General features: G+C 58.6%; 34 protein-coding genes and 6 pseudogenes. 11 read left to right on the forward strand and 29 right to left on the reverse strand.

Annotated elements, in window-relative coordinates:
* Window positions 1-378, forward strand: a 378-nt coding sequence (locus NKJ17_RS29240; protein WP_352691220.1) for a Rieske (2Fe-2S) protein, incomplete at its 5' end; no start/stop codon positions are given.
* A 277-nt stretch (window positions 379-655) separates the two neighbouring features.
* Here NKJ17_RS29240 and NKJ17_RS29245 read toward each other — a convergent pair.
* Window positions 656-886 (reverse strand): annotated as a pseudogene (locus tag NKJ17_RS29245) (hypothetical protein); the annotation flags it as partial.
* Between the two features lie 570 nt (window positions 887-1,456).
* Window positions 1,457-1,606, reverse strand: a complete 150-nt coding sequence (locus NKJ17_RS34145; RefSeq protein WP_502906580.1) for a hypothetical protein — start codon at window positions 1,604-1,606, stop codon at window positions 1,457-1,459.
* A 609-nt stretch (window positions 1,607-2,215) separates the two neighbouring features.
* On the opposite strand from NKJ17_RS34145, the pseudogene NKJ17_RS29255 reads away from it, so the two are divergent.
* Window positions 2,216-2,413, forward strand: a pseudogene (locus tag NKJ17_RS29255) (transposase); the annotation flags it as partial.
* A gap of 271 nt (window positions 2,414-2,684) precedes the next feature.
* Here NKJ17_RS29255 and NKJ17_RS29260 read toward each other — a convergent pair.
* The 5 genes from NKJ17_RS29260 to NKJ17_RS29280 form a co-directional block, all read right to left on the reverse strand.
* Window positions 2,685-3,143 (reverse strand): hypothetical protein, encoded by a 459-nt coding sequence (locus NKJ17_RS29260; RefSeq protein WP_352691222.1) that lies wholly within the window; start codon window positions 3,141-3,143, stop codon window positions 2,685-2,687.
* 304 nt (window positions 3,144-3,447) lie between these two features.
* Complete coding sequence (locus tag NKJ17_RS29265) at window positions 3,448-4,233, reverse strand: crotonase/enoyl-CoA hydratase family protein (RefSeq protein WP_352567642.1); 786 nt, start codon at window positions 4,231-4,233, stop codon at window positions 3,448-3,450.
* Window positions 4,230-5,090, reverse strand: coding sequence for a hydroxymethylglutaryl-CoA lyase (locus tag NKJ17_RS29270; protein ID WP_352691224.1), 861 nt, complete (start codon window positions 5,088-5,090; stop codon window positions 4,230-4,232). Before NKJ17_RS29270 ends, NKJ17_RS29265 begins: the two co-directional genes overlap by 4 nt.
* Before the next feature lie 73 nt (window positions 5,091-5,163).
* Window positions 5,164-7,284, reverse strand: coding sequence for an acetate--CoA ligase family protein (locus tag NKJ17_RS29275; protein ID WP_352691226.1), 2,121 nt, complete (start codon window positions 7,282-7,284; stop codon window positions 5,164-5,166).
* A gap of 2 nt (window positions 7,285-7,286) precedes the next feature.
* Window positions 7,287-8,060, reverse strand: a complete 774-nt coding sequence (locus tag NKJ17_RS29280) for an enoyl-CoA hydratase/isomerase family protein (RefSeq protein ID WP_352691227.1) — start codon at window positions 8,058-8,060, stop codon at window positions 7,287-7,289.
* A gap of 160 nt (window positions 8,061-8,220) precedes the next feature.
* Here NKJ17_RS29280 and NKJ17_RS29285 point away from each other — a divergent pair, with 160 nt between their 5' ends.
* Both NKJ17_RS29285 and NKJ17_RS29295 read left to right on the forward strand, forming a co-directional pair.
* Window positions 8,221-8,526, forward strand: a complete 306-nt coding sequence (locus NKJ17_RS29285; RefSeq protein ID WP_352691229.1) for a hypothetical protein — start codon at window positions 8,221-8,223, stop codon at window positions 8,524-8,526.
* 559 nt (window positions 8,527-9,085) lie between these two features.
* Entirely contained in the window at window positions 9,086-10,048 is a 963-nt protein-coding gene (locus tag NKJ17_RS29295; RefSeq protein ID WP_352691231.1) for a LysR family transcriptional regulator, read from the forward strand.
* Between the two features lie 155 nt (window positions 10,049-10,203).
* On the opposite strand, the pseudogene NKJ17_RS29300 reads toward NKJ17_RS29295, so the two are convergent.
* The 5 genes and pseudogenes from NKJ17_RS29300 to NKJ17_RS29320 form a co-directional block, all read right to left on the reverse strand.
* Window positions 10,204-10,674 (reverse strand): annotated as a pseudogene (locus tag NKJ17_RS29300) (CoA-transferase); the annotation flags it as partial.
* Window positions 10,611-10,913, reverse strand: a complete 303-nt coding sequence (locus NKJ17_RS29305; RefSeq protein ID WP_352691232.1) for a TOBE domain-containing protein — start codon at window positions 10,911-10,913, stop codon at window positions 10,611-10,613. The pseudogene NKJ17_RS29300 and the gene NKJ17_RS29305, both read right to left, overlap by 64 nt.
* Window positions 10,892-11,182 (reverse strand): ATP-binding cassette domain-containing protein, encoded by a 291-nt coding sequence (locus tag NKJ17_RS29310; protein WP_352691233.1) that lies wholly within the window; start codon window positions 11,180-11,182, stop codon window positions 10,892-10,894. Before NKJ17_RS29310 ends, NKJ17_RS29305 begins: the two co-directional genes overlap by 22 nt.
* 206 nt (window positions 11,183-11,388) lie before the next feature.
* Window positions 11,389-13,158: a CocE/NonD family hydrolase gene (locus NKJ17_RS29315; RefSeq protein WP_352691234.1), complete on the reverse strand. Its 1,770-nt coding sequence runs from the start codon at window positions 13,156-13,158 to the stop codon at window positions 11,389-11,391.
* A gap of 585 nt (window positions 13,159-13,743) precedes the next feature.
* A pseudogene (locus tag NKJ17_RS29320) lies at window positions 13,744-14,938 on the reverse strand (IS256 family transposase).
* Between the two features lie 182 nt (window positions 14,939-15,120).
* On the opposite strand from NKJ17_RS29320, the pseudogene NKJ17_RS29325 reads away from it, so the two are divergent.
* The 5 genes and pseudogenes from NKJ17_RS29325 to NKJ17_RS29345 all read left to right on the forward strand — a co-directional run.
* Window positions 15,121-15,377: pseudogene (locus tag NKJ17_RS29325) on the forward strand (transposase); the annotation flags it as partial.
* 356 nt (window positions 15,378-15,733) lie between these two features.
* Window positions 15,734-17,335 carry an ABC transporter substrate-binding protein gene (locus tag NKJ17_RS29330; protein WP_352691235.1) on the forward strand — a complete coding sequence of 534 codons (1,602 nt, stop codon included), beginning with the start codon at window positions 15,734-15,736 and terminating at the stop codon, window positions 17,333-17,335.
* 304 nt (window positions 17,336-17,639) lie between these two features.
* Window positions 17,640-18,632, forward strand: a complete 993-nt coding sequence (locus NKJ17_RS29335; protein WP_352691237.1) for an ABC transporter permease — start codon at window positions 17,640-17,642, stop codon at window positions 18,630-18,632.
* Between the two features lie 14 nt (window positions 18,633-18,646).
* Window positions 18,647-19,528 carry an ABC transporter permease gene (locus NKJ17_RS29340; RefSeq protein WP_352567631.1) on the forward strand — a complete coding sequence of 294 codons (882 nt, stop codon included), beginning with the start codon at window positions 18,647-18,649 and terminating at the stop codon, window positions 19,526-19,528.
* 9 nt (window positions 19,529-19,537) lie between these two features.
* A complete protein-coding gene (locus tag NKJ17_RS29345; RefSeq protein ID WP_352691239.1) occupies window positions 19,538-21,190 on the forward strand; it encodes an ABC transporter ATP-binding protein in 1,653 nt (550 codons plus the stop codon).
* Window positions 21,191-22,185: 995 nt separating this feature from the next.
* Here NKJ17_RS29345 and NKJ17_RS29350 read toward each other — a convergent pair.
* The 17 genes and pseudogenes from NKJ17_RS29350 to NKJ17_RS29430 form a co-directional block, all read right to left on the reverse strand.
* Entirely contained in the window at window positions 22,186-23,364 is a 1,179-nt protein-coding gene (locus NKJ17_RS29350; protein WP_502906581.1) for an acetyl-CoA C-acetyltransferase, read from the reverse strand.
* 56 nt (window positions 23,365-23,420) lie between these two features.
* Window positions 23,421-24,050: a 3-oxoacid CoA-transferase subunit B gene (locus NKJ17_RS29355; RefSeq protein WP_352691273.1), complete on the reverse strand. Its 630-nt coding sequence runs from the start codon at window positions 24,048-24,050 to the stop codon at window positions 23,421-23,423.
* A 16-nt stretch (window positions 24,051-24,066) separates the two neighbouring features.
* On the reverse strand, window positions 24,067-24,765 hold the full coding sequence (locus tag NKJ17_RS29360; RefSeq protein WP_352691241.1) for a CoA transferase subunit A: 699 nt from the start codon (window positions 24,763-24,765) through the stop codon (window positions 24,067-24,069).
* Window positions 24,766-25,141: 376 nt separating this feature from the next.
* On the reverse strand, window positions 25,142-26,314 hold the full coding sequence (locus NKJ17_RS29365) for a M20 aminoacylase family protein (RefSeq protein WP_352691243.1): 1,173 nt from the start codon (window positions 26,312-26,314) through the stop codon (window positions 25,142-25,144).
* A 707-nt stretch (window positions 26,315-27,021) separates the two neighbouring features.
* Window positions 27,022-28,077, reverse strand: a complete 1,056-nt coding sequence (locus NKJ17_RS29370) for a C45 family autoproteolytic acyltransferase/hydrolase (RefSeq protein WP_352691245.1) — start codon at window positions 28,075-28,077, stop codon at window positions 27,022-27,024.
* A 121-nt stretch (window positions 28,078-28,198) separates the two neighbouring features.
* Window positions 28,199-28,581 (reverse strand): annotated as a pseudogene (locus tag NKJ17_RS29375) (CapA family protein); the annotation flags it as partial.
* Window positions 28,582-28,688: 107 nt separating this feature from the next.
* Window positions 28,689-29,414 carry an aspartate/glutamate racemase family protein gene (locus NKJ17_RS29380; RefSeq protein WP_352691246.1) on the reverse strand — a complete coding sequence of 242 codons (726 nt, stop codon included), beginning with the start codon at window positions 29,412-29,414 and terminating at the stop codon, window positions 28,689-28,691.
* 233 nt (window positions 29,415-29,647) lie between these two features.
* The gene (locus tag NKJ17_RS29385; protein ID WP_352691248.1) at window positions 29,648-30,859 is read right to left on the reverse strand and encodes an NAD(P)/FAD-dependent oxidoreductase; all 1,212 of its coding nucleotides are present in this window, start codon (window positions 30,857-30,859) and stop codon (window positions 29,648-29,650) included.
* Window positions 30,860-30,999: 140 nt separating this feature from the next.
* On the reverse strand, window positions 31,000-32,391 hold the full coding sequence (locus NKJ17_RS29390; RefSeq protein WP_352691250.1) for a CapA family protein: 1,392 nt from the start codon (window positions 32,389-32,391) through the stop codon (window positions 31,000-31,002).
* A 60-nt stretch (window positions 32,392-32,451) separates the two neighbouring features.
* On the reverse strand, window positions 32,452-33,504 hold the full coding sequence (locus NKJ17_RS29395; protein ID WP_352691252.1) for an ABC transporter ATP-binding protein: 1,053 nt from the start codon (window positions 33,502-33,504) through the stop codon (window positions 32,452-32,454).
* A complete protein-coding gene (locus NKJ17_RS29400; protein WP_502906583.1) occupies window positions 33,501-34,502 on the reverse strand; it encodes an ABC transporter ATP-binding protein in 1,002 nt (333 codons plus the stop codon). The genes NKJ17_RS29395 and NKJ17_RS29400 overlap by 4 nt, the downstream gene beginning before the upstream one ends.
* Window positions 34,503-34,509: 7 nt before the next feature.
* Window positions 34,510-35,391 carry an ABC transporter permease gene (locus tag NKJ17_RS29405; protein WP_352691255.1) on the reverse strand — a complete coding sequence of 294 codons (882 nt, stop codon included), beginning with the start codon at window positions 35,389-35,391 and terminating at the stop codon, window positions 34,510-34,512.
* A gap of 1 nt (window position 35,392) precedes the next feature.
* Window positions 35,393-36,334, reverse strand: a complete 942-nt coding sequence (locus tag NKJ17_RS29410) for an ABC transporter permease (RefSeq protein ID WP_352691257.1) — start codon at window positions 36,332-36,334, stop codon at window positions 35,393-35,395.
* Window positions 36,334-37,941, reverse strand: coding sequence for an ABC transporter substrate-binding protein (locus tag NKJ17_RS29415; RefSeq protein ID WP_352691260.1), 1,608 nt, complete (start codon window positions 37,939-37,941; stop codon window positions 36,334-36,336). The genes NKJ17_RS29410 and NKJ17_RS29415 overlap by 1 nt, the downstream gene beginning before the upstream one ends.
* Window positions 37,942-39,354: 1,413 nt before the next feature.
* Window positions 39,355-40,539, reverse strand: a complete 1,185-nt coding sequence (locus tag NKJ17_RS29420; RefSeq protein ID WP_352691262.1) for a glycine C-acetyltransferase — start codon at window positions 40,537-40,539, stop codon at window positions 39,355-39,357.
* Window positions 40,540-40,971: 432 nt separating this feature from the next.
* Window positions 40,972-41,838, reverse strand: a complete 867-nt coding sequence (locus NKJ17_RS29425; protein ID WP_502906582.1) for an aminotransferase class IV — start codon at window positions 41,836-41,838, stop codon at window positions 40,972-40,974.
* A gap of 290 nt (window positions 41,839-42,128) precedes the next feature.
* Entirely contained in the window at window positions 42,129-42,581 is a 453-nt protein-coding gene (locus NKJ17_RS29430; protein ID WP_352691266.1) for an Lrp/AsnC family transcriptional regulator, read from the reverse strand.
* Between the two features lie 385 nt (window positions 42,582-42,966).
* Between NKJ17_RS29430 and NKJ17_RS29435 the strand changes: the two genes are divergently transcribed.
* Both NKJ17_RS29435 and NKJ17_RS29440 read left to right on the forward strand, forming a co-directional pair.
* Window positions 42,967-43,920 carry an IS481 family transposase gene (locus NKJ17_RS29435; protein ID WP_352691268.1) on the forward strand — a complete coding sequence of 318 codons (954 nt, stop codon included), beginning with the start codon at window positions 42,967-42,969 and terminating at the stop codon, window positions 43,918-43,920.
* 67 nt (window positions 43,921-43,987) lie between these two features.
* Window positions 43,988-44,751, forward strand: a protein-coding gene (locus tag NKJ17_RS29440) for an IS5 family transposase (RefSeq protein WP_352691270.1) whose coding sequence is annotated in 2 segments (ribosomal slippage) — window positions 43,988-44,321 and window positions 44,321-44,751 — 765 coding nt in all. Because the reading frame shifts where the segments join, the coding sequence is not laid out codon by codon here.
* Window positions 44,752-44,838 lie beyond the last annotated feature (87 nt).

Here is a 44,838-nt window from a genome sequence, read left to right on the forward strand (position 1 = left end):
ATCGTGCAATCGGAGTTACCTGTGATAACAGTAGCAAATAACATAGATACGGCGCCGCAGACTTATAAATGGGTCATTCTTTGCCCTTTTTCCGACCTTCAAGAGGAGACTGTGACACCGTTCCAAATCGACGACAACCAAATTGCCATCTATCTGATCGGCGGCAAAGTACACGCGACCGATAACGTTTGTTCACACGCATTCGCTCTCCTTTCCGACGGCTGGCTGGAAGGGACTCTTATCGAGTGCCCTTTGCATGGTGCTCAATTTGAGATCACCTCCGGGGAAGTGGTTCAAGGCCCGGCTGAATGCCCAATCACCGTGTTCAAGACGAAGGTGGAAGACGGCCAGGTCCTGGTGCGACTTCCCGTAGAGTGAACAAAGCAGTTTCTGCTTAAGCTTTCAGCAGCACGGAACACCAGCGATGGCGACCCAACAGGCCGCCAGCGATCTCGCGAGGAGTTCAATTTTTCAGTGTGAACAAAGGACCAGTCGCATGAAACTGGGGCTGGGCATTGAACCCTATCGTGCGATTTGCACGGCCAAGATACGTAGCGGTGAGCAGAGCGGGCGTCAGGGCCACTATGCGTGTGAGTTCCAGCAAGTCGGGGTGCCCTTGCGTACAAGCGCTCGGAGCGGCGGAACGAAGAATGCGCATGCTGCGTGCGATCTCGGCGGTCGTGAATGGACCGAGGTCGTTGCCCTTCTCATCGAGCTTTCGATAGTTGGCTTCCAGCCACGCATCGAATTCGACGCGCCGCAATCTCCCCGCGACCTCATCGATTGTCGCGTCCGTGATAGGGCCTACGCCGAAGAAGGGATTCGATGGCGCCTTTGGGGGGCCAGAGCGAGTAGCGGTCTTCTCGCGGTCAAGTTGTTCCTTCATCTCAGCAATAATCGCGAGTTGTCCTCTCTGTGAGACCTTATTTGTTTTCGTGAATGTTCCACTCGTACGGGGTATTGTTGTGCAAAGCCGCGCACCAAATTTTCGTAGGCGGCGTGGGCTCTGAATCCCCGTCCGGTGGCGGATCGTGAAATGACTAAATCGTAAATGTCCGTTTGGACGTGGCTAAGATGCTTGCGACAAACACACACCAATTTGAGACATCGGGTTCGGATTCATGCGCAGAGCGGGCTGCCTCACAATCAGAGGCGGACGGTTCATTCGGTTGTCTAAAACTCTTGGTCGCGAACGCGCCCAATCACCCTCATACTGCACTTTAAAAAAGTGCCCTGCCGGTGGGGAGGACACCGGCAGGGCGCGCCGCGCATAAGTCGCGGCCGCGTGGCGGCCTGAACAGCAGCAGCAGATCATCGCTTTGCTTTAGATCGCACAGTCCCGCCGGCGAAAAAGATCAATCCGATGCTGCGCGCGAAACGTAGAATCCAAAAAATGGCCCGAAGTGATGGCGTCAACGCAACTCGTCGAAACCTACGCCGTGTTCCACGGCTCGAACTAGAAGCGATCAACATCATGCTCCGTGACCAGGCCGCGATCGCCGCGCGCCTGAATTCGTCGACTAGCCTTAAGAAGATGAAATGAAATGGGAGTTGAGCGGATCTGCGACAGGAAGCGCGGGGCAGCACCCATTCCCTTGGTCGCCATGGTGGCTCAACCCTAACCGGCTTGATGGCGTTTTCGCGGCGGGCGCGGACAGTGCGGCAGTGGGCACGGCTATCATGTTGAATGAGGACCCGAGGCGCGCACGCGAGAATGGATCGAAAAGACAACGCGCCATGGCGCTGAGGTGAGAACCGCATGTGCTTGTCGGCAGGGGCCGGCCTCCAGCGGGAGCGCCGGAAAAGCACGCGATATCGACTGAGTTCTTCCCTTGGCGTGCGCTCCTGCCTTGCTGTCACCGCGCTGACGGTGCAGACGCACGAAACCGCCACGGAAATCCATCCTTTGCAGCCCGATCTGGTGATCAGAAGCGTGCAGCGTTACAGGCAATCAGGTCGCGGTCGTCAAAATCGGCATGCTCGCAACCCGCTGAAAAGTCGCTGCCGTTACACTGCCGTCCTGGGCTGAAATCCGAGGTGCCGGCAGTGCTTGACCCGGCGCTTTCCCGTTAGGCAGTCCGCTGCTGGAGACAAATGCCATCGGAGTCACGAAACGTGATCTAACAGGCTGCTGAAAAACCGCTGGCTTTTGAGGTTGTGCCGATGATGGTTCCGAGGGGTTTTGGATGCGCGGTGAGGATGAGCGGACGGGTCGCTGTTTTCATATGTCGACCTTGAGGCAGGAGTGGGCAAGGTATCCGCTTCGGGCGATGCGCGAGTGGGTGAACGCCTCACTTGCGCCGCCGGATAAATCGCTTGCAGCGCTGTGTGCAAGACTGGCCGGCCGTCGATTGCGCCGGAACGGTTGCGGGCGGTGATTTTGCCGATGCTGTATTCGCTCCGCTCCGAGCGTTTTCGCAGCCGGCGGTGAAGAAGGTCCTAAGCACGGAGCATTTTCCGGTCACGGCAGATGCTGAAGGCGTTCGCCTCGAAGAGCTTTTCGGGCTAAGGACGACTCGGACACGCTGCCGGACGGCAGCCGTAACGGCGAGCGCAGCTTCCGTTTGCAGCCGAGAGGTAATCCGAGATGATCGGCAGCATCCCGGGGATCGCCGATGCCATTCCACCGGAACAATCTGACTGGTGCCAGCCTGCGCAAAACCCGCCCAAACTGAATGCGATGCTTACCAGCGCCAACGCGCCAACGGTTGCTTTGCAACGGTTTGAATACCGGCACTGTGGCAGGAGAGCCTCCGACATTTTCGGAGGAATATACGTTCAAGGGCCGCCAGTTCGTTATGGAGTTCGCGGAGGGCGGGGATGACGAGGGATGTCTTTGTATGCCTCATGCTCGATGAAGCGCACGGTCTCGGGCCCTTGCCTGGGCTTGCCGAGGACGGGCCTCCCTTTTTGTCGACGCAGTAGATCAGGATCGGCAGCAGCAGGCCGTGGTTGGGGTTGTTGATGTCGAGTAGCCGTTCCAGCTTTTGATGTTGAGATTCATGGCGGCGTATAACCCCTCGCACATGGCCGGGATTGATGCCGCCGCTGGGCTGGGTGGCGAATCGGGGCGTATAATCCCCCTGTCTGTCGAAGAGCGTCGCGTTGATCCGGTTGTGGATCCTGGCGATGTTGGCAAACACGTCGTGATCGGTTGCAGACCTTTGGCCAAGTCGTAGCGCCGCAACCCCATGAGCGGGCACATTCCAGTCTTGCTGGTCCGCGAACAGCGGCCCGGTGACGCCGCCGTGCCGTCAAGGGGAGCGGCATCTCTTCGCGGCAGACCGAGTTCCAAGGCGTTAGCTCGTCCCAGCGCGAGGTTGGCCAGTCGCTGACATTGGCCATGTAGGCTTCGGCATCGAGACCGCCCGAGCGTGCAGGTCTCGATGCTGAGCACGACCGCTGAGCGCTCTTTTGCGCCTGCCGCAAAAGTGCGTGACCACAGCCTCACGCCTGCCAGCGCGGCCTGCGGCGATCGAAGAAAGCGGCGATTCCTTCGGCGGCGTCGGTCATTTCCCACGCATCCGCCAGTGAAACGATCGTCTCGCCGATGACCGCGTCATCGATTGTCGACCCAAGGCGGCGCGTAAGCGCCTTGGCGGCGGCGACGGCCTGCGGTGAGGCCGACCGATAGGGCCGGATCTCGGCCTCGACCGCCTCCTCCAAGTCGGCCGGGGTCACGGCTCGGGAAACCAGTCCGAGTTCGCAGGCTTCAATGGCATCGAATATCCTGGCTGACATGAAGACCCGCCGCGCCCGGCCCTCACCCATCCGAGCCAGCACATAGGGGGAGATCGTCGCAGGGATGAGGCCTAGTCTGACCTCGGTGAAGCCGAACTTCCCGGTGTCGACTGCGATCGCGACGTCGCAGACGCTCATCAAGCCAAGACCGCCGCCGAATGCTTGGCCGTTAATACGGCCGATCAATGGCTTAGGTAGTTCGTTGAGCGCGCGCAGAGCTAGGGCCAGCTTCCTGGCATCGGCGATTCGCTCGTCACGCGCGGCCGAAGCCTGCACCCGCATCCAAGTGAGATCAGCTCCGGCACAGAAGCTGTCACCCTCGCCCGTCAGCACCACCGCGCGCACCTTGTCGTCATTGGCGAGGAGCTCGGCGGCGGCCGCAATTTCGGCGATCATCTGTCCCGACATGGCATTGTGCTTGTCAGGGCGGGCAAGGGTCAGCGTAGCCACCCCGATCTCGTCAGTCGTGACACGGATGGTCTCGAAGTTCATGGCCGCTCCTCTCTCAGGCTGTCCGCGAAGCGGGCCGCCGCCCCTAGTCGCTCGATATGGAGACCCGTCTCATAACTCTTGTCGGCTAACATTGCGGCGACGGCCAGAGTGTCCACATTGCCTTTCGCACCGGGGGCGAAAGGGCAGCCGCCAAGGCCACCGACCGCTGCGTCGAAGGTGCGCAAGCCCTTCTCCAAGCTTGCAAGGATGTTATCGAGGGCCCGCCCCCCCGTGTCGTGGTAATGTCCGGCAAGCCTCCCGGCCGGCACCTCCTCCAACACGGCATCGAGCATGGCCGAGATGGTTGCGGGCGTCCCTTGGCCGATCGTGTCGCCCAGCGAAATCTCATAGCAGCCCATCTCTAGGAGCCTTGCCGCAAGCTGTGCGACAACTGCGGGAGGTACTCGGCCTTCATAGGGACAGTCGGTTACGCAGGAGACATAGCCCCGCACCGGAGTGCCGTCGGCGGAAGCGGCAGCGAGCACGGGGCGGAACCGCTCGAGGCTCTCGGCAACCGAGCAGTTGATGTTCTTATGGCTGAAGGTTTCGGAGGCCGACGCGAACACGGCGATCTCGTCAGCATTGGCCGCCCGAGCCGCCTCGTAGCCCTTCAAGTTGGGGACCAGCACCGCGTAGACGACGTCGGGCGCACGGCGAATACCGGCCATAACCCCCGCAGCGTCAGCCATCTGCGGCACCCACCTCGGCGACACGAAGGAGGTTGCCTCGATATTCTGAAAGCCGCAGTCCGACAGCATGTCAATAAGTCGAATCTTTTCAGCAGCCGGCACGAGGCGCCCCTCGTTTTGGAGCCCGTCGCGTGCCGCCATCTCGAAAATGCGAACGAATTCGCCCATCGGCTAGGCCTTTGGCTAAAAATATCGATTTAATCATCGGCAACCAAAGGATCGCCTGCATGCATGGCGGCTATTATTTTCCGACCAACCTCACATCGACCGGATAGATACCGCTTTCGTTAGCGATAATCGGGTTGATGTCGATTTCCGCAAGATTTTCCATTCTCAAGACCGCCATAGACAAGGACGAGATGAAGTTGGCGAGAGATAGCTTGTCGACTCTCGGAAAGTGCCTGAAACCGTCGAGGATCTTCGCAACTCGGGTTTCCTCAATCATGTTCAAGGCTTCCTCGGGAGAGACCGGTGCCCCGCGGAAAGTGACGTCTTCGGCCGCTTCGACCAACACGCCCCCTGAGCCGAACAAGATCACCGGACCGAAAACAGGATCGTTGGTAGCACCCACAAATAGTTCCGTGCCGCGATCCACCATCGGCGTGACGATGAAACCGAAGGTTGTTCCTGGACCGGCGTGTGATTTCACGGCCTTTGTGATATCGGCGGCTGCAGCCTGCGCGCCCTCTCTCGTCACTCCGAGACGCACCCCGCCCACGTCGGACTTATGGCTGACCGCCGCCGAATCAACCTTCACCGCACAAGAGGTTGCGAACTCGGAAACTGCCGCCTCTACGGATTCGGCATCGACAGCAGCCGACCATTGACCAGCGCTCACACCCAATTTCTGCAATATCTCGCGAGCCGTCGTCTCGGCCGACAAGCCGTTGGGCACGACCACCCGCAGCACCTCGGTTGCCAACGTTGCGTTGTGGTTGCCATGCTTTGAAAGCCAACTCGCCCTCTCAAAAAGCGCTCTTGAGCCTGCGACAGCCAAATCCAACGAGGCAAAAACTTGCATGCCACCATGTCGCAAGATCTGGTGGTTCTCAGGCATTCGGCTGGCGTAGCAACTATGGAAAACGAGAGGAAGGCCGGAGGCTTTTTGCAATGCAACGATACGCTCGGCGGCCGAATTCTCAGCAGTCACGAGAGAAGCTTCGAATCTTAAGTGATACGCTCCAAACATCCCGGATGTCAGGATGAGCCCAACCTCTGGATCTGCTGCCAAGATCTCAATGCATTCAGGAAAGACATCCGGATGGGCATCTATGGCACTGTAAACGTCGATCGGATTTTCGACACTGGCCTCTTCTCCGAGCACCTTTCTCAACTTGGCCTTGGTTTCCTTTGAAAGAGACGCAAGGGGCACGCCCGCGCGGGATAAAGCATCAACTGCCAGTGTGGCATGTCCACCTCCGTCAGCCAGAACCACAATCCCAGCCCCTGGTCTGGGAAGAGGAGTAGTTGCCAGAAGCGCAGATATCGGAAGCAATTCGTCCGAACGATCCACCAGCGTAACGCCCATCTGCGGCAACACCCTCAAAGCGATATCGTCGGCACCAGCAATCGAACCAGTATGAGAAAGCGCCGCCTTTCCACCTTCGTGGGATCGCACTCCTCGGAGCATTACAATCGGGCAACTCTGCGCGACGCGTGCGGCCGAATTCAGAAAACGCCGCCCATCAATGAAACCTTCATTGTAGATCGCAATTGAACGAGTGCTCTTGCGTAGACAAAGCTCTTCGATCAGTTCGTCATATCCAACATCAGCCTGGTTCCCTAGACCAGCAATGACATCGAAGCCGGGACCGTTTATCGCACGGCTGTCTTCGAGTACCGTCAAAATCATGTTACCGCTTTGCGTTAAGACGCTGACGGGTCCCTTTGGGGGCAGTTCCGGCAGGCCGATTAGGTCCGCCTGTATGGTACAGTTCACCATGCCGGACGTGTTCGGCCCGATAATGCGGACCCCGCTTTCTGCTAGGGCGTCTCGCAATCTCTTTTCTGTGCTTGCCGCTTGGTCTCCCCGCTCGCCAAAGCCGTGTGCGACAACAATGGCACCCGCGATGCCCTTTTTGCCGCACTGGAGAAGAAGATCTGGCACCTCCTCAGCGGGCCGAACTATCACTGCAATGTCAACGCCCTCCGGAAGGGCATCAATTTCGGTGACTACGGGCAAACCGAGGATCGTCCCTCCCTTCGGATTTACCGGAAGGATTGAATAGCTGTAGCCGGCCTTCTGCAGCGCGTTGATGATCTGATATCCGCGCTTAGAGGGACTTGCAGAGGCGCCAACCACCGCGACGGAACGCGGTTCAAGTATGCGGCTCACCGCTGTTGCCTTGTTAAGGGCGTCCATTCTTATTTTCCTTCAAACTTTGGGGAGCGGCGCTCGGCAAAGGCTGCGACTCCCTCAGCCCAATCTTTCGTTTCCATAATCGCCAGCACGTCTTCGGCCTCGGCACGGAATAGGCTTTCGGGGCTTTTCGGGAAATTGATCGCCGCCTTAAGGCGGCCCATCGGCAAGGGCGCGTTCTTTACAAGTCGCTCCACCAGTGCGTTGGTACGTTCCGCCAACTGATCCGCTGGCGGAGCCTCGGTTGCCAAGCCAATCTCCAAGCATTTCGCGCCGGTTATCCTGTTGCCCAGCAGCAAAAGACTTGCCGCATTTCTTAATCCAATAAGCCTGGGGAGCCGGACCGTTACGCCTCCCCCCACGTACGTGCCAATGGCGACTTCAGGAAACCCGAGCTGGGCATCTTCGGATATGATCAGAAAATCAGCAGAGGTCGCGATTTCCGCTCCGCCCCCGACGGCATAACCATGCACTTGGGCGATAACGGGCGTCTTCATCGTCTGGATCTGTTCGCAAACGCGCTGCCCAAGCATGATATAGGCCTCGCGCTCATCGCGCGTCCGGACGCCAGTTTTGTGGGCCTTTAGATCGGCACCCGCACAGAATGCCCGACCGTTTCCGGAAAGGATCACACATCGTATATTTGGGTTTTCATCTGCAAACTTCAGCGCATCCAAAGTTTGTTGATAAAGGTCTTCATTGACGGCATTCAGCCGCTCCGGCCGGTTGAAGATGATGTGAAACGCTTGATTTTCCTGCTTCGTAACAACTTCGTTCATGCGTATTCTCTTTGTGACTGATCCTCGTCAGTCTCCCCAAAAAATATTGCGCGTCCAACATTTTGTGGACATAGATTGATCGCATGAGCGCAATAATCGGTAGGCACTCTGACATCCGCTGCTGTAGGCGGATTGGGGCAAGGCCACCGCTCTGGTTTGCATGACCGTCGTGTCCAGCTTGGAATTGATGATCGACGCCGGGGCGCAGGCAAATCCATACGTGACGCCGACAAAAAACAATATTGAAATGTCGGTCACGAGCTTGGCGATCGGCGGCAAAGCAGTTGGGGCCTCGAGGCTTCCCCAAACGGGCATGAACGAAAATGCCGCGACAAAACCACCGTTGCAAATGTTCCCGTCGACGGCGACCCGCCCATACTCCAATTTCAGCGAGGCCCCGTCGGTTGTTACACCGGCCTGCCGATTATCGAGCCCTAACCTGGAGCCCCACATCGTTACAAATTAACGATTTAGCGAATGTGGCAAGGCCTTCCGCGATCCTGCCGCAACGCCCTTTCGATCTTCCGCTCACCACGCCGCATAGACCACCTTGTCGCGATCGCCTGAGATGACGACCGTAGGCGCCTTGATGTCGCGGTAATGCGGCCGTCCCGGCGCCTTCCGCGCCAACGCCATCGATGTCGCTGGTCTCTATCGCTACGCGCTCAACGCGGCGTCGTCGTCAAGGTTAGAGGGATCAAGCTAGCGCCTTCGACAGCCGATCCTCGTCCCGAGTACGTTCTATCCAAGGCACACATCAAACCCGACCCCTTGGCGCGCCTTGATGAGGCCAAACTAATTTGGCAGCAGGCGAATGGTCCTTCGAGCCCGGCCATGCGGCAACGTGTCGGGCCGATTGAAAGGTCCCAGGTGCCGGCGTCTTTATCACCCAGCGACGCACCGACCGGCCCGACAGCGGGGGTCTGCGCAACCCGCCGTCCGCACTTCATGACCCAATGCCTGGCCATCAATCTTGCCTCCAACTATTGCGCGTTGAACATGTTTTGCGTATAGATCATTCGCGAATGAGTAATAATATCACTCTCAGGCATTTGCGTGCGTTCGTCTCAATCGCGGAGCGGGGTGGGTATACCGCTGCAGCGCAGTTTCTGAACATCTCGCAGTCGGCTCTAAGCCGAACAATTGTGGAGATTGAGGAGGAACTCGACACTCGTCTATTCGAGCGCACCACAAGGCGGGTCGTTGTCACAGCACCTGGCGAACAGTTCCTGATGAACGCGCGCCGTGTTCTTGAGGAATTCGACAGCGCACTGTCGCGTTTCCAGCTTTACCATAGCGGACTGAATGGGGTCGTGAGCCTAGCGGCACTTTCGTCGGTCGCGTCCATTATACTGCCAACGATCATTTCCGAATTCCGGAAAGCCAGGCCCAACGTTAGAATCTCGGTAAAGGATGGTTTTGCGGGGGAGGTTGTTCATTGTGTGTCCAACGGAGAAGTCGATTTTGGCATCACTTCCTTTCCAAAGGGGAAAGGGCGGCTAGTATGCGAACGGATCGCGGCGGATAGACTGATTTGCATCTGCTCGAAAACTCACAGATTTGCGAACATGGAAACAGTGTCTTGGACCGACTTGGCTGGGGAAGACTTCGTCGCATTCGATCCTTTGAGTAGCATTCGCAGTTGTGTGGATCGTGCTTTGCAAATTGCCGAAATTCAACTCGGGACCGTCACACAGGTTCGTGACGTCGGCGCGGTTGCGGGCCTCGTATCCGCCGATCTAGGCGTATCCGCAGTTCCCAGCCTTGTCCTGCCCATGATGCAGTTTTGTGAATTTGCCCAAAAAGAGTTGGTGGGTCCGGTAGTCGAACGCGAGATCTATCTTATCCACGATCCAGAGACACCTATGCCTCCGGCTGCCGGAATTCTCATGGAAATGCTGCGGCAGGGGGCAAAGCAGGGATTCAGAATTCCGACCGGAGCCAGATGGTTAGACAAGTCGCAACCTAATTCCCCAAAAAAGAAATAGGAAAGGAGCGAAAAGCAACCCACTATTGCAGATTTCGGAAGAGTCCGGACAGGCCTTGATCCCTGTCATATGGATATGGATAGAGTGCTGAGGGTAGCACCTCCGAAGTCGATAGGGCTCGGCGACGTCTAGCCTTCACTAAAGGCCGTGGTAGATCAGTTAACGGTCGTTACTTCGGTTGCGCTGCGCAGTTCGCTGTCAGTGATGTCGTCGGCAAGTTCAACGAGCTTTAAACCGCCTTCGACGACGTCGAGCACGCCAAGGTTGGTGATGATCCGATCGACCACGCGCTGACCGGTCAGCGGCAGGGTGCAGGCCTTTAGGACCTTCGACTCCCCGGCCCTGCTGGTGTGATCCATGACCACGACCACACGCTTGACCCCAGCGACCAGGTCCATCGCCCCGCCCATGCCCTTGACGAGCTTGCCGGGGATCATCCAGTCGGCGAGGTCACCGCTCTCCGAAACTTCCATCGCGCCGAGGATAGCCATCGCTATCTTGCCGCCGCGGATCATTGCAAAGCTCTGCGCCGAGTCGAAAAAAGCTGAGTGCGGCAGTGAGGTCACCGTCTGCTTGTCAACATTGATGAGATCGGCATCGACCTGATCCTCCGTCGGAAACGGGCCGCGACGCCCTCAGGAATGAGCCACACGGCTTCGGCATCCCAATCGAGGCGAATGGATGCCCCAGTCGGATATGGCCGCCCCGTTTGCATGCAAGCGGCGATCAATGGTGTGCCGCGCACTGTCTCGACATGATAACGAACGGTCTGGCCGAGATAGACGGATTCGATGACGGTCGCGGGACACCCCGCTCCGAATTCGGCCCGAGCCGCGCACGTGTTCAGGCCGTATGCTGATGGCAACCAGCGAACCGGACGTTCCTGGCACCATGCCGGATCACTCCGCCGTCAAAGCAATTGGTAGTGCCGAGAAAGCGTGCAACAAACCGGTTGGCAGGTCTGGTATAGGCTTCCAATGGCTCGGCGATCTGCTGAACCGCGCCGTCGGCCAGGACTAGCACGCGATCCGAGAGGGAAAGCGCTTCCTCCTGATCGTGGGTGACCAGGATTGTGATAATTCCGAGTTTGCGTTGCAATTGTTTCAGCTCAACTTGCAACTGCGCGCGCAGCATTGAGCGCGAGGTTGCGCACCTCCATGTCTTCGCTCATACACTGGCGAAGTTGGGTCATGACAAACTCCTTTGTCGGATGGATGGGCCGCAAGCAGGCACACTCCATGCTGAAGCGCGGACGAACGACGCCATAACGATCGCGCCGTCGGCCTACACCTCCCTTGCGGCTCCGCGAACGCGGAGCGGGTCAGTCCAATGGCTTCTGCTCAAGGCTCGATAATCGGCAGGTCGATGTAACAACCGGTGGGGCCTCGATGAAATTGAAGGATCGGCGGCTCGCCATCGACAGGAACATTTGCAAAAGTGGTTTTGTCGCTACCGGCGAGACACACCCTCAGCCGGTAGCCGGCGGGAACACGGGCGGAAATTGGATGCAACGTAAAGGTCAGGATCGCCGCCTCGCCCGGGATAAGCGGTTCGGCGTCGCGTCTCAGGTAGCTGTGCTGCGGTCCTAGAGCGCTGAATGGTGAGTCGGCCCAAACCTTCCGGTGAAGTGCACGAAGCTGCCCTTCCGTCAGGTAAAGGGACGCTCCGTCCGACCGTACGGCTTCAAGAAACACCAAAAAGGCACCGTCGTCACGGGTGGAGGTAACGTTCAAATGGACGAAGGGATGTCCGGTAATCTCTAGGTCATGCGTCAAAGGCTCGCCCGTGTAAGCAAGGCCAGCGGCGTCAAACCGCCGCCTGTCTCCATAGTCCACCTGTCTGCAATCAATCTGGGTTGCCCATCGGCTCGTTTCAACGTCACCCGCTGTAGGGTCGACCTGAAGCGAGTCGAAGCCCGCCTCTCCGGGCGATGAGTTCAACCGGGACCCACTTGCCATGTGCCACCGTTGATGCATGGCCGGGGGCGGCCAGGACCGGGTCGATTTCCACGCACCTTCGCCGAGCGTATAGTAGTGAAGGATCTTCCCATGCTCGTGGGCAGCCTGGCCGTTGAAGCACAAGTCCGCGAAGCGGATGTCATTTGCGTGCTGCGTCGCGATGGTTGGAAGGATCGTCTCGCCGGGAGCACGGAGGGGATCATAGGCATAGTCGCCACCATGGTTCCACGGACCAATGATCACGTTCATCGGATTTGACTGGCCGAGGAAGCGACGAATAGCACCTTGCGCAGTTCCACCGTCAAACCAGCCCGCCAAGTTCTGGGTTGGGGTGCCTGAGCGAGAGATCCGGTCCGCTACCTCCTGGGTACTCCAGTCGAGCATTGAGTCTCCCCAGGTGCTCGGGCGATCATCCTTAAACTTCACCTGCTGGAATCCCTCCGATATGGGCGCCGCGCGCTCGTGATCGCGTAGGGCCGCAGCAAGGTCTGCCTCGCCGTCGAGTCCTGTGGGACGAACGCCCGGCGAGCGCTGGCCGTTGGCGAGAATCTTCACATTGCGGTCGAGCTCTTTGACGCGGTCGGACCAGGTTTGCACGACGAAGAGGTTGGGTAATCCGCCGGGAAAAAAGCAATCCTCATAAGAATCATAGTCCGCAAACCGCGGTATGATGCCCTTCAGGGCCGGATGATTTCGCTCCGCCATCCAATCCGCCGTGTTGGCAGTATAGGACAGGCCGTACCCCACCACACGACCTGTGGACCAGGGCTGGGCGACGATCCAGTCGAGCACTTCGCTGAAATCCAGCGTTTCGGCGCGTGAACGGTGATAAGGCCACACGCCGAAAGAGGCTCCGGTTCCGCGAACATCTCCAACGACCACGGCATAGCCATGCGGCACAAGCCCGGTTGCAAACTCGTGGGGCGGACCCTCTTTGACCCCACGCCAGTAGCGCGTCATCACCAGAATGGTGTCGCGCTTAACGTTACCACCGTCACCCATTGGACGGGCGACATCCAAGGCAATCCTTACGCCGTCGCGCGTCGTCACGTAAGTGGATTCCAGCGGGCCGACCCTATAAGGCTTGGCGGCAGCACCCTCGAAGTCATAGCCAAAGATCGAATGTGGCGTTTCCTGAGACGAGATGCTCATGCAGGTCCCCCTATCGCGACATCGTTCCCGAATGCATCGAAATTATCGCGTCCGATCCGCAGGTAGGCTCGTTCTAGCGATCAGGATGATTGGCGCCTAGCACAGCATTGCGTCCAACATTTTTTGGGCATGGATTAATCGCGAATCAGCAACAGTATGACCCTTAGGCATCTTCGGACGTTCATCGCGCGGGGCGCCGATATGGATTGGGTTCTTCCGCATGGTTGGTGCAGGTTGCGGGATTCGCGGAACGGTACAATAAGTTCATAGAGTCGGAATCGGAGTCGACGCCGTGATTTGCCCGTGCTCCACGACTTCCATCGCTGATTTCACCCCAGCTTCGATTGTCCAAATTCTGCCGCAGGCCGAGAGGGTGGTGTCGCTTGTGGCCCGGTGAAGTCGATAGACTTGTGCTGTCCATGTTGCGGCCGCCTAACCCGCCGGGTCCACAGTCACCACATGCGCCGGTTGAGCGATCTGCCGTGGCAGGGGTGGGTTGGGTTTCGATGCGCCGATTCACAGTGCTGCGCCGGATCTTCAGGTTGTGTGCGTCAAGTTCTGCAAAATGGGCGATCATGAAACTGGTCATGCGGCTTGGCGTAGAGCGAGCTTCTTGTGCTCGCGCAGATCATCCATGTTGATATAGCGGTTGGCCTCCATCCAGTTTTCGTTGGTTTCGACGGCCAGCGCCCTGACCAGGCGCAGGCAGCTTTCGGCGTTCGGGAAGATGCGCACGACATAGGTGCGCCGGCGGATTTCCTCGTTGAGCCGTTCAAGCATGTTGGTGGACTTGAGGTGCTTGTGATGCTGACGCGGCAGCCGGAAGAAAGTCAGCGTCTGTTCTATGGCTTCTTCCGCCCAGGTGGCCAGCCGCGGGTAGCGGGCGGACCATTTGGACAGCCACGCGGCGAGATCGGCCTTGGCCTCGGCGAGATCGCGCCGGTCGTAGAGCCAGCGCAGTTCCTGCAGACAATCGTCGCCGTGCTTCCTGGGCAGGTGATCGAGCGCGTTCCTGAGGAAGTGGACGTAGCAGCGCTGCCATGCTGCTTCCGGGATCACCTCGCCGATCGCCGCGACCAGGCCGGCATGGTCGTCGGACACGGCCAGTTCGACGCCCTTGAGACCGCGTCGTTTCAAGCCGACGAGGAAGTCCTTCCAGGCCGAGCGGCTCTCGCGATTGGCCATCTCCACGGCCAGGATCTGCCGGCGCCCGTCCCAGTCGATGCCGACCGCGATCAGCACCGCCTGGCTCATCACGATGCCGGCTTCGCGCACTTTCTCGTAGCGGGCATCGAGAATGAGGTAGGGGAATGGCTCCTGAAGCGGTCGTTCGGCAAACGCCTTCAGGCTCTCGTCCAGGCGCTTGTTGATGGCCGAGATCGACGAAGCCGAGAACGCATGACCGCACAGCTCTTCCGTGATCGCCTTGACCTTGCGGGTCGACACGCCCTGCACATACATCTCCGCAAGCGTCGCAACCAAGGCCCGCTCCGAACGCTGGTAGCGCTCGAACAGCTCGGTGGAGAAGTGACGCCCGGTCCTGTGGAACCCGCAGCTCAAGCTTGCCCACCCGGGTGACCAGGGTGCGGCCGTAGTAACCCGAGCGATACCCAAGGCGCTCAGGCGTGCGTTCGCCCTTCGAAGCACCCAGCGCCTCCTCCATCTCGGCCTCGAGAACCTCCTGCATTACCGCACGGATCACTTCGTGCAGCCCCTCCGGGTTCGAAAGCAGAATGTCTTTGACGGCAGCGCTGGTCGATTTACCTTCTGTCTTGGTCATGGTGGCGTTCCTTCCAGGAATCGGTGACGTTGAACATCACCAGCCTGCCATGACCGCCCTCTCTCAGCGAATTTGCAGAACTCTCAGCACACTACCGATCTTCACTGAGTGGCTTCCCGATACAGTCAACCGAAGGCTCGACGCACCGTTCGGCTCGGCGAAAGCCGGCTGGCAATCGCCTTCTCTCGGATAGGCTCGCCATTCCGGCGAGCGGCGACACGCTGTTGCAGATGATCCGCGCGGCTGGGTTCGAGCCGCCGGAAGCGCCGCGTGTGGTCGGCATCAACGACTGGGCCTGGCGCAAGGGCCAGCGCTACGGAACGATCATCTGCGATGTTGAGCGTAATCGCGTCCTCGATCTATTGCCGGATCGAAATGCCGACACGGTCGCACCATGGCTGGAACGCATCCTGGCATCGAGGTTATCGCGCGCGATCGCGTACCGCTTAGACTGGAAATGTCCGGGACATTGTTGCTCGTACGCGATCACTCTATGCCCACATAATATTAGACGCGCAATAGTTTTTGGACCATTCTGTCAAACCACCGCTTGAGAAGCAGCGTTTCAAGTTTTCTTGTGGAAACCCGAAAGCCTGACAAGTGCTCCCGCTAGGGAGGTGGCGGCGTCACCCGTGCGGCGGTCATCACAAGGAGCGGGAGGGAAAACGGCTGCGACCTGCGCCTTCGCCAAGGATGCGCACGCCTCTGAGGCGTGCCGCAATCGAAACCGCACAGCGGCACGGCACCGTTCAAAAGCATCAAGACAACAACGAACAAGACAATCGGGAGCTTTCTATGTCTAAGGGGAATAAACAAACGGGTGATTTCCAGTCTAGCCAGATTTCTCGCCGCGAACTCCTAGCTAGCGTGGCCGCCTCGGCTGCACTGGCTGGCGTGGGCTCCGTCATGCTGAAGCCCGGGCTTGCGAATGCGGCCGAACCGACCAAGGGCGGATTTATGAAATTCGGCCTGGCGGATGGATCGCAGACCGACACGCTCGATCCAGCTACATGGCCCAGCTCGTTCGCACTTGCGGCGCTCGGCGGGTCAATGTGCAACAATTTGACTGAGATCCTCCCAGACGGCTCGGTGGTGCCGGATTTGGCTGAGAGCTTTGAACCTTCGGGGGGCGCTGCCAAGTGGGTGTTCAAGCTCCGCAAGGGCTCCACTTTCCACAACGGCAAAAATGTCACCCCTGCGGACGTTATCGCATCTATGCGACACCATATGGGCGAAGGGACTAACTCCGGCGCGAAGGCCATGTTGGCGCAGGTTGGGTCGATCGAGGCTGATGGGAAGGACGCTGTCACCTTCACACTGAACAGCGGCGTCGCTGACTTCCCGTACCTGCTCGCCGACTTCCATCTGCCAATCATGCCGGCAAAGGCCGGGGGCGGCCTGGACTGGTCTGCGAAGGTCGGTACCGGCCCTTTCCTGCTTGAGCAATTCGAGCCTGGCGTGGGCGCGAAGCTAAAACGCAATCCGAATTACTACAAGGAAGGCAAGCCTTATCTTGACGAGGCCGAGTTCATCGTCATCACGGACGCCGTTGCCCGCACCAATGCACTCGTCACCGACGAGGTGCAGTATATGGAAGAGGTCGATATCAAGACCCTCAACATGTTGAAACGCAATGCGGACATCGCGATACAGCTGGTACCCAGTGCGCGTCATGATTCTTTCGACATGAACACGCAGATGGAGCCATTCAACAACAATGATGTTCGCTTGGCTCTTAAGTACGCCATCAATCGAGAGGAGATTTTAGACAAGGTCTATTTCGGCACGGCGCGACTCGGAAATGACAACCCCTTGGCGCAGTCGATGCCCTTTGCGATTGATCCGCAGCCGCAACATGTCTTCAATATCGAGAAAGCTAAGGAGCACCTGAAGAAGGCCGGCTACGAGACCCTGAAGATCGACCTGTCGGTAGCTCCGGCGGCTGCAACAGGATCCGTTGAAACCGCCGCTCTGTTCAAGGAGCAAGCCGCCAAGGCGGGCATTGAAATCAATCTGGTTCAAGAGGCCGACGACGGCTACTGGGATAAGGTGTGGCTAAAGAAGCCGTTCGTTTCGGTCGGCTATTTTGGACGGGCAACCAGCGACTGGCTCTTCACCCAATTTTATCAGACGGGCGCAGCGTGGAATTCGACCCATTTCAGCCACAAGAAGTTCGATGAGCTCCTCGCTGCAGCTCGCGGCGAAACCGACCAAGCCAAGCGCGCTGCTCAATACGCGGAAATGCAGCAGATTTTGCACGACGAAGGTGGCGCGATTGTGTATGCCTTCTTAAACTATACCAATGCCGTCTCCAAAAAGGTTGGTTTCAACAAAGTCGGCGGTGTATTTCCGCTGGACAATGGGCGTGCGTCTGAACGCTGGTGGTTGACTGCATAGTTTGGAAATCGAACGATTGCGCGAGCGCCTGATTCTCCAGGCGCTCATCACCTTGACGCGTTTCTTCCTTGGAACTCGGCTCAATGCCGATTGTGAACACGCCACGTAAGGGCATGCGATTACAACGTCTTCGGCGGTGGCTCCGTAGGTTGTAGCACGCTGCGCGCTACATCAATGGGCAAATGTCCAATCGCGGATCTTCGCGGCTGACATCTGCCTGCCGACCGGCATCGACGACAACGGTTGTACCGCATCTCAATGTCCCAGCGATAGTGACTACTCGACTACTCGGAAGGCCGAAGAAATGATCCCCCGCAATTTAAAGATGATACCGCCTCTTGTCCGAACGATCATCTCTCGACTGCTCCTCGGCGTATTGACGCTCGCGGCTGTCTCGGTCATCATCTTTTCGACCGTCAGCATGCTTCCAGGCAACTTTGCGACCGCGATTTTGGGTCAGTCCGCCACCCCGGAAACAGTTGCGGCTTTTAAGTCCCGTCTCGGCCTCGATCAATCCATCGCGACCCGTTACTTCAAATGGGTTAGCGGCATCCTGCATGGTGATCTCGGCGAATCCTTGTCGTCCAGTCCAGGTGAACCTCGATTCGTTGCGGACATCATTTCATCGCGCCTCCGCAACACATTCCTGTTGGCTAGTCTGACCGCGCTCATCGCAGTTCCACTTTCGATCGTCCTCGGCGTCCTCTCCGCACTGTATCGGGGTGCCGCCTTTGACCGCGTGGTAAACGGAGTTTCGCTAACCACGATCTCAATTCCAGAATTCTTTGTAGCGTATATCCTGCTCATTTTTGTCGCCGTAAGACTGCGTTGGCTGCCGACCCTGTCCAATGTCAAAGACAGCATGGACGTCGTCGAGTGGGTCTGGCGTATGACCTTGCCCGTCTTGACCCTGACAATCGGGATTATTGCCCATATGATGCGCATGACCAGGTCGGCGATTATCGGCGTGTTATCCAGCCCCTATATCCACATGGCAAAATGCAAAGGTGCTTCTCCAGCACGAGTCATCCTGCGGCACGCCTTGCCCAACGCTTGGGCCCCCATTGCCTATGTCGTCGCCGTGAATCTGGCTTACTTGGTGGTGGGCGTCGTGGTGGTGGAGACAGTCTTTGTCTATCCCGGGATAGGCCAGACAATGGTGGATGCAGTGCGCACACGCGACATACCGGTGGTGCAAGCATGCGCACTTATATTTGCGAGCGCCTACATCCTCCTGAATCTCCTTGCGGACATTGTCGCAATCTCCACGAATCCTAAGCTGCTCCACCCGAGGTGATGGATATGGTGGACATGCCCAACACAGCCGATATCTCGTCGCGCGCCAAGCGCCCCCCAGGCCGGCGCAGCAGATTCAGCTATGCGCTCAGAAAAGCGCCCCTCAACGTCAAGCTCTGCTTCGCCATCGTCGCGGTTTACCTGTTCGCCGTCTTTTTCGCAAACCTGATTGCTCCTTTCGGCGAATCCGAATTGGTCTCTCGGGAACCATTCGCGTCGTGGAACCGCGTAAATTTACTTGGCACGGATCAGCTTGGTCGAGACATCCTCAGCCGACTTATCTATGGCGCGCGTAATTCCATTGGTATCGCCATCGTAACAACGACTATCGCCTTTTTGTTGGGCGGCACGCTGGGCATCATCGCCGCGTTGTTCCGTGGTTGGGTGGACCAAGTGGTCGCACGCCTCATCGATGTCCTCATGGCGATTCCGGGGTTGATCTTTGCACTGATGCTGCTGTCCACTTTCGGAACATCGATCCAGAATCTGATCATAATTATCGCAATTCTCGATTCAACCCGCGTTTTCCGACTCGCCCGCGCGTTGGCAATGGACGTTGCTGTGTCAGACTACGTGGAGTCAGCACAGGTTCGGGGGGAGAACCTACTATGGATTATCGCTCAGGAAATCCTACCCAACATTCGCCCAATATTGGTGGCAGAATTTGGGCTCCGCTTCTGCTTTGTGTTCCTCACCATCTCTTCGCTGTCATTCCTGGGCCTTGGCGTCCCGCCACCGATGGCAGACTGGGGCTCCATGGTCCGCGAGAATGCTAGTTTGATCACCTACGGGGATATCACACCATTGCTCCCGGCGGCAGCCATCAGTCTGCTTACCGTCGCGATCAACTTCATCGTCGACTGGTATTTGCAGATCATCGGTGCCTCTAATGCTTGAGCGAATCACATGACCGAGCAGGTAAAACCTTTGTTGAGCGGGGCGGAACGGGCTTCGCCGCTGCTGACGATCCGCGGACTCGTCATCAATGGTATGGTCGACGACACCCTCGTACCGATTCTGCAGGGTATCGACCTTGATGTTCATCCTGGCGAGATTGTCGGCGTGATCGGCGAGTCGGGTGCGGGAAAATCGACGCTCGGTTTAGCGGCACTCGGCATGGTTAGGGAAGGTTGCAACATCGCCGATGGGACCATCAATTTCGGTGGGATCGACCTCCGCGATTGCCCAGAATCGGTCAAACGAAATCTGCGCGGTTTGCGCATAGCCTATGTCGCGCAGAGCGCCGCCGCTTCCTTCAATCCTGCACACAAGCTGATCAATCAAGTGGTTGAAAGCGCCGAAATCCACAAGACCGAACCGCGCAAGCGAGCCATTGAAAAAGCGGTCACCCTGTTTGGCGAGCTTGCACTCCCAGATCCTGGTGGGATCGGCCAACGATACCCCCATCAGGTGTCGGGTGGTCAATTGCAGCGCCTAATGACGGCAATGGCAATGCACTGTTGGCCCGATCTCATCATTTTCGACGAGCCGACGACAGCCCTCGACGTGACGACTCAAGTCGAGGTCCTTGGGGCCATTCGCAAAGTCGTCCAGCAGTTTGGAACGGCGGCCATATACATCAGCCATGACTTGGCTCTCGTGTCGCAGATGGCCCACCGCATCGTGGTCCTGAAGGACGGTGTCAAGGTTGAGGAAGCTGAGACGCGACGAATGCTTGCATCGCCCGAGCACCCCTACACCAGAACTCTTTGGGCAGTACGGGGCCTCAATAAATCGGCGGCGGTCACGTCGCGGCCTATTCTCGATATTCGGCATATCAATGCGGCTTACGGGCACGAGCGGGTGCTGGAGGATGTCAGTTTCACTGTGCCGCGCGGTCACACAGTTGCGGTGGTCGGGGAATCGGGCTCAGGCAAGTCAACCTTGGCTCGGGTTGTTTGCGGGTTGCTGGGAGTTCAGCAAGGCGAGGTGGTGTTTGATGGCGCCCGCCTGCCTGCATTAAGGGGAAACCGCAACCGTGATATTCTGCGCCGTATCCAACTCGTCTATCAATCTGCTGATACCTCGCTCAACCCGAGCCATACTGTGCGCACACTGCTCTCGCGCCCACTGCGGCTCTATTTCGGACTTCAAGGTGCGGCCGTCACGCAGCGGGTACGCGAGTTGCTCGACATGATTGAGCTGGGCGGCGCGTATATTGATCGGTACCCTTCGGAACTCTCCGGCGGTCAAAAGCAACGAATCTCGATCGCCCGCGCGTTGGCTGCCAATCCCGATCTGATCGTTTGCGATGAAGTGACGTCGTCACTCGATAACGTAATACAAGATGAGATCCTGGAGCTCTTGATGGCACTCCAGAAGGAACTGGCGATCTCGTACCTCTTCATCACGCATGACCTTGCCACCGTGAAGGCGATCGCGGACGAGGTTGCCGTCATGCACCGTGGCCGAGTGGTTAGATTCGGCGAGAAGAAAGCCGTTCTCTCGCCACCGTTCGATGACTATACGCAACTGCTGATGAGTTCGGTGCCACAGATGGACCCAGACTGGCTGGATGGCGTGCTTCAGAAGCGTTCCGGCGAAATCACGCATGCATGAACGGATGCGTGATTAGACGACGCGCACCGTCCCGCTAAGAGGGTTGCGCTCCTTAGGCGCGTGGCGCGGATGCGCCATTCGACACGGTCCGGGAAAAGCGCGAAGACGGCCGTGGCAAGGGTGTGGGCGCAATCATCCCGCCGCAGCCGCGATAGATTTGGGTGGTCTCATCGAAGAGCACCGTCCTCGCGGGTTGTGTTGCAAAGTTTTTTCCTGAAGGTGGTCGAGACCGGCCGCTGTCATGCCGCCTATGGCAAACTGCTCGGCCAGGGAGGGATGCATCATAATCTTGGAACGTTCCGCTCCCAAACGGCAAAATCGCAATCTTGTAAGGGGGCCCCGATCAGCCGAAGCAGGAACCTCTTTAGTGCGGTTCGCGTTTTCAAAGACGGGTCTCGCCGTCTGGGCCCGCCGAAAGCGGGATATTGGTGCAGCCGTCTCAAGCGGCGGCCGTATGTGAGTTTGGGTTCGATTGACCGAGCCATGTCACGCAATCGGGCCCTCCGCCGCCAATTGGGCGCAACACGATGCCGCCCTAACACACCTCTCTTGACCTCAGCATCGTCATGTGAGTCCGGGATCAAACATCTAGAGGCTTTCGGCGCCGTCTCGCCGGCCTTCCAGTTGGGGGATAGGCCTCAATGACCTGCTCTGCTATCTCGAACTTCCGATGCAGAGACCGTTGCCGCGTGCGCATCCTGCGGCGCGCAAAGTTCAGTCCTGTGGATCGCCGTTCCACTCTCCCCATCGCGGCCGAATTTGCCATAATGCGGGATGCCAATGCGCGAGTGCTATATCCGGACCGCGTTCCTCTCCAGTACTTCGAGAATATCACCTTGTCGGTGGGGAGGAACACCGGCAGGGTGCGCCGCGAAAGTCCTCGCGGCGACCGGACGGGGCGGCAGACTGTACGTTGGCCTAGCAACTCGATTTTCCGTTAAGCTCCGCTCTGAACTCCTCATACGCTACGGCTGGATTGAGACGCTCCGCCACGCTCAGAGCGCTTCCACGCACATGGCGACCCCCATCCCGCCGCCGATGCATAGGGTGGCGAGGCCCTTCTTGGCGCCGCGCCGGCGCATCTCGTAGACCAGCGTGTTGAAGATGCGGGCTCCCGAGGCGCCGATCGGGTGGCCGATGGCGATGGCGCCGCCATTGACGTTGACGATCGAGGGGTCCCAGCCCATGTCCTTGTTGACGGCGCAGGCCTGGGCGGCAAAGGCCTCGTTGGCCTCGACAAGATCGAGATCGCCGACCGACCAGCCCGCCTTTTCCAGCGCCTTGCGCGAGGCGGGGATCGGGCCGGTGCCCATGATCTGCGGATCGACACCGGCGGTCGCCCACGACACAATGCGCGCCAGCGGGGTGATGCCGCGTCTCACCGCTTCCGCTTCGCTCATCAGCAGCGCGCCGGCGGCGCCGTCATTGATGCCGGAGGCGTTGGCTGCGGTCACCGTGCCATCCTTGTCGAAGGCCGGCTTCAGCTTGGTCATGGCGTCGAGGCTGGCACCGTGGCGGATGTATTCGTCCTGGTCTACGATGGTGTCGCCCTTCTTGCGCTTGAGGGTGACGGCGACAATCTCGTCCTTGAACTTGCCGGCCTTCTGCGCGGCTTCGGCATTTTGCGAGGCGAGCGCGAACTGGTCCTGATCGTCGCGGGTGATCTGGAATTGACGAGCGACGTTTTCGGCGGTGTTGCCCATGTGGTAGCCGTTGAAGGCATCCCACAATCCGTCCTTGATCATGGTGTCGATCAGCTTGAAGTCGCCCATCTTGACGCCGGCGCGCAGGTGCTGGGCATGCGTCGAAAACGACATTGATTCCTGGCCGCCGGCGACGATCACCTTGGCATCGCCGGTGGCGATCTGCTGCATGCCGATCGCAATGGCGCGCAGGCCCGAGCCGCAAACCTGATTGAGGCCCCAGGCGGTGGTCTCCTTGGGTAGGCCGGCATTGATCGATGCCTGGCGGGCCGGGTTCTGACCCTGAGCGGCGGTCAGCACCTGGCCGAGAATGACCTCATCGACCTCGCCTGGCTCGACGCCGGCACGCGACAGCAGTTCCCCGATGACGATGGCGCCGAGCTCATGCGCCGGCGTGTTGGCGAAGGCGCCGTTGAACGAGCCGACGGGCGTGCGCGCCACGCTGGCGACAACGATGGAAGTCTTGCTCATGATGGCTCCTTTTCTCGTAAGCGGCACCCTGGCTTCCGGTGGCGCGCCACCAAGAATCAGTCAACGATCGTTGCTTCGGTTGCGCTGCGCAGCTCGCTGTCAGTGATGTCGTCGGCAAGTTCAACGAGCTTTAAACCGCCTTCGACGACGTCGAGCACGCCAAGGTTGGTGATGATCCGATCGACTACGCGCTGACCGGTCAGCGGCAGGGTGCAGGCCTTTAGGACCTTTGACTCCCCGGCCTTGCTGGTGTGATCCATGACCACGACCACACGCTTGACCCCAGCGACCAGGTCCATCGCCCCGCCCATGCCCTTGACGAGCTTGCCGGGGATCATCCAGTTGGCGAGATCACCGCTCTCCGAAACTTCCATCGCGCCTAGGATAGCCATCGCTATCTTGCCTCCGCGGATCATTGCAAAGCTCTGCGCCGAGTCGAAGAAAGCTGAATGCGGCAGTGAGGTCACCGTCTGCTTGCCCGCATTGATGAGATCGGCATCGACCTGATCCTCCGTCGGAAACGGGCCGATACCCAACAGCCCGTTCTCCGATTGCAGCGTTACCCGAACACCCTCGGGAATATGATTGGCGACCAGCGTCGGAATGCCGATGCCGAGATTGACGTAGGTGCCGTCTTCAAGTTCGCGCGCGGCCCGCGCCGCCATCTGGTTCCTGTCCCAAGCCATTCGTCTCTCCCCGACCTCACGCTGCCGCGCGCGTTGTGCGCTGTTCGATGCGTTTCTCGTGCTCGCCCTGGACAAGGCGATGCACATATATCCCCGGGAGGTGGATCTGATCAGGATCGAAGCTTCCAATCGGAACGATCTCCTCGACCTCAGCGACGCAGATCCTGCCGCAGGTGGCGGCCGGCGGGTTGAAGTTGCGCGCTGTCTTACGAAAGACGAGATTGCCGGAGGTATCAGCTTTCCACGCTTTCACAATTGACAGGTCCGCGACAATTCCGGTTTCAAGCACATAGATCTCGCCGTTAAAGGTTTTGTGCTCCTTGCCCTCGGCGACCAAGGTGCCCACGCCGGTCTTGGTGTAGAAGCCGGCGATGCCGGCGCCGCCGGCGCGCATGCGCTCGGCCAGCGTCCCCTGCGGATTGAATTCGAGTTCCAGTTCCCCGCCCAGATACTGGCGCATGAACTCGGCATTTTCGCCGACGTACGACGAGATCATCTTCTTGATCTGCTTCGTTTTCAGGAGCACGCCGAGACCGAACTCGTCGACGCCGCAGTTGTTCGACGCAATCGTCAGGTCCTTGGTGCAGGCCTCCCGGATTGCAGTGATCAAGAGCTCGGGTATACCACAAAGCCCAAACCCGCCTGCGGCAACGAACATGCCGTCGAACAACAAACCATCAAGCGCCGAGCCCGCATCGCTATGGACTTTGTTCATTTAGTTCACCCCAAGTGTTGACCACCACTTTGTCGTTGACACGAATCGCCTTGTGCGTCGCTCAACAGGTCCCGGATGCTTTTGGCAGCGCGAATAGGCTCGCGAACCACTGAGAGAGAGTTCTCGCGCCTTCATGGTCTTCGCGGCGCTGTGATGCAGATAGTGCGGCATTGCCGCTGCGGAGCTGCGCTGATCACCGCGCACGTCTTGCCGGATGCACTGGCTAGAGCCCATCCGGCGATCAATCTTGGTTAGGCGCTCGGTGGGCGGCCGGGGAGCCCGCGCCGCGGAACGACGGACAGTGCTAGTGAGCATAACACGCTCTTGCTGACATCGCGCTCGAGCGCACCTCACCCAACTCCAGTCCGCCCGCACATCAGGTACCCAATACCGTCTCTACAAGGCTGACCCAATAGCCGATACCGTAAGGCAGGGCTTCGTCGTCAAAGTCAAATGCCGGGTTATGACACTCAGCCGTCGGTCCATTGCCAAGGAAAATGTAAGCGCCCGGCCGCGCCTCAAGCATGTAGGCGAAATCCTCCGCTCCTATGCTCGGTTTCATCTTGTCATTCACGGATGCAGACCCGACGAGACTGCGGGCGGCCTGGATTGCCAGATCGGTTCCCTCCGCGTGATTGAAGGTCGCTGGAACGGACCGAAGGTACCTGAACTCGATATCTGCGCCGAACCCGCGCGCGATACCCTGAGCGGATGCCAAAATCTCTTGCTCGGCGAAGTCTCGCAGGCCGGATGCCAGGGTCCTGACGGTTCCGGCGATTTCGACCTGATCGGGAATAACGTTGTAGGCCTGTGCCGCGCTCAATTTGGTGACGGAAATCACCAGCGACTCCAGAGGATCGGTCTTGCGCGAGACCAAGGTTTGCAGACCGAGAATGATCTGTGCTGCAATGACGACGGGATCAATGGTCCGATACGGGTGGGCCGCATGGCCACCCCTGCCCTTCACGACGATATCGAAGTCGTCTTGCGACCCCATGATCGAGCCATGGCAGATGGCGAATTTGCCCACCTCCAAGCCCGGCCAACTATGCATGCCAAAAACCTGGGATATGCCGAAGCGGTCCATGATCCCTTCCTGGACCATCTTAAAACCGCCTGTTGGGAATTCTGGCTCTTCTGCCGGTTGAAAGATCAAGGCAACCGAACCCTTGAAGTTGCGCGTACTCGCGAGGTATTTCGCAGCGCCCAGCAACATGGCCGTATGACCGTCATGGCCGCATGCATGCATTTTGCCCGGGCTTTTCGACGACCAGGGTTTGCCTGACGCCTCTATGATTGGCAGGGCATCCATGTCCGCTCTTAGCCCGATCGTCGGCCCGTCTCCGCCTTCGCCCTGAATCAATGCGACGATGCCGGTCTCAGCTATCCCCGTTTCGATGTGATTGATACCGAAGGATGCCAGTTTCTCGGTTACGAACCTCGCTGTGTTGTGTTCCTGAAAGTCGAGTTCTGGATTTTCATGGAGGTAGCGGCGCCATTCGGTTGCCTCGCGCTGCAGATCCCCGCCGAAAGCGTTAACGCTTCTCATGTTGCATTAGCCCTTTAGACACATTCCGCCGAGCCGTTTCGATGTCGTTCCCGAGCCGCGCTCTGGTGGCAAAAGGACGGCCGGCCTGAATTGATTTCGATTTTGAGCGCGGGATGACAATCAAACGTCAATTTTTCATTTCGTTCAATCGCCGTAGAATTCTTGATCCAACGAACTTGCGGATGATGACGCATGAGAGAGAGGGATTTGCGCCAATCTGCGCTGCCTGCTGAAATGTGGAGGAGAAAAAGCACTGCGGTTTGAAATGTAGCCAGCCTGCTGTGGATGACAGATAGCATAGCTGTCCGCGGCGACCACCGAACTGGTCCAACGGACAAACCGAAGGTCGGTCACCAGCGGCAAGCTGGCAAAGCGAAAGAGCTTTTCGAAGTAGGCGCTTTTAGTCGCTGCGGACTAGCCACGACGTCGGCACATGCCCCATCGCATTGCTCCGGAATGTGAATTCACCGCACCACTGGCACTTGCCTCGGCGCGTGGAAGCCCGGGTCCCTACAGGCAGTGCGTTGTCAATGACCATTCCCTAACAAAAGCGCATCGTTCAATGGCCGATTTCGCGGAGCAAGAGACTTCGCGGGGGTGGTCGTCTCGAAGCCTATCCCCAAAGGAACTCTGAGAGCCCCTGCGACAGAACCGGTTGCTACCTAATTAAATACGTCGCGCAGAAGATGCGGCGCAGCGGCAGCGGACTACACGACCCGCATCGTTCCGCTTAACGCGTTGCGCTCCTCGGGAGCGGCGTGCACGCGCCATTCGACGCGGTCAGGGAAAAGCTCGAAGACGCCCATGGCGAGGGTCTGGGAGTCTTCGTCTTGTCGGTTCTTATAGATCGGGGCGGTCTCATCGAAGAGCACAGCCTCCGCGCCGTTCGCGAGCGCGCCTTCCGCGATCATTCGGTCCGCCGCCTCCTGGCGGTTACGCGAAGAAGGGTTGATCGTCTGCTTCAGGCCGTCGAATTCCCCGTAAAGCATGTGATTCGCGTGGGCTCGGGGCAACCAGACCTCTCGAACGGCGCAGCCTGAAGCCGGAGCCTCAACAGATACAAGCCGACGCGTTTTCGCCTCACCGAGATTGTGATGGTAGCCGCTGGCGCGGTCCTTACGTTTCAAGATTTCGATCGCTTCGTCCAACCCTTTCGCATCCATCGTCGCGCGGATTATGATGTGCCGCGGCACGCCTGGCTGAAGATCGTTAGGTGTGATGTTGTTCATAGCCTGGACTATGCCGGCTTGGTTCAGGCCGAAATCGCCCGACAGCATGCCGGGATACGTGAAGCTGCTCCAAGCCGGGCCCTCGTCGGGCTCGGCCTCGACCCAGAGACAGGCGCCGAGAAACTCCGCCTCGCCATCCTCGTTATGCGCGAGTATCGCCGGGCCGTCCCCTTTCGCCGGAATCAGGAGCGAGGTGCAGCCCGTCTCCGCGATGATTTTCGTCGCCGGCGAGACACCCTCCGGAAGCCGCAGGTCGCCCATGCAGTTCCAGAGGAAGACAGTTTCAAAATCCTGATGAAGGCCTGCAGCGATTCCCTCGATCTCGCGCACATAGCGGGGATATACTCCACGGGCGGCGGATTCTAGCGTCTTCAGATATTCCGATCCGCGCCAGCGGGCGTCCAGGGCGCGGTACAGCTCGCTGCCAAAAGTGCGTTCAAGGGAGCCAGCGGCGGCGCAGGCGCGCCCGACCGCGAAGCCTATGGAGAAGGCGTCGCCCTTAGCGTGGACGCGGGAAATCGTGTTTCTGGACATATTTGGCCTTCGTTCTCTGTGACGTTATCATGAAGCTACCCGGGCGAGCCGGAGCAGGATCAGGGGACGCGGAGTTCCGGGAGGCGCCAGCAAGCCACGGGCATAAATGCTCCATGTCCCGTTAGGCCGAGCCCGGCTGCAGCCGGATGAACCCAACACAGTTGTCAATCTCGATTTGGGTCCCAAAGGGCTTGGAAAGCGTCTGCAAGCGCTCGAGGATAGCTTTTGCTTGCGGTTGGGGGGCGAGCCGCGGCACGCCTCGGTTGGCAAATCTTTTCGAGCGTCCGAGCTCGATAGGATAGAGCCGCAACTCAGCAGGCTGATTGTCTTCATAGCGGCTGACGGCGACAACGCTCTCATAGAAAACCGCATCGGATTGAGAGCCAACGAGTCCCTCTGCTGTGGGATACCCTTTTGCCACCTCATCGACGTCACCTCGGCGTCCGTGTGAACTCTTGGATCCTTGTCGTACACATCGAACATGTCAGCGCCGGCCACGAATCGATCGAAGTGCCTTCCTTTGAACATTGAGCGCTTCCCGAACATCTCTGCGCATGGGCCAAAGCCGATCCCCCCGCCGGGGGTGAGCGAAGGGTAAACGCCCAAAAACATCAGTTCGCCGGACCGCCGCGCCAATTCGGAAGATCTTGTGCGCCTAGCGCGACCTCAAGTGCGTAATGGGCAAGCAGACGCGTAGAGTCTAGCGTTGGAAGTGGCGACGACTCAGACGATATAAGTAATGGAATTTCAGTGCATCCTAGGACGATTGCCTCACATCCGGACGCCTTGAGACTGTCGATGATCCGTACATGCTTCGCTCGGGCCACGTCTGTGAACACTCCCTTACAAAGTTCGGAAAAGATAACCTCGTTGATATAACGCCTATCCATCTCATTGGGAGCTACAGCCTGAAGTCCCTTTCTCTGTGCAGCCTCGAAATACATTGGCTTAGTCATCGTCCATTTCGTACCCAAAATCCCAAGCTTCCGATATCCCTGTCTTCTTGCCTCTGTGGTGACAACATCGGCGATGTGAAGTCCTGGCAGCTGTAATTCTGGACCGTTCGATTCAAGAGCGAGATGGGCAGTATTGTCAGGACATACGAAGAAATCACATCCTGCCGCACTTAAGCGCTCGGCAGACTTAACAAGCCTTGCCCGTATGGGGACCAAATTCTCCTGCTCCCAATCCGACATACTGAGCCCCATGGGGATTGTGCTCATGGTAATATCGGGGTGCATATGATCACCGAGCTTCGAGGACCCAGCGTGGCAAAGTGTCAAGTAGCAGAGTGATGAGCCTTCTGCACTGTGTGCGAGTATTCCAACATGTTTCATGAAATTCGTTCAACCGCCATTGTTGTCCAGTCCCGAAAACCGATACAAATGTAAACACATTTTCCGCAGTATTTTATCATTTTGGAGCGATTGCGCGTATAGCTCGTGCGTCCCTTGCGGCTCCATGTGATGGGAGACTCCTTCGACCGTTGTTGCCTTCCTAAGTCACCAAACTCCAATGGCTCGCTCATTGAGCAACCCATGTGGATTGCGAGCCACTCCAGATTGGCAGATCAGTCTAAGCGCTGAGCAGGATCCGTAGCATGTTGCGAGATCTGTCGCTCAAGCCAAGCAGTGTCGGCGGCCTTGCTGCCGAAGCGAGCGGGGGCGCAGTGAGATGTGTCAAAGCTCGGCTTCGCCTCCGTGACGAGCTCGGCGGTGAGGCGCCCTGCCATTGCCGACCAAGTGACGCCTTCGGAATGCATAGCCGTGCAAATGAAGAGTCTTTCGACATCCGGCCAGGGCCCGATCAACGGTGAACCATCTGGGGTGAATGATTCGGGACCATTGATGAAACGGCGGATGGGTGCGTCTGCCAAAACTGGGAAAATCTCCATCGCACTCTCGAAATACGGGGCTAACTTGTCCCAGTCGGGATTGAACAGGGTGAAGGCGAAAGGATCGGGTAGGGTGGCTGCATCAATCGTCTTGGCGTTCTCATCGAAGAAACCGACAAGCATGCCGCCCGCCTCCTCGCGACCGTACATCCGGCGCTCGGACATCAAGATGGATGGAGTTGATGCGGCTAATCGCGGTGTTACGTCTGCGATGACGTAGAAATGCTCGACGGACCATTGAGGTAGGGCGATACCGCTGGACGCCAGCAGTAGGCGGGACCACAGCCCACCCGCGACAACGACGGCATCTGCGGCGATCGGGCCGGTCGATGTGCTAACACCGACAATGCGGCCGCTTCTGATTTCAAGTCCGGTTGCCCTACAATTCTCAACGATACGAGCTCCGCGTTGCCGAGCGCCGCGCGCATAAGCAGCGGTAAGATCGGCAGGATTGACGCGGCCGGAAAGAGGATTGAGCCAGAAGAGCGCAGCGGATGCGGGATCGAGCAGAGGATGCAGGCGACCGGCTTCCTCGCGCGATAGCATGCGCGCCTCGATGCCCCGCATTGTTGCTTTACGATGATAAGATTCATACTTGCGTATGGCCTCGGCGTCTTGAGCGAGATACAAGCGCCCGGTCTTTAGCCACCCGGTGCTTTGCCCGGTTTCTCGCTCAAGTCTCTCTATTGTATCAAAGGCGTAGAGCACACTGGAGTCATGACTGGGTACCGGACTCCAAGTAATGTTACCAGCCGAATGCCAGGTTGTGCCGGAGCCCAGTTGTTCGCGCTCCAGCAATACAATGTCGCCCGCGCCCGCATCCGCCAGGTGCCAGGCGACGCTGCAACCGACCACTCCGCCCCCGACAACCACGATACGACGACTCATGACTTGTTTTCCATCCACTGACGATTTATTCGTAGAACCCGCGCCACGTTAAGGTCGCGAGCCCTGAAGCGCGCGGTTAGTCTGGCAACCAGTGCTCAGGGACGGCCGAAAAAATTGACCGTTCCGTCCCTTGACCAAATCTAGCCGAGCGGCGGTCGGATGAATCCAACGCCGTTCTCAATCTCGATCTGGGTCCCAAATGGCTTCGAGAGCTTCCGTAGGCGCTCCAGGATGGTCACTGCCAGCGCAGGGGAAGCGAGGCGCGGTACTCCCCGGTTGGCAAACCGCATCGAGTGACGGAGCTCGATCGGAATCAACTTCAATTCAGCAAGCTGATTCTGCTCAAAGCGGCTGACGGCAACAATGCTTTCATAAAATTCTTGGCCAGATTGGGGTCCGACTAATCCTTCTGCCGTCGGGTATCCTTTTGCCACCTCGTCGACCGTCACCTCGGCGTCCGTATCGACCCGCGGATCCTTGCCGTAAACCTCATACATGTCAGCGCCTACTGGCGTCCGTAGGTCCTGACAGAAAAAATTCCCCAGGCTGTAAAAAATAGGTCGTCCTTTGTAGATCTCGATGCCTCGCAATACATGCGGTCCGTGCACGATGTATGAGTCCGCTCCGGCATCAATAAGGTTGCGGGCAAAAGATTGTTCGTAGTCAGCTGGCTCCAAGCTCCATTCCCCCGGTTCGTGTCCGTGGTTCGTGGCGATGCAGAAGTCGGAGAACTGCTTACCCTGACGAACGTTCCGCAGGATGTTGGCGACATCAAGCGGATTAGGTTCGAAGCTGTAGTGGGCTTTGTTACCTGCTTTGTAGGTGACGCCGCCGAGTACCACCCGGCTTGGATCCATCACGGCGGGTTTGTCGCCTGGTAGCATTTCGCGCACCTGTCTCAAGGTCTCGAGCATCTCCGGCGGAACTATGATGCTCTTCGTGAGACGAAGGGGGTTTAGACCTGGCCTGCCGTGTGCCTCGCCTGCCGGATCGCATGCACGAGCGATGCGTCCGAACGTCGAGGCAAATGACATCATCGCCACACGCCCGCGTGGCGTCTCCATGAAGCGAGCGGCGCCGGCTTGTGCGAGATTCTCGCCGGCGCCCGCATGGATGATCCCGTTCCTATCAAGCGCGCGGCTCGTCTCACGCATGCCTTCAACGCCCCAGTCGAGCGTATGGTTGTTTGCACGACTGACCATGTTGAAGCCCATGGCCCTCAAGTCAAATCCCAGCTCCGGGTGGCTGATGCAATAGGCCCCGCCGTACTCCGCCTGCGGGCATCCTTTGGATTGAACATCTAAGATGTTGGTTTCCAAGTTGCCAAAAGTAACATCGGATCCCTGAAATATCTTGAGAACATCGGCCAAGCCCGGATAATGGCCGTTAGTTACTGGCCGCGCGTACAGAAGGTCGCCAACTGCAGCGATCGTAAAGCCGTCTTCGACGTTTGTGGCAATTGAACCGATGGTATCAAAGCCTCCATCCTGATGGATTGGATGGTGTCTGTTCTGGTGCGCCTCTCTCTCCATGATCCCCTACTTTTCACAACTGCGATTTTGGCTGTCGCCGTATCTGCGTTTTTCCGATGCCTAGAACGCCGAACCGTGTGGCTCTACCACTTGTGCGAGTCGAGCGCTGCCCACCATATCCGGCTGTCCCGGAATGCCCGCGGCCGGAGCGCGCACATGACAGGCCACCACCCGCCCGTCCTTCATCGGCACCAAGGGCGGGACCTCGATGCGGCAACGCTCGACTGCAAGCGGGCAGCGCGGGTGAAATGCGCATCCGGTCGGCGGATTGATCGGGCTCGGCACCTCGCCTTCGACGGGTACCTCCAGCCGCACTCGCGTCGGGTCCGGCACCGGAGCTGCCGCGATCAGCGCCTCGGTGTAGGGATGGACCGGTTTCGCGAATAGCGCCTCGCTCGGGGCGAGCTCCACGATCCGCCCCAGGTACATGACGGCAACGCGATGCGCGATATGCTCCACGACGCCAAGGTCGTGCGAGATGAAGACGAAAGCGATGCCCATCTGCTGCTGGAGGTCCAGAAGCAGATTCAGAATCTGCGCCTGCACGGAGACATCAAGGGCTGAAACCGCTTCGTCGGCGATGATAAGAGAGGGGTTGAGCGACAGGGCGCGTGCAATGCCGAGCCGCTGGCGCTGACCGCCTGACAATTCGGACGGGAGCCTGTGCATCATCTCGGGCGACATTCCGACTTTTCGAAGAAGGTCCCCGGCAAGTGCCTGACGCTGCCTTCGGCTGAGACGTTCAAAGTTCTCGACCGGCTCAGTAATAATTTGTCCGGCAGTGAGGCGCGGATTCAGCGATGAGTAAGGATCCTGAAAGACCATCTGCATCCGACGGCGCCAGGCGTGAAGCGCGTCCTTCTTGAGGCCCGCAATATCGGTCCCGTCGATCAGCACGCGTCCGCCCGTCGGCTCGACGAGCCGCATCAGGAGCCGCGCGACGGTGGACTTGCCGCAACCGGATTCGCCGACGATGCAAAGCGTCTCGCCCGCCTCGACGGAAAAGGATACATCCTCCACCGCCCGGATCACCGAAATACTTTTCTTGAAGATTCCCGAACCAAGCGGGTAGTGCTTGGTCAGGTTCTCGACTTTCAGCAGAGGACCACTCATGCGCCCATCACCTCTTCGGCGCGCCAGCAAGCTGCGGCGTGGCTGGACCCGACATCACGCAGGACGGGCGTCTTTTCGCGACAAATGTCGATAGCGAACGGGCAGCGCGGCGCAAAACTGCAGCCCACAATGGGCTCGCGCAGACTTGGCACGATGCCGGGGATTTCCGGAAGGCGGCGCTGGCGGCCGCGTTGCGGATCAGGCACTGATCGCATGAGGCCCTGGGTATAGGGATGGGCCGGACGCGCAAAAAGATCTATTACGTTCGCCTGCTCGACGATCCGGCCAGCATACATCACAATCACGCGTTGGCATGTCTCGGCTACAACGCCCAGATCATGCGTGATGAACATGACGGCCGTTCCTGTGCGCTCTTTCAGGTCAACGATGAGCCGCAGGATCTGCGCCTGGATAGTAACGTCAAGCGCGGTCGTCGGCTCGTCGGCGATCAATAATTCCGGCGAGCAGGCCAGGGCCATGGCGATCATGGCACGCTGACGCATCCCGCCCGACATTTCATGAGGATAGTTGTAAACGCGACGCTCGGGGTCCGCGATGCGAACGAGACGAAGCATCTCTTCGGCCTTTGCCATGGCCACCGAGCGGGACGCTTTCGTATGGATCTGCACCGCCTCTGCGATCTGGTGGCCGACCGTATAGACCGGGTTCAGGCTCGTCATCGGCTCCTGGAAGATCATAGCAATTTGGTCACCGCGGATATGGCGCATCTCCCGATCGGACACCTCAAGGAGGTCGCGTCCGTGAAAGCGGACCTCGCCGCCGACGGTCCTGGCGTTCAGCTTCGGCAGCAGGCGAAGAATGGAGAGGGCGGTGACGCTCTTGCCGCATCCCGATTCGCCAACGACGCCGAGCGTCTCGCCTTTTTTCACCTGGAAGCTGATGCCGCCCAAGGCACGGGTGACGCTTTCTTCGCCGTAAAAGTGCGTCTCAAGGTCGCGAACGTCGAGAAGCACATCATCGTCTGCAGATTCTCGCATCAGCATGTCAGCGTCTCCGCTTTGAGCGGGGATCGAACATGTCGCGAAGGCCGTCCCCGAGCAGGTTGACGGCAAGGACGGTGACGGCAAGGCAGACACCGGGGGCGAAGATCGTCAATGGGGCGATGGCAAGGTACAGGCGGGAACTGGCGATCATGTTGCCCCAGCTCGGAATCTCGGGGGGCACGCCCACGCCGAGGAAGCTCAGCCCCGCCTCTGTCAGTATCGCGCTGGCGCAGACGGTAGCGCCCTGCACCATGAGCGCCGGAACGGTGCTCGGCAGAATATGTCGCCACAGTACTTTCGGTAGGCGCGCGCCGCCGCAGAGCGCGGCCTCCACGTAGGGACGCTCGCGAACACCCAGAACCACCGAGCGAACCAGCCGCGCGACGGCCGGCGTCTCTGGGATTGCGATGGCAACGATGAGGATGCCAATGCCTGGCCCGGTCAGCGAGATGAGGGCAATCGCCAGCAGGATCGTCGGGATCGACATCAGGCCATCCATGACCCGCATGACGACGTTGTCGAAGCTGCGGCTGTAGCCGGCGATGACACCGATCAAAAGCCCAGCAAGAGCCGCGCACGCCGCCGACAGCAATCCGACCATGAGGGAGATCCGGGCGCCGAAGATGGTTCGCGCAAACACATCCCGGCCCAGATTGTCGCTCCCGAACCACATCGCGGCGGAAGGCGGCTGGAGGCGCTTGAATGGATCCATGTTCACCGGATCGCCGGCGTAAAGCGGGGCGGCGAGCGCCAGGATGATCAGGAGCGCCAACAGGCCGCCGCCGGCCAGGACCAGGGGGTTCCGCCTTGCGAGACGGGGAAGATCGGATAGCAGCAGCCGACCCATCGGCACGGCTTCAACTGGTGCGGAGATGAGCGTCATATCAGTACCGGATCCGGGGATCGATCAGCGTATAGGCCAGATCGACCGCGAGGTTGATCAAGACGTACAGACCTGAAGTCAGGATGAGCACGCTCTGGATGATGGGATAGTCGCGATTGTTGATCGCATCGACGACCAGACGACCGATACCGGGGATGTTGAACACCGTTTCAGTGAGGACGACGCCGCCGATCAGATAGGCGAAGCTTATGCCAATGACGGTCAGGATGGGGACGCCGGCATTCTTCAAGGCATGGTGGAAAAGCATGGCATAGGACGAAGCGCCCTTGGCAGCGGCCGTTCGCATATAGTCTTCCGACAGCACCTCGATCATGCTCGCCCGCGTAACTCGGGCAATGAATGCAATGTAGGCAAGACTAAGAGCCACGGTGGGAAGGATCAGGTGCACAAACCAAGGCCCGAGGCCGCCATTGATCGGCGCATAGCCCTGGACCGGTAGCCAGTGTGTCCTGACGGCGAAGAAATATATCAGGAAATAGCCGATAACAAAGACGGGGACGGAATAACCGAGTGCCGAAAAGGCCGCGAGGAGGCGGTCAACGAGCCCACCAGTTCGCCACGCGGCAAGGATGCCGAAGGAGACCCCGACCGTCACTGCAAGGATCATCGTCAGGCTCGACAGAGAAAGCGTCGGCTCCAGCCGCTGCGAGATGAGATCGAGAACCGGTCGCCCGGCAAAGATCGAATTGCCGAAATCACCACGAAGCATGTCGCGCACCCAGCGTATGAACTGTACTGGCAGAGGATCGTTTAGGCCCAGCTTTTCCCGAATGCCGGCGATCATCTCCGCCGTGGCCGACTTGCCGGCCATGATTGCCGCCGGGTCTCCGGGCGCCAACCTGAGAAGCATGAAAACAAAGATCCCGACCATCGCCATGACGGCGATGGTCGAAACCATTCTACGCAGGATGTACTCTACCATTAAGCGGAGGCTTTCTGCATGTTCCACATCGGGAAATATATCGTCGGTACCTCGATGAGGCCAGTTAGCGTCTTGCGACGCGCAATTGGGCTCACAATCTGGCCTAGTCTGACATCGCCGACGAAATCCCACCAAACACGTTGCATTTGGCGCGCCAAGGCCTTCCGTTCCTCCAGGGTCGTCACATCCGGCCACTTGGCTCTAAGTGCTTCATATTCGTCGCTCTTCGGCCATCCGAACCAGGCATGATCGCCCGCGTTGGGGAAGACCGCCGTAATCGGGTCGCCTTGGACGTAGTCAGGATCGTCCGTGATGAAAATGTTCCAGCCGCCGCTTTCAACCGGACCTTTGTTGGCCCGGCGGGCGACAACCCCGCCCCAGTCGCTCGGTGCAAGTTCGGCATTGATACCGATCTTCTGCAGCGTGATCGCCAAAAGCTGGGACGCGGCGTGGCCTTGCGCCCAGCTCGTGGGATCGAGAATGACGACCTTCTCACCGGCGTATCCCGCCTCCTTGAACAGTTGCTTGGCTTTTTCCGGGTCGCCGCCCTTCTTGAACCAGCCGGTGTTTTCGTCGTTGGAATAGGGCGTGCTGTTCCCGAATATTGAAGTGACCGGTCGGCCGAACCTCGGATCGGGAGCCATAACGCCCAAGAAAGCGTCCTGGTCGATGAGGTGAAGCATGGCTTGGCGTGCCTTCACGTTGTCGAAGGGCTTCTGCAGATGATTCATGCGTAGACCCAGGTCGTTGCCCGACTTATTTAAAACCTGCAGCACCAGATTGGGGTCACTCTCAATTACACCGTAAAGATCAGCAGGCGCGTATGTTTGTAGATCAACCTCGCCTGCTTGCAACGCCGCTAAGGCAGTCTGCTGATCGGCGATATTGTTCCAAATGACGCGATCGACCTTGACAATTTTTCCGCCGGCGAGTCGGTCCGACGGCTCGTTGCGCGGTACGTACTTTTCATTTCTATCATAGGTGAAGCTCGCGCCCGGTCTGGCAAGGGCTTCATTAAACTTGAACGGTCCCGACCCAATGTTCGTGGTCACCTGCTCGGTTGCGGGGTGGCCCGCATCCTTTTCACGCATAATGAACGGAACCGGAGCAGCGACTCCCCCCAGCATATCAATCAATATCCCTAAGGGTTCCTTGAGTATAATTGTGAAGCTCTTGTCGTCTTTCTTTGAAATATCCTTGGCACGCTCCATGAGCACTTGTCCGCCGGTAGCTGCCTGTCCCCAGCGGCGGATCGAGGCCACGCAGTCGGCTGCGGTAACAGGCGTGCCATCGTGCCAGCCCAGTCCATCGCGAAGCTCAAAAGTATAGGTTTTCTTATCGGCGGAAACTTCCCATTTCGCCACCATTTGCGGCTGGGGCTTCAGCGCAGAGTCAAGCGCGAACAGGGTGTCGTAGATGGCAAGGCCATGAGCTTGGGTGCCGTCAGTCGTCGTAAAGATCGGATCGAAAACGGTGAGATCACCCGTGGCAAAACGGACTGTTTGCGCGTCGCGCGGGGTTGTCTGCGCCCGCAGGATAGACGGGCTTGATAACGCCGCTCCGGCGGCCATGCTCATTTTGATGAGATTGCGTCGAGAGATTGCCATGTTCCTGTTCCCCTTTCGAGTTCTAGACGCGATTGAGTCGCGCGGTTTTTTGAGCTTTTGCGGGTGCCATCAGCCAGGGACTTCTTGTCGTTTTCAACAAGCGCCTGATCGGGTGGTGCAATTTGAAATTGGTAGCACCGGGCCAAGCATAATTTTCGCCAAAATGCAGCGACTGCTGAAATAGAGACGCCACAGAGCGGCGGGATATGAAATATCTCCGGCTCCCTGGCGCGGAAGCTTATCTTCCGGGCGCAGACGGTGGTATGAAGCTGTCACGGAGATCACGCTTCCGGCCAGGCTGCAGGTTCTCGCCCAGAAAGAAGGCCGATGCCGCAACGGATTTCTTCTGCGTCGATTGTATTCCCCTGCACTTTTCTGGCCGTAGTTGACCTGCCACTGAACTGTCATCAAGCGGCGATTAGAGCCTTGGCCGCTTTGTTACGCCTCTTGGCGCGGGTTGAGCAACCGGCGGAGGCGCGGAGCCTTCCATCAGCACAGCGTCGGAGCCCGTTGCGGTAATGACCTCATAGGCGAACACCCACGGAACCAGCCCGGAGCGCGAGCTTCTCTATCCATGGCATCCTTGGGCGGGTCGCGAGGTCCGTGTTCATGAAATGATCGACAAGAACGAAGCCGAGGCTTTCCGCTGCAGTCTTTGTGGCCGGGTATCAGGTCGCTGGCTGGAGGTTCCCGGTCGATAGGAGCCCTCAGCGCGAGCTGGCGCATCACGACTGCTCCGCACGTCTACCCTGCCGCGCTGGGCACCCTAGCGAAACTGCTCCACGACACGGGGGGCCCATCGCAACGCCGGAGATGGGCGCAGCATTGGGCTGTCACGCGAATCGGGGAGATGTCCATGCCGCGCCAACCCACGACATACCAGTTCGATCTGTTCTCGAAGCCGAACGGCGCCGACACGGTGCAGACGCCGCAATGGCAAGCCGGCCGAGGCGCGCCGATCAGTGACGATGCTGATGGTCAGCCTGATGCTTGGCCACGTCGACGGCGAGGGTGCCGCAAAACGGGAGGGCGTGGATCATGATGCATGAGAAGATTGGGCCGCATCATCTGGAGCGCAAAGGGTGTTATGAAAGGATTGAAGTCCTCCCGCCATTCGGCAAAGGCGCTACGGGCGTGGTCCAGGCCGAAGAGCAGGCACAATGCACCTTTACGGGAGTGCCACTATCCCTATTCGATCTGCCTTTGCGTATTGCGGCACACAGGCCATCCGAAGTGATCTCCGTCGCATCTCGAAGTTAGGCTATCACTTGGCCGGGACGATCTTGAGCCAAAATGGCCTTGCCCACCATGGATGAAGAATGCGGCGACAGACATGATCGAAAATATTCTTTCCCCCGCGGAGTCCAAAATATGAGCCTTGCGCGCCATAAACGCGCTCAGCCATATTCAACATCAGATGGTCCCCAATTCCCTGCCTACCTGCCTAAAGGCCTCCACCGCACGGTCGATATCCTCGGTCGAATGCGCGGCCGACATCTGCGTACGGATGCGCGCCTGGCCTTTCGGCACCACGGGGAAGGAAAAACCGATTACGTAGATGCCGCGCTTCAGCATGCGGGTTGCCATCTCCTGCGCTGATGCCGCGTCGCCCAGCATCACCGGGATGATCGGGTGGTCGGCGCCGGCCAGCGTAAAGCCGAGTTGGCCCATTTTCGACCGGAAACGCTCTGCATTGCCAAATAGGCGCCGACGCAACTCGTCGCCATCGGCGATCAGCTCCAATACCTTGAGTGAGGCAGCGGCGATCGCCGGCATGAGCGTGTTGGAGAACAGATAGGGGCGCGAGCGCTGTCGCAGCCAGTCCACCACCTGTCTCTTGCCGCTGGTATAGCCGCCAGAGGCGCCGCCGAGTGCCTTGCCAAGCGTTCCGGTGATGATGTCCACCCTGCCCTCGACGCCACAATGCTCGGCCGAACCGCGGCCGTTTTTGCCGACGAAGCCCACCGCGTGGCTATCGTCGACCATCACCATGGCATCGTATTTTTCCGCCAGATCGCAGATGCCCCGCAGGTTGGCGATGATGCCGTCCATGGAGAACACGCCGTCGGTGGCGATCAGCTTGAAGCGGCTGCCTTCCGCCTTCTTCAATTCTTCTTCCAACGCCGTCATGTCGTTGTTGGCGTAGCGGAAGCGCTTTGCCTTCGACAGCCGGACGCCGTCGATGATTGAGGCATGGTTGAGCGCATCGGAAATGACGGCGTCCTCTTCGGAAAGCAGCGTCTCGAACAGCCCGCCATTGGCGTCGAAACAAGAGCCGTAGAGGATCGTCTCCTCCATGCCGAGGAAGGATGAGATCCGCGTCTCGAGCTGCTTGTGCTCCTCCTGCGTGCCGCAGATGAAGCGCACCGAAGCCATACCGTAACCGTAGCGATCGAGCGCGACCTTGGCTGCCTCGCGAAGTTCCTCGCTGTCGGCGAGGCCGAGATAGTTGTTGGCGCAGAAATTCAACACTCTCTGACCGGCAACCTGGATTTCGGCAGACTGCATCGAGGTGATCACCCGCTCGGACTTGTAGAGTCCCGCGGACTTCAAAACAGCCGTTTCCGCCGACAAATGGGCAATGAATGCATTCTTCATCGGCACCTCCGCAGGAATGGTATGGAAGACGGCCTACGCAACCACATGCTCAATTCGAGTTGTAACCGCTGCCGATTCCTTCAACAGTAGGTCGTCGCGAACGTAGCCAGATCCGAGGCCGTCTCAACCCAACAGAGATTTGTGACCACGAGCAAACCGGCAGCATCATCTCAGGAAAAAGCGACGGTCCAGTCACCTTTTCAGGTAGGCATCCTGGTACCGCAACGTTCGCCGTACCATCGCGGACCGGGCGCTCTTTTTCCGACAGCTGGCGGCGGTGAAGCGGTGGAAGGAGTCGGGTATGTGGGTCGGAAGTCCGCCAAATCGAGGAGGACATCCGCCGAACGGCCCACTTCATTCGGGAGCTTGTATGACAAAGCTCAGTGAGAGCTCCGCGAACGAGTCCGCCAAGCTGCTGCGCATGGCTTCTGATCACGGATAAATGACAGCAGTCGACCATGCGGGATCATCGTGCTTTTGCCAATAGAGATCCATCAGCCGGCGGGTGATGGGTCCGACCTGCCCGCTAGCGATTGCGGCGTCATCGATACGCGTCACGGGCATGATGCCGCCGGCAGTCGACGTGATGAACACCTCGCAAGCCGCTTTGATCTCAGCACGGCTGATGTCAGCGGCCGTAGCGGACAGCCCAATCTCGGCGCAAAGATCGAAGACAGTGCGCCGGGTGATGCCTGGCAATATCCCAAAAGCGGGCGTCCTCAAGGAACCGTCCTTGACAACGAACACATTGAAGCCAGGGCCCTCCGCGATGTGCCCGTTGGTATCCAGGATCAGCGCCGTCTCCGCTCCGACGTCATAGGCGTCAAACAGGCCCTTCACAAGATCGAGCCAATGATAGTTCTTGATCGCGGGATCGATCGATTTGGGCGGAATGCGAACAGTCTCGCTGATCGCGACGTGCAAGCCTCTTTCCAGCTGTTCCTTGTTGGCAACCGATCCAAATGGGACAGCAAACGCGATGAAGCGGTTCTCAGCCTGGCGGGGATCGCGGCTGAAGGTCGGGGAGGAACCGCGCGTGCAAATCATCTCGACGTACGCCGATTTGTGGCCCGACAGAACGACGCAATCGTCAAGGATCGAAGCGATCTTCTCGCGATCGTAGGGAAGCTTCATTCGCAGCCGTTCAATGCCCCCAAAAAAACGGTCAAGATGCAAATCCAACCGGAAGAACCTGCCATTCCAGACATGCACCGTGTCGTAGGTTGCGTCGGAGTGCAGGAAACCCCAATCAAGTACGGAGATCTTGGCCTCGGACATCGGCAGGTATTGCCCGTCCATGAACGCAATCCCGTGCGGATAGCGCCGTCGATCAACGTAATGCGGGTCGATAGTTGGAAGCGCAGATGAAAGCTGTGTCATAGTGGGCGCCATTCTTTTTCTTTAAACTGATATACTTTGCTTTCCCCGCGTCGAAGGGTTGGCTACTCACGCCCGTCTGACGCGGGATCGATTGGGTCCCTCTAGATTGCACAGTTAATCAGGCAAAAAAGCTCAATTTGATGCTGGACGCGCAATGGTGGTTTCAAAAAACCGCTTGGATTGACGGTTTAACCGCGACCCACCCGACACTAGATCATAACCCGAGGTTCGAACTTGACACGATCAAGCGAAATCATGCTCCGGAATTTTCGGACATTGGGGTTAGTGTAGAGCTTCGTCTTGACGAAAACGTCAAAGGCTTCGACGTCCTCAACGGCGACAATCAGCACAAAATCGGCGTCGCCCGTAACCATGTAGCACTGGGTAACCTCTTTGGCCGCGCGCATCGCGCGCTTGAATTCATCGACAAGGTCAAGACGCTCACGATCAAGCTCTACCGTGACCACAACGGTAAGCGATTTGCCAAGAGCCTTGGGATCCACCAGCGAGATGTCCGCAACAATCACGCCATCGTTACGCAGCTTGTTCACTCGTCGCATGCACGACGCAGCCGAAGAACCAACCAATTCCGCCAGTTCGGCAAAGGAAAGCCGATTGTTCTTCTGTAGAGCCGTCAGGATCCTTCGATCTAGGTCATCCATAGAATCATGTCTGCAGTGATTGCAATTTCAATTATCGTCGTGAGCTGCGCTCCATTCATTGCATTTTGCCGTAGAGATTGAAATGCGGAAATCAATATCCACTTGCAAGTGGCGAGAATCAACTGCCGTCCACAGGACCCGTCAAGGGAGCCCATCCATCGGCACCGCAGAGCCCCCCGTTAAAATGAGCACACTGAGAATGCGAACGGCCGACCCTGCTCCTTCAGACGTCGCGACAGCAGTGGCCAGAGGGTCACCCTCGAGTTAGAACACTTAGACTGGAGCAGCCAGAGTGGGCTAGGTGTGAGCTTTCAGGAGGTTGTCCATTCGGACCGGACCGAGGAGACTGGAGTTACCACGCTTCAGCACTCACCGGAGGGTCCGAATGAACATCCACAAGAATGCCCGTCTCACACCGCTACGTCGAGAGGAGATGGCGCTTTTGGTAATAGAAGGCGGTTCTTCCAAAGCCGATGCCGCGCAGACATATGGCGTCTCGGCCAAGATCGTGGCGCGCTGGGTCGAGCGCTACGAAGCCGAGGGCCGCGCTGGTATGGTTGACCGCTCATCGCGGCCTACCGTCATTCCCGGCATGACCGACCAGGCCGTGGCCGATCGCATTGCAGCCTTGCCTCGAAGGCGGCTAACCGGCAAGCATATCGCCATGGAGGTTGGCGTCTCGCCGGCCACTGTCAGCCGAGTTCTCAAGCGAGCTGGATTATCACGGCTGAAAGATATCAAGCCGGCCGAGCCGGTTCGCCGTTATGAGCGCGAGCATCCCGGCGACATGATCCATATCGACATCAAGAAACTCGGGCGATTTGAACGGGTTGGGCACCGCATCACCGGCGATCCTCAACAAGGCAAGTCGCGCGGCGTCGGCTGGGAGTTCGTTCATGTCTGCATCGACGACGCCTCGCGCATTGCCTTCTCGCAAATCCTGCCCAACGAGCGCAAAGAGAGCGCCGTCGCCTTTCTCAAGGCGGCGGTCGCTTACTACGAAAGCCTCGGTATCCCCGTCGCCCGGGTCATGACCGACAACGGCCCTTGCTACAGATCGGAAGCTTTCGCCAAGGCCTGCCGCGATCTCGGCCTCAAGCACGTCCGCACGAAACCATACACGCCCAAGACCAACGGCAAGGCCGAGCGCTTCATTCAGACCGCGCTCAGGGAATGGGCTTACGCCATCGCCTATCCGACATCCCGATGCCGCGCCGAAGACTTGTCCATTTGGTTGCATCGGTACAATTGGCACCGGCCACATGGCAGCCTAAAATCCAGGACACCTATCAGTCGACTCGGCCTTACCGAGGACAACCTGTTGAGGCTCCACAGCTAGGGTCAGGACCCATTAATTTGTTGAGTTGATGTCTGTTTGGTGATTCAAGGTGGCAGGAGGTGCCGCCTTGAGTGATTTGCTGATGTTGACGCCGGAGCAGATGCGCCGGATCGAGCCCTATTTTCCTTTGTCGCATGGTGTGCCGCGTGTAGATGACCGCCGGGTGCTGAGCGGCATCCTGTTCGTGATCCGCAATGGTCTTCGCTGGCGAGATGTCCCTTCCGACTACGGTCCGCACAAGACTATCTACAACCGCTTCATCCGCTGGAGTCGGCTGGGTGTGTTCAACCGCATCCTGGCGGAACTGGCCGCGCAGGGCGGCGAAACGGACAATCTGATGATCGATGCCACCCATCTCAAAGCGCATCGCACTGCCGCCAGCCTACTTAAAAAGGGGCTCTACCCCGATGTATCGGACGCAGCCGAGGCGGACTGACCACAAAGCTGCAAGTGGTCTGTGACGGCAAGGGACGCCCGCGGCTGCTGCATCTGAGCGAAGGGCAGGCCAATGATCACAAGACTGCTGCGGCAGTGATCGAGGATTTGCCCGCCGCCAACGCCCTGCTGGCCGATCGGGCCTACAGTTCCGCAGCCTTCCGCCAGGCGCTCGTCGAGCGCGGTATCACGCCATGCATCCCGCCCCATGCCAAGCATCGTGTTCAGCACAGCTACGATCCTGTCCTATACCGACAACGCCACAGGATCGAGAACATGTTCGCACGCCTCAAAGACTGGCGGCGCATCCACACCAGGTACGACCGATGTGCTCATACCTTCCTGTCCGCGATCGCCTTCGCAGCAGCCTTCATCTTCTGGATCAATGAGTCCTGACCCTAGCACTACTTTGGCAGTTTTTTAGTTCTGGGAGCGTTTTGAGGATTCCCAAGAGCGGTTTTGCGTGATTCATGAGAGGTCGGC

Origin of the sequence: Mesorhizobium sp. M0208, from assembly GCF_040322015.1 — a bacterium.
Taxonomy (GTDB): Bacteria; Pseudomonadota; Alphaproteobacteria; order Rhizobiales; family Rhizobiaceae; genus Mesorhizobium.

What these genes read in the sequence shown, in the direction of transcription:
- NKJ17_RS29365 (WP_352691243.1), bottom strand. Translation starts at nt 26,314, where the DNA reads ATGAGAAGCGTTAACGCTTTCGGCGGGGATCTGCAGCGCGAGGCAACC.
- NKJ17_RS29315 (WP_352691234.1), bottom strand. Translation starts at nt 13,158, where the DNA reads ATGAGCATCTCGTCTCAGGAAACGCCACATTCGATCTTTGGCTATGAC.
- NKJ17_RS29295 (WP_352691231.1), top strand. Translation starts at nt 9,086, where the DNA reads ATGAGTAATAATATCACTCTCAGGCATTTGCGTGCGTTCGTCTCAATC.
- NKJ17_RS29380 (WP_352691246.1), bottom strand. Translation starts at nt 29,414, where the DNA reads ATGAAACATGTTGGAATACTCGCACACAGTGCAGAAGGCTCATCACTC.
- NKJ17_RS29280 (WP_352691227.1), bottom strand. Translation starts at nt 8,060, where the DNA reads ATGAACGAAGTTGTTACGAAGCAGGAAAATCAAGCGTTTCACATCATC.
- NKJ17_RS29410 (WP_352691257.1), bottom strand. Translation starts at nt 36,334, where the DNA reads ATGGTAGAGTACATCCTGCGTAGAATGGTTTCGACCATCGCCGTCATG.
- NKJ17_RS29425 (WP_502906582.1), bottom strand. Translation starts at nt 41,838, where the DNA reads ATGGACGGGCAATACCTGCCGATGTCCGAGGCCAAGATCTCCGTACTT.
- NKJ17_RS29385 (WP_352691248.1), bottom strand. Translation starts at nt 30,859, where the DNA reads ATGAGTCGTCGTATCGTGGTTGTCGGGGGCGGAGTGGTCGGTTGCAGC.
- NKJ17_RS29350 (WP_502906581.1), bottom strand. Translation starts at nt 23,364, where the DNA reads ATGAGCAAGACTTCCATCGTTGTCGCCAGCGTGGCGCGCACGCCCGTC.
- NKJ17_RS29415 (WP_352691260.1), bottom strand. Translation starts at nt 37,941, where the DNA reads ATGGCAATCTCTCGACGCAATCTCATCAAAATGAGCATGGCCGCCGGA.
- NKJ17_RS29330 (WP_352691235.1), top strand. Translation starts at nt 15,734, where the DNA reads ATGTCTAAGGGGAATAAACAAACGGGTGATTTCCAGTCTAGCCAGATT.
- NKJ17_RS29420 (WP_352691262.1), bottom strand. Translation starts at nt 40,539, where the DNA reads ATGAAGAATGCATTCATTGCCCATTTGTCGGCGGAAACGGCTGTTTTG.
- NKJ17_RS29405 (WP_352691255.1), bottom strand. Translation starts at nt 35,391, where the DNA reads ATGACGCTCATCTCCGCACCAGTTGAAGCCGTGCCGATGGGTCGGCTG.
- NKJ17_RS29345 (WP_352691239.1), top strand. Translation starts at nt 19,538, where the DNA reads ATGACCGAGCAGGTAAAACCTTTGTTGAGCGGGGCGGAACGGGCTTCG.
- NKJ17_RS29340 (WP_352567631.1), top strand. Translation starts at nt 18,647, where the DNA reads ATGCCCAACACAGCCGATATCTCGTCGCGCGCCAAGCGCCCCCCAGGC.
- NKJ17_RS29265 (WP_352567642.1), bottom strand. Translation starts at nt 4,233, where the DNA reads ATGAACTTCGAGACCATCCGTGTCACGACTGACGAGATCGGGGTGGCT.
- NKJ17_RS29275 (WP_352691226.1), bottom strand. Translation starts at nt 7,284, where the DNA reads ATGGACGCCCTTAACAAGGCAACAGCGGTGAGCCGCATACTTGAACCG.
- NKJ17_RS34145 (WP_502906580.1), bottom strand. Translation starts at nt 1,606, where the DNA reads ATGGCGACCAAGGGAATGGGTGCTGCCCCGCGCTTCCTGTCGCAGATC.
- NKJ17_RS29435 (WP_352691268.1), top strand. Translation starts at nt 42,967, where the DNA reads ATGAACATCCACAAGAATGCCCGTCTCACACCGCTACGTCGAGAGGAG.
- NKJ17_RS29310 (WP_352691233.1), bottom strand. Translation starts at nt 11,182, where the DNA reads ATGCTGCGCGCGCAGTTGCAAGTTGAGCTGAAACAATTGCAACGCAAA.
- NKJ17_RS29360 (WP_352691241.1), bottom strand. Translation starts at nt 24,765, where the DNA reads ATGAACAAAGTCCATAGCGATGCGGGCTCGGCGCTTGATGGTTTGTTG.
- NKJ17_RS29270 (WP_352691224.1), bottom strand. Translation starts at nt 5,090, where the DNA reads ATGGGCGAATTCGTTCGCATTTTCGAGATGGCGGCACGCGACGGGCTC.
- NKJ17_RS29400 (WP_502906583.1), bottom strand. Translation starts at nt 34,502, where the DNA reads ATGCGAGAATCTGCAGACGATGATGTGCTTCTCGACGTTCGCGACCTT.
- NKJ17_RS29335 (WP_352691237.1), top strand. Translation starts at nt 17,640, where the DNA reads ATGATCCCCCGCAATTTAAAGATGATACCGCCTCTTGTCCGAACGATC.
- NKJ17_RS29370 (WP_352691245.1), bottom strand. Translation starts at nt 28,077, where the DNA reads ATGTCCAGAAACACGATTTCCCGCGTCCACGCTAAGGGCGACGCCTTC.
- NKJ17_RS29355 (WP_352691273.1), bottom strand. Translation starts at nt 24,050, where the DNA reads ATGGCTTGGGACAGGAACCAGATGGCGGCGCGGGCCGCGCGCGAACTT.
- NKJ17_RS29285 (WP_352691229.1), top strand. Translation starts at nt 8,221, where the DNA reads ATGACCGTCGTGTCCAGCTTGGAATTGATGATCGACGCCGGGGCGCAG.
- NKJ17_RS29390 (WP_352691250.1), bottom strand. Translation starts at nt 32,391, where the DNA reads ATGGAGAGAGAGGCGCACCAGAACAGACACCATCCAATCCATCAGGAT.
- NKJ17_RS29430 (WP_352691266.1), bottom strand. Translation starts at nt 42,581, where the DNA reads ATGGATGACCTAGATCGAAGGATCCTGACGGCTCTACAGAAGAACAAT.
- NKJ17_RS29395 (WP_352691252.1), bottom strand. Translation starts at nt 33,504, where the DNA reads ATGAGTGGTCCTCTGCTGAAAGTCGAGAACCTGACCAAGCACTACCCG.